This window comes from Rheinheimera tilapiae (assembly GCF_042432165.1).
GTDB classification, from domain to species: Bacteria; Pseudomonadota; Gammaproteobacteria; order Enterobacterales; family Alteromonadaceae; genus Pararheinheimera; species Pararheinheimera tilapiae.
In genome coordinates, this window is sequence record NZ_JBHLXP010000001.1 from 1457048 (window position 1) to 1514718 (window position 57671).

Sequence of the window (57671 nt, forward strand, 5' to 3'; positions counted from 1 at the left end):
GCCGGCTGGAAACGACTAGTACCAATGGCAGAACTTTAACCTATGGCTATGACAGCGCCGGTCGGCGCAACCAGTTAACGTATCCGGATGGGTTTTATTTAACTTACGGCTATGAAAGTGACGGCAGCTTAAGCAACATCGTCAGTAACGGTAGTAAAACACTGGTGAGTTATAGCTATGATGGATCCAGCCGGCTCAGCGGTATCTTTCGTGGTAATAGCGTCAACTCAGTGCTGGCGCACACACCGCTAAATCAACTGCAAAACTTTGACCACCTGAATATCAACCGGAGCAGTTTTCAATACAATCCGACAGGCCAACTGATCAACCGGCTCACCTCAAGCGTGGATTTTCAAATCAAAATCCCGCAACCGGGCCGGCAGGATTATCTGCCAAATAATCTGAATCAATACGTTACCCATGCGGGGCAGAGCTTCAGTTATGACCCAAATGGCAATTTAAGAAGCTTTGATGGCTGGACCTACAACTACAACGCCCATAACCGGCTAGTCTCTGCCAGCAAGTCCGGTCAAAGCTTAATTCTAGAGTACGACGCCACCGGTCGGTTAAACAGCAATACCTTAAATGGCACCAAAACGACTTTTCTATACGACGGCAACGAGTTAGTAGCGGAATACAACACCAGTGGCACATTGCTTAAACGCTACGTGCACGGTGTGGGTAGTGATGACCCGCTGGTTAGTTATGATGGCAGTGCGACGACCAATCCAACATTCCTGTTGGCAGACGAACGCGGCAGCATCATCGCCGAGACCAATAGCGCCGGCACTGTCACCGCCAAACACCAATATGGCCCCTACGGCGAGCCGATGAATGCCAGCACGTCACGCTTCAGATACACCGGCCAAATCTTATTACCCGGCACTGAGCTTTATCACTACAAAGCACGGGTGTACCATCCAAAGTTAGGACGTTTCCTGCAAACCGATCCGCTCGGCTACAAAGACGGCATGAACTGGTACGCCTATGTTGGCAATGATCCGATGAATAAGGTGGATCCGGATGGGACTTGTGGGCTTTTCAAAGGTAAGTTAATGGGGCGTGGTTGCACATATGCTGTCGCAGAGGGAGCGTTTTCAAAGCCGCGTTTATTGGCTTCCTCAAATAAACCTGTTGGTAATGTAGCTGCAAACTCTGGACTTGGAGCACGAAAAGTTGAAGGAGGATCAGATAATCATGAAGGAACAGATTACCCTGTAGGTGTTGGCACTAGTGTGTTTGCAACTGCTAGTGGTAAAGTCGTATATCAGGGGAATCATAAACAATATGGTAAGCATATACTTATTGAACATAAGTCTTTAAGTGGTACTACTATTTATACAAGATATGCGCATGCGAATAGAATTGATGTAAAGAAAAATGATGAAGTGCCAATTGGAACTCAAATCATGCTTTCAGGGAATTCAGGGCGAAGTACAGGCCCGCACCTTCACTATGAAGTAATTAAGACCTCAGGAACTCCAACATCCAACGGGTTTTTTACAGCTTCACGAACATATCACTCGCCTAATGAATTAGAAGGGTTGTTAAATGACATGTAATATATTGTATGTATCATTGTTTGCTTTTATGTTTTTTGCTCGCAATGTAATTGCGGGGGGTTCAATTAATGTTCCATGTGCCAACTCTGAAATTGATAGTGATTATCGTGTTGTGTTTGATGATTCAGTTCTTAATCATATAAATCTTAGCGATGTCGCTTTATTTCTTGAAGAAAATTACAAGCATTCCGTCGTCTATATTGATAATAGATATATCAAGGGTAAAGATTCTCTGTTTATATTCAAAGGAACTGGCGTGTCTGCATCTACTTACAGGAGAGCAGGTGATGGAGAAGTTGTATCTCTTTGCATAAAAACAGATTATAATATAAAAGATTTTGAAGTGCGATTATTACCCTCTAAGTACTTACAAGCTAGTGGAGACGAAAAAATTTTAATTATTGATGAATCGTCTACTGTGAAAGCGTATATAAAATTTAAATCGGGAAGTATTGTAAGCATTAAATTATTTCACGTAACCACCTAAGTTCAATAAGTTAATCCGTAATTAATCCGAGACACTCATAGCTTCATCCGAACTATGGGTGTTCCTTTTAGGGACTCACGAAGGATTTCAGCAATGTCCGCAACAGCAGCTTTGAAGAGCATGGCTACACCACTTTGCTGTGCTGCGGATGCGGTATAAACGAATCCAGAACTTACTGCCTTTAGTCCGCTAAGAGTTAATAGCGGAATATAACGCTGCCGGCACGATGCTTAAACGCTACGTGCATGGCATCGGCAGTGACGACCCTTTAGTCAGTTATGACGGTAGCGGCACCACCAATCCAACCTACCTGCTCGCGGACGAGCGCGGCAGTATCATCGCGGAAACCAACAGCGCCGGTACTGTCAGCACCAAACACCAATACGGCCCTTACGGCGAACCAATTAACCAAAGCGCCTCACGCTTTCGTTATACCGGCCAGATTTTATTACCCGGCACCGAGCTTTATCACTACAAAGCCCGGGTGTACCATCCAAAGTTAGGCCGCTTCCTGCAAACCGACCCGATTGGCTACAAAGACGGCATGAACTGGTATGCCTATGTCGGTAATGACCCGATGAATAAGGTGGATCCTGATGGGAAGAATAAAGTGGCGCGTCTGATTAAATTGACAAAGAGCGGTTCGCGAATCATTCGTTCGTTAACGGCAAGTCAAGCAATTAAAGCCAGACAAAATGGGAAAAACATTGAAATTATTAACGGGAATAAAAGCTCTTCTATGGCGATTGAAAGAGCAGCCAGAAATGGTTCGAAAGCCAATTTTTTAAAAGGTGAGGAGCATGCTAAAGGCCACATAATCAATCGGGAAGAGGTTGCCAAATGCGCAGTACCAGTTAGAGGTAAACCACATGTCCAGACTGAAGATGTCCAAGGGCACACTTTTTATACTGCCTCAAATTCCGCAATAAATGGAGGTCTTAATCTTGTCGCCGATGGTTTAGATGGTATTGCAGGTGGCTTAGAGTGGGCTCAAAAAAACATGCCAAACACGATGTCTCTAGTTGAGCGAGCATCTTCAATCATAGACCCGACCAGAGGTGTTGATTCACCGTTAGTATCAAATGACTGTGTAGATTGTATCCAAGTGAGGGAGAATGAGTAAGAAATATTCAGTAATCGTTCGAGGTGAGAATTTTATACTTCATTATGATGGTGAAGAAAAATTGTGTGGTTTTGTCACCACAAGAAACGTAAAGGCATCTTCTGTCGAAGATGCAAAAAAAATCGCAATTAATCTAATAGAATGTGATGATGATCTAAGAATTTTGATGAGTCAGAGACAAAGTGATATAAACCCACCGACACTATTTGTTGAGGAGATGTACGAGTTATCGTGGTGGAAAAGACTCGGAGGCAAAGGGTATACTTTTTTTGCACAGTAAATAAATGATTATTCTATATTTTCTATGAGCTAATCATAAACCAGTAGCATCAATCAGTTGTCTGTGAAGTATATTGATGCTGTGAGAGCGGGGCTGAAAACTGGCAAAGTCTTCAAAGTTGTAGTCAGCGTCAAAACGCTGCACCTATACTGATTTTCTGTTTGGAATCAAACAAATCCAGTGAGGCTCGTGGCATTTTTGGTAGTAATAGCGTCAGTTCGGTGCGGTCGTAATTCCAGAACCAGCTGATTTGGATCTTGTCGGTCAGTGTATAACGCTGACCGGTTTCTTTATTCAATTTCATGCTTTACAAATCGTTGGTCCCGACCAACACCTAGGCCTGGAATATGATGTCACCGAGCATCTGAATTCGAGCACGCCCATCGGTCGATAAGAAAATGTAAATGCTCTTAAATGAGGTAATAAAATATTAACTATGCGTGTAGAATCTAATGATGGTAATAGTTATATTGAAATTGTGACCTCTGCTAGTGGAGGCTACTGCCTTGAACTATATGAAGCTAGGTATGATGATGAGGAGTTATGTACATATTTTGTAAGAATACTTCCGAATCCTACTGGAAAATATGGTGATTTAACGACAGCAATAAAAGAATCGGAGCGAGTGTTAATTGCTAATAGCGCACGTTCATCCAACTATTAAGTGTGGAATATGATTATTTTTGAAGCATGGGAAGATGAAAATGGGATTACTTTCACAACTCGAGAAAATGTTGTTGATTTTAAATATAAAAATTTAATTTCTAATGATGCTCGGTTACTTCATCAAATAGAAGCTTCGACATATGAAGAAGCTATGGTGCAGCATCATATAAAAATGAAGTGGGAACCATACATTCCTTTAGATGAAATCGCCACTTAAATACAGAACTATGATTCGATGTGGATTTTGATTCTGAAAACATATCAAAACGCCGCACCTATGCTGATTTTCTGTTTGGAATCAAACAAATCCAGTGAGGTGCGTGGCATTTTCGGTAGCAACAGCGTCAGTTCGGTTCTGTCGTAATGCCAGGACCAGCTGATGCGGATCTTGTCGGTCAGCGCATATCGCAGGCCGGTTTCTATCTTCAGTTCTCGCTCAAAATCAAAAATACTGAATGGCTGGCTGAGCAGCTCCAGCAAATTGCCCTCGCTATACACTTCCAGCAAAGTCCCCGGCCATTTGTGGCTGAAATCCCAGGCTAAAGACGCCGTGTTATAGCCAAGCGGCGAATGAAAGTCCGGCAACAGCCGAAAGGTCTCGTCTTCGCGGAAATAAGCCAGTTTGTGACCCACCAGCACAATCAAATCCAGCCGCGTTGGGCCTTGTTGCCACACGGCATAACCGGGGCCGGTACTGACATCGATATTTTTATAATCACTGGCCAGGTAGTTGTAGTTGTAGTCGGCATTGACGCGCCAGAACAACTGCGGGCTGTAGAAATAATCGAGCCCCGGATTTAACTGATATTTGTGGGTTTTGCGCGCAGCTTCTTTGGTTTCGTAGTCGTAATTGGCATCAAACTTACTGCGCCAGTCACCGCGGCGATATTCAAAGCGTTCGGTCAGACTGTAGTTTTGCGCCTGCTCTTTACCGGCACGGGTAGCCGCACTTAAATCCAGCTGCAAAGACCATGGTTTGGCCGGCGCTGTTGTCGTGGCTGTAACTGTGGTTGCTATTGATGATTGTTCTTTCCTTTGGCGTAGGGGACTGAAGGCCTGCACTTCACTGCGTTTAATCGTCACATCGCCGGCATAAGCGGTATGGATCACCAGCTCCTTCGCCGAACTGCTTTTCAGCTCACCACTGAGTAAATCACCATTTTTCAACCTTACCTGATAAAGGTCGCTGTTTGCTGCGGCGGCCAGAACGGGCAGAAAGCTAAGTAGTGATAGTGCAGTTTTTATACCGATACACGTCATTCGGCGCTTTACCATTTCGTCTGTGACATGCAGGCATCATCGCTTGAAATTACAGTGAAACTCAATGACAAACCAACGATATTATTCGTCAATCAACCACGGTTTTTTCATGCGACCGTCCGTTTGTTTCCTTGGACGTTCAGCCTTCACTCGTGGACAAGCGTCTGGTCTTCGCAGCCACAGAGCAACAGTTGTGCGCATCTGAAAATAGAGATTCAAGCACAAAAGGCATTGATAAACTTTCACTAATATAATGGAACTGATTGGAAAAAAGCTGCTTTTTACGTCCTATACTATCGAAGCTTCGTCTGAAAGCCGCAGGAACTTGTCAGTGATGAAGACTTGCATTTGGGAAATTACTTACCAAATATGGGAACGACATCACGTTGGTTTTATCTGTTTAGCCTGAGCTACAGCTGTGGAGTCCCTATCCGAGGCTCAGGCTCGTTGTAGGGCATCGCTACTCCGACAATCTGGAGACAACATGAGTAAAATTCTGGACCGCTTTAGCCTGCTGCAAAAATTGGCGCTGCTGCTGGCCGCATTTGCGGTGTGTGTTGCAGCAATCACCTTTAGTGCGTTCACCACCATTAACGAAGTCCGCATCGGTGGCGAAACTGCACGAGGGCTGGAAAACGATAACGTCTTACTGGCTGACATCATGCCGCCGCCGATGTTTATCATCGAAGCGCGTGAAACCGTGGCATTGATGCGTCAGGCAAAAGATCATACCTCACTGCACCGTGAGAGCGAGCGCTTGCTCGCACTGCAAGCGAGTTTTCGCGAACGCATTCAGTACTGGAACGACAATCCCCATGAACCGCCACAAATGGCGCTGATAAATGGGGAAATTACCAAGCATGGCGAGGCCTATTTCAAGCGTGCTCTGGGCAGTTACCTAAATGCGCTGCGTAGCGCAGATCCACAGCTCATCGAAAATGAATTCGCAGCACTTCAGCAAGAAGCCGCGGCACAGCAAGCTGCCGTGGTCGAACTGGTTAAAGTAGTCAGCGATGTTTACCAAAGCTCAATGGCTGATGCCAAACAGATGGTCAGTGACGATATCCGCAATACCCTGATGATCATCGCTGTGTCGGCTCTGGTGTTTGTTCTGATTTTCTTCCTGGTGTTGCATTCGATTCGCCAGCAAGTCGGTGGCGAGCCGGCGTATGCCCGGGAAGCGCTGTATCGTGCACTGGCCGGTGACACCGGTATTAGGCTGAAACTGGCAGAAGGCGATAACAGCAGCCTGATGGCTGCCATAGCGCAGGTGATCAACCTGACCATTGAAAGCTCACGGGTGCGCATTGCGCTCGATAACTGCAGTACCAACGTGATGATTGCCGACAACGATCGGACCATCATCTATATGAACCAAACCGTCAAGGCCATGCTGCAAAACGCCGAAGCGGATCTGCGCAAAGAATTGCCAGGCTTCAATGCGAGTAAACTGCTGGGCACGCCGATTGACGGCTTCCACAAGCACCCTGAGCATCAGGCCCAGCTGCTGGGCACTTTCACCAGCACCTATAAAGCCAATATCAAAGTCGGCGGCAGAACCTTCTCACTGACGGCCAACCCGGTCATCGACCAGGGCGGACAACGCCTTGGCTCAGTCGTTGAATGGAGAGACACCACCGAGGAGTTGATCGCGCAGGAGAAAGCAGAACGTCTGGCCGCCGACAACGCCCGTATCCGCAACGCGCTGGATAACTGCAGCACCAACGTAATGATTGCCGACAACGATCGGAACATCATCTACATGAACAACAGCATCACAGCCATGCTGCAGAATGCCGAGGCGGACCTGCGCAAAGCGCTGCCAGGTTTTAATGCCAACCAGCTGATTGGTGCTTCCATCGATACCTTCCATAAGAACCCTGAACATCAAAAGCAACTCTTAGCTACTTTTACCAGCACCCATAAGGCCAATATCAAAGTCGGCGGCCGTACCTTCTCACTGACCGCCAACCCGGTCATCGACCAGAGCGGACAACGCATTGGTTCTGTTGTCGAGTGGCGTGACACCACCGAGGAGTTGATCGCGCAGGAGAAAGCCGAACGTCTGGCCGCCGATAACGCCCGCATTCGTAATGCGCTGGATAACTGCAGCACTAACGTGATGATTGCCGACAACGATCGGACCATCATCTACATGAACAAGAGCGTCTGCGCAATGTTGCAAAATGCCGAGGCTGACCTGCGTAAAGCGCTGCCCAACTTTAATGCCAGCAGGCTGATGGGGGCTTCAATCGATGGTTTCCACAAAAACCCAGAGCACCAGAAACGCTTGCTCGCAACCTTTACCAGCGCTTACCAGACGCAAATTGAAGTCGGTGGACGCACCTTCTCGCTGGTCGCCAACCCGGTCATGGGCGGAAACGGTGAACGTCTGGGCTCAGTAGTGGAGTGGAACGACCGCACCGCTGAAGTGGAAGTTGAGCGAGAAGTTGCGACACTGGTTGATGCCGCGAGTGCTGGCAATTTCAGTCTGCGTATCAATGAAGCCGGAAAATCCGGGTTCTTACTGAAGCTGGCATCAGGCCTCAATCAGCTGGTCACCACAGCCGACAAGGGGCTCAATGATGTAGTGCGGGTTTTAGGCGCGCTGGCCAAGGGTGACCTGACGCAGCAGATCGAAGATGACTATGAAGGCACCTTCGGTCAGCTAAAGGATTTCTCCAACGAAACCACGTCCAGCCTATCACGGATGCTTGCTCAGATCCGTCAAGCGGCCGACGCCATTTACACCGCTGCCGGCGAAATCTCTGCTGGTAACTCAGACCTATCTTCGCGCACTGAACAACAAGCTTCCAGCCTGGAAGAAACCGCCTCTAGCATGGAGGAGATGACCTCCACCGTGAAACTAAATGCGGAAAACGTGCGTCAAGCCAATGCTGTGTCGGCTAATGCTTCAGCTGTGGCGACCGATGGTGGAGTCCTGGTTGAGCAGGTGGTTAGCACCATGTCCTCAATCAGCCAATCCTCGCGCAAGATTTCCGACATCATTAGTTTGATTGATGGCATCGCCTTCCAGACCAATATCCTCGCACTGAATGCGGCGGTGGAAGCAGCCCGGGCTGGTGAGCAAGGACGTGGTTTTGCTGTAGTCGCAGCTGAGGTACGCAGCCTGGCCCAACGCTCGACGGCAGCTGCGAAGGAAATTAAATCGCTGATTTCCGATTCGGTGGAAAAAGTCGATAAAGGCAATGTGCTGGTCGCTCAAGCGGGCAAGACCATGCGTGAAATCGTCACATCGATCAAGCGTGTGACCGATATCATGACCGATATTGCCGCAGCATCTGCAGAACAGAGCACCGGCATCGCCGAAATCAACACAGCGGTCAGTCAGATGGAACAGATGACCCAGCAAAACGCAGCCTTGGTAGAAGAAGCGGCTGCCTCGGCGGAATCGCTGCTGGATCAGGCTTCGGTGATGAGTCAGGCCGTCGCGGTGTTCAAGTTCGAACAGAGCCAGTCGCAGCCAAACCCTGTGTCACGACCGGCGTTGCCGCGTCCGGCTTCGAAGGCAAAGAGCGGTGCGCGGGTTGCAGCAAAAGGGCGTCTAGCGAAAAGTGATGATGATGAGTGGGAAGCGTTTTGACGGTCTGAATCAGCATTAAATCCTATTGTTCCCCGTAGGTCTGACTAGCGGGGAATGAGTCTCAGGACTTGCTGACTATGACTGAAAATAAAAGCTTCGCAGAGTTCGGCCATTAACGGCTGCGGGAGCGGGCAGCAAACTCAGTACCGCTAACGCAGTTTTTATTCCGATAAACCTCATCAGTCGCTTCACCAAATTCGTTTGCGATATACCGCATCATGGTTTGAAATGGCGTTGAAACTCAATGGGTTTTGCTGCTGGAACCACATTGGTGCTGAGGTAGGGTGCCAATGAGCAAAGCTAATTGTACTAATGTGAACTGGTGCATCAAGAACGATTCAACCGGCATGGGCAACAACAGACCGGGCGTCACACGCTCGCCGTAAATACTCCCGGGTCTCGCACACATGTGGGCTCCGCTGCGGCGTTCCGGGGTTTTACAGAGCAAAACCCGTTCAGTCGGCAACAAACCAGATGACAGACTTGCTGAGATCCCGCCTTCACCGTGCCGCAGAGGGTCTGCTGACGTTGTCGCCCGACCGTTTCGAGATTCATTTGAATCGTCACTTTGTGCCAAAAGCTGACATTTTTTAAACGTCATGTACGGTGGCGCTTCGCTGACCGTACCTACGCACAGAATAAAAACGTAGGTATCGGCAAGCAACGCGCCGCCGTACAACAAACACCCTTTCTTATGTCTGCAATTCGCTCAAAGCAGCCATCCCAATCCCCAACAAAGCCGACAACGGCAGCCACGGAGTGAGCGGTTAACAGTGAGCGCGGGAGGCGCGAACGGGCGAACGCAGTGGTGGCGATGTTGGTTTTGCCACTCTGAGCAGGACAGTCGCCTTTAGCAGTTCTGGCAATCATTCATCCCGCAACAACCTGACTTCAAACCCCAACAAAAAAGCGCCTAACGGCGCTTTTTTTTCCAAATCAAAAATCCCAACAGCACAACTCACTTCACCGTGTTGTAGTCTTTGCCAAAAATCTTGCCGAAGAAAGATTCTTTGTTCCAGGTTGGGCGCGCTGGAGCGTTGGCGATTTCGGTGCCGATGGCGTAGTTGATGTCGGCGAATAAGGCGCCGTAATCGTAACGGATGGCGCCGAAGTCTTTGGTGAGGCCGGCTACGTCATCTGTTGGTTTGTGGTAGTGCTTGGCAAAGAATTTGCCCCACACTTCACCGCCTTTTTGTTTCGGGTCGCGTGAGGTGAAACCTGTCATCAGGAATACTGAAGGCACACCTTGTTTCACCAGCGTGTAGTGGTCTGAGCGGGTGAAAATTGCCTGGTCTGGCATTGGGTCGGCGGCCAGTTTCACGTCATACAAACCAGCAGCTTTTGCCACTACCGGGCCAAGGCTTGAGTGGTTGGCACCAAAGGCCACGATGTCGGCAAATGGGTATAACAGCACTGGCATGTCGAGGTTGACGTTGGCGACCAGCTTGTCGCCCGGGCGGGTTGGGTTGTGCGCGAAGTAGTCGGCACCCAGCAGGCCTTTTTCTTCACCGGTTACCGCGACAAATAAAATTGAGCGTTTTGGTTTTACCGGCGAGTTAACAAACAGGCGTGCGGTTTCCAGCATAATGGCAACACCGGCGGCGTTATCCATCAGACCATTGTTGATGCGGTCTTTGCTGCGCATATCCACGCCCACACCGATATGGTCGGAGTGCGCGGTCACTACCACGTATTCGTTTTTCAGCACAGGATCAGAGCCTTCCAGCACAGCTGCGACGTTCGGGCTGCTGATTTGCTGATGTTCAGACTGACGGCTGAAGTTCACTTCACCTGGCAGCACAAAGCCTTTTGGCGCTTGTTTTTTCTCCAGCTGAGCGTAGATGTCTTTTAATGACACTGGTGCTTTGGCAAACAGCGCTTCAGCAGGTTTCATATCCAATGAGGCAGAGATTTTCAGCTGCGGATAATCGCCCTCGGCTACACCGTCGGCATGCAACCAGCGAATGCGTGGCATGTGCAGGAATAACGCCCCTTGCGCGAACGGACGCATCTTCTCATCTTTTGGCGTATTGATGGTGATCATGCCGACTGCGCCTTTCTCAGCTGCGGTGCGGGCTTTTAATGAAGCGATATGGGCGGCTTCTTCACTTGGCAGTGATTCCGGGCGGCCTGGCAGGATCACGACCACTTTGCCTTTAACATCCAAACCAGCGTAATCGTCGATGCCAAATTCTTTCGACACCAGACCATAACCAACAAACACGAGGCCGGCGCTGACGTCGACTTTGCCTTCATGGCTGCTTGGGCCTGTCATAAATTGTTTCGGGAACGCAAAATCTGTCGCTTTGCCGTCAACGGTCAGGCTCAGTTTTGGGCTCGATTGCACCAGCTTGCTCTGTTTCATTGGCACCGGTTGCAGGTAGCCTTCGGTGCCTGCTGGCTGCAAGCCAAGCTGCTTGAAATTGCTGGCGATATAGTGGCTGGCGATCAGATGGCCGTTGCTGCCGGTATCACGGCCAGCGAGGGCGTCGTCAGCTAAAAACAGCATGTGGGCTTCAACACGTTCAGCCACAGCACGTTGGCTGTTTTCTTTGTTGGCTACTTCAGGGGCGGCAGCAGCCGTTGGTGGCTGGCTGGTTTGCTGACATGCGCTAAGCGCCAGTGCTGACCCGAGAGTCAGCCAGTGAATTGTTTTCATTTACGTTCCTGTGAAATGATGACTGACGGTCCGCGTTGCCATCTTGTTATTGAATCAGCTGTTTTTTAACAGATCTTGCCGAGGCTAGCACAAAAGCAAACAACCGCCCAAGCGGGCGGTTGTTGCGAAATGTTGCGGCTGCGACGAACAGCGCAGAATCAAAGCTGGTTGGCGGCAACTGGCGCTGAATTTAATCCGCCAGCGCGCCCGGCATCTCTTCTTCGACCGGCGGTTCCATCCGTTGGGCCAACACTTTGTCGATGCGTTTACCGTCCATATCGACAATTTCCAGCAACCAGTCGTCCAGTTCTACTTTGTCCGCCGTTTGCGGAATTTTACCGAGCAACATCATGATCAGGCCATTTAAGGTCTGGTAGCGTTTGCTGTCTTCTTCCGGCAACTTGCTGATGCCTAAGCAATCTTTGAGGTCGATCACCGGCAGCAGGCCGTCCAGTAAATAAGAGCCGTCTTCGCGCTGAACGATCATCAAATCCTGTTCGGCAGAATCCGCCTGATTAAACTCACCGGTCAGTGCATCCATCAGATCCTGCAACGTCACCAGGCCTTTGAGGTCACCATATTCGTCGACCACAAACACCATCTGGCTACCGGAACTGCGGAAGTGCTCTAACAGCTCCATACCGGTTAAGCTGTCCGGCACAAAATTACAAGGCTGCGCCAGCTGTTGCAGGTCATTCAGTGTGCCGGCAACCGACTGTGCCAGTAATTGTTTGGCGGAAATAATGCCAATCAGCTCGTCGGCGTGGCCTTTGCAAATCGGGAAACGCGAATGCGGCGATTGCATCACGCGCTGCATGTTTTCACTGAGTGTCAGTTCAACATCCAAAAACACGATGTCAGAGCGTGGAACCATCAACGAAGAAATGCTGCGCTCGTCCAGGCGAAACACGTTTTTCACCATCGTATGTTCGGTATGTTCAATCACGCCGCTGCTGGAACCTTCTTGCAGCATCGCTTGAATGTCTTCGTGCGTGACATTGGATTCCTGGCTATGGGCAAAACCAAACAACCGCATCATCGCGTGGGTGGAACCAGTTAATAACCAGACAAACGGCTTGGTCAGCATCGCCAGCAGCAGCATCGGCTTGGCCATGATACAGGCGATGGTCTCGGCGCTGATTTGGCCAATGCGTTTTGGCACCAGTTCGCCGACGACAATCGACACATAAGTGACGACTACAACCACCAGCACTGTGGCGAAAATCGAGCTGAAGCTTTCAGACAGACCGTAGCTTTGTAACCACATCGAGAATGGGCCAGCGAGCACAGCTTCACCGAAGATACCGTTTAAGATACCAATCGAGGTAATGCCAATCTGCACTGTTGATAAAAATTGCGTAGGATCTTCGGCCAGTTTCAGCGCGATGGCTGCAGAAGAACGGCCGTTGTGGGCAAGTGCTGTCAGACGTGATTTGCGTGCTGTGACTATGGCTATTTCGGACATGGCGAATAAGCCGTTTAACAAAATCAGACTAACAAGTATGAGGATTTCCATATAAACCATAAGGTGACTGAGGAAAGCCGAGTATATCAAAAACTTTTGTCAGGTATAGGGGGCTATTCAGCGGGATGTCAGTTTTCGCCGTTAAACAGAGGCATCAATAGGCTGAAAATCAGCGAAAAGACCACAGTTTGTAGGGTGTCAGCACTCGCGGCAGCGGCACATCCCAGGGTTCGGCTGGCACCATGTCGACCTGCTGGCACTGATGGGCGAGGCCAACTAGCAGCGGCTTATTGCAACCCTGTGGTAACGATGCCAGCGTGCGATCATAAAAACCGCCGCCCATGCCAAGACGTCGGCCTTGGTCATCAAAAGCCACCAGCGGCATAAAAATAATGTCGAGCTGCGCGGGCAATATAATGGCGCTGACGTCTGGTTTGGGTTCGGCGATACCGAATTTATTCACCGTCATGACGGTGTTTGCGTCATAACGCTGAAATAGCAGGTAACCGGCGCAAAATGGATGTAACACCGGCAGATACAGGGTTTTACCTAGTTTTTGCAAGTGAACTAAGAAAGGTGCGGTATCCAGTTCGCCGTCATTGCTGAGGTAGAGAGCAATGTGCTGTGCGGTGGTCAGTTCGGTGATGAGATTACTTTGTTCAACTAACGCGGCGGCGTTTTGTTGTTGCTGCAGGGGGGAAAGGGCTTGCCGGGCCTGCCGCACTTGCCGGCGGATCGTGCCACGCAATGCTTGGCGCAGTGCTTGTTTGTCCTTATCCGTATCAATGAAATCAGCATTAACAGCGGGCAAAGTGTTCTCCGAATTGCCGTGACCGGCGTAAGCCCTTGAACCAGAGGTTCAAGGCGGGAAGCTAATCAACGCCGCAGGCTTCCCGGTACGGGCCGGGCTTGCACAATAGCGCTGGAGAAGAAACCCTGATGTAAAGAATTATCGGCTCAGGGACATCAGCCAGTCACAAACAACTCAGAGAACGGCTGAAGTATACCACCGGAATTTGGCGAAATATGCCTTATTCGTCGCTCTTTTTCGCTTCCAGCAACTCATTGCACAAATTTAACGCAATCATCAGCAACACGTCTTCGGCGCCATGCACACCCGGTTGATACTTGGTATTGCTGACCCGGCTTTCTAATTCACTGAGTGCCGCCTGCAGTTTTTCTTCCTGGCCAGCCGGGCAGGAGATTTTCATATGCCGGCCTAATACTGCGATGGTCAGTTGTTTTGGTTTGTTCGGATTGGCTGCTGGTTTTTGCGCTTTTGGATACATAAATTGTCTGCTTTTGTTGTAACTACAGTGGCAATTGCCGCTGTCTGGTTAATAGGTTCGGGGTGGTGCGCCCTTGGCGCTCAGGAAGCCCGGTGTTAGCATAGCGGCATTCAGCTTAAGCTATAGGTGCTCTACCGATGCCTGCACATCCTTTAATGAATTACGACCTTTGGACCACAGCTTTAGATCAAAATGCACTGATGGCTTCAGCAGCTGAGCTGCACGGTCTGGTTGCCGGAATGTTAAGCGCCGGCGTCCCCGCAGATGCGAGTCAGATTCTACCAGTTTTACACGACTTCTTAAACGACGGGCAAGCGGTCAATGCAGCTTTAAAAAGCCAGATCAGCGAACTCATCACAGAAACGGCGCGGCAACTGGCCGACGAAGAACTGGGTTTCAGTCCTTTGCTGCCGGGCGACGATGATGCACTGCCCGAGCGTCTGGAAGCCTTGGTCGAATGGTCACAGGCGTTTTTGGTCGGTTTTGCCATTCAGCAAACTGATTTATCCATAGTGGCAGAAGAAGTGCGCGATGCGGTTGAACAGTTAACCGAAGTGACGCGTATTGATATCTACACGCCGGACGATACCAGCGAAGCCGACAACGAAGAGTCGTATTTCCTGGTGCTGGAGCACGTGCGCATTATGGTGCTGACCTGCTTCAGTGAAGTCGGCCAGAAGTTTGCCGCAGCTGAAGTGTCCAGCCAGACATTGCATTGACAGGCAACAAGCTCAGCCTGTGCTGAAACTGTGATCCAAGAGTGTTTAGAATCGAATCAGAGGCATTGATGACGCCCGAACAAGTTATTGCTGCGATCCCTGTTGCTGTATATGCCAAACGCCGCGCCGCGTTGCTGGCAACTTTAACACCGGGATCAGTGCTGGTGCACTGCGCCGCGCCGGAAGTTATCCGCAGCCGCGACACCGATTATCCGTACCGTCAGGACAGTGACCTATTGTACCTGACTGGTTTTCCTGAACCCGAAGCCTGGCTGATTTTAAGCAAAGACAGCGACGGCAGTTGCCGCGAAATGCTGTTATGCCGGCCCAAAGACGAGCTGGCCGAAGTCTGGCAAGGCCGGCGTTTTGGCCCGGCAGCGGCCGCTTTGCAGTTTGGTTTGCCAGCGTTATGCCATGACGTGCTGGAGCAGGAGCTGCTGCTGGCGCTCAATGGCAAACAGACGCTGGTATTTGCGCAGGGCGCTTATCCTCAGCTTGACGAAAAGTTATTTCAAACGCTGAGTACTTTGCGTACTTATCCCAAACGCGGTTACAGCGCGCCGGTGCATATCCAGGACTTGCGACCGCTGACGGCAGAGCTGCGACTATTTAAAGACGAACATGAAATAACGCTGATGCACCAAGCCGGCCGCATCAGCGCCGGAGCGCATAAACGTGCGATGCAAATTGCCGCGCCCGGTGTATTTGAATACCAGCTCGAAGCCGAAATTCGCCATTATTGCGCCATGCATGGTGCGCGGCAGCAAGCCTACAACACTATTGTTGGTGGCGGTGAAAACGGCTGTATCCTGCATTACACCGATAACAATGATGCGCTCAAAGACGGCGATTTAGTGCTGATTGACGCCGGCGGCGAACTCTTTGGTTATGCCGCCGATATCACCCGTACTTTTCCGGTTAATGGCAAATTTAGTCCAGATCAGGCCGCTTTGTATCAGGTGGTGTTAGACGCACAATATGCCGCCTGCGCGGCGGTAAAACCCGGCAATAGCAGTCGTGATACGTTAGCTGCGGCCATTGCTGAACTGACCCGTGGCTTACGTGATTTAGGTATTTTACGTGGCGAATTGCCAACGTTGATCGCCGAACAAGCCTGTAAAAAGTATTTTATTCATGGCCTTGGTCATTGGCTTGGCCTCGATGTGCATGATGTCGGCGCTTATAAAGTCGCTGATGTTGAGCGGCCGTTTGAACCCGGTATGGTGCTGACGATTGAGCCTGGTCTGTATATTCCGTCTGGTTCGGATTGCGACCCAAGCTGGTGGGGCATGGCGGTACGAATTGAAGATGATTTGTTGGTGATCAAAGACGGCCATCTGAATCTGACCGACACTGTGCCCAAAACCATTGCTGAAATTGAAGCTTTGATGGCGAGCCGTTGATTGTTTTACGACAGTTGTTGTTAGCGGCATTTGTAGCAGCCAAAGCACAGGAGCAGATGTGAGTTCAGCCCAAAGCACGGCAAATAACAGTAGCAACCCATTTGATCTGGTGATCGCCGGCGGCGGCATGACCGGCGCCATGCTGGCGCTGCAAATCACTCGCCAGTTGCCACACCTTCGCATTGCCATCGTCGAACAGCAGAGTGCTGAACAACAAGGCGCTGAGCCGGCAGCCCAGCACACCACCAGTTTCGACAGCCGCAGCATTGCGCTCTCTGCCGGCAGTGTGGCGCTATTAGCCCGCTGGGGCCTGTGGCCTGAGCTAAAACCGCATGCCTGCGCCATCGAGCATATTCAGGTGTCGGACCGTGGCCATTTTGGCAAAAGCCGCTTAACCGCGACCGAGTTTGGCCGCAGCGCTTTAGGTTATGTCATTGAAATTGAATGGATAGGCCGGCTGTTGTATCAACAGTTACAGCAAGTGCCGACGAGTCAGCTGCAATGGTTCAGACCGGACCAAATCAGCGCTATCCGTACCGAGCGCGACTTGCGCCATTTACAGCTAAAAAGTGGTACTGAACTTTCGTGCCGCTTATTAGTGCTGTGCGAAGGCGGTGATTCGCCAAGCCGCGCGCTCGCAGGCATCGATGGCGTGCAACACGATTATCAGCAAAGCGCGCTGATTGCGAATGTAGCAGTAGCTGCGCCGCATCAGGGCAAAGCTTTTGAGCGTTTTACCATTGATGGCCCGCTGGCGTTATTGCCATTAACGCAGCAGCGTTATTCGTTGGTCTGGACTTGCCAGCCAGAGCAGGCCGTTGCACTCAAAGCATTGCCTGATGCGGAGTTTATTGCCGCGTTGCAGCAGGCGTTTGGCTACAGCGCCGGGGTTTTTAGCAGCGTCGGCAACCGCGTGCTGTATCCGCTCAAGTTAAAAACAGCAGCCAAAGCGGCTGATCACCGGCTGGTGCTTTGTGGCAACAGCCTGCACAACTTACATCCCATTGCCGGCCAAGGGTTTAATCTGGCACTGCGGGATTTAGATGCGCTATTGCAGCTGCTGGCTATTCACACCGACGCTGGCGTTGATTTGCCCGACGCTGGCGCGTATGGGCTGACCCGGCAATATCAGCTACTTCGAAGCGCCGATATGGCGCAGGTGGTCGGATTTACCGACAGCCTGGTACGGTTATTCTCCAACGACAGCAAACTACTGGCGCTCGGCCGCAGCCTGGGTCTTACTGTATTGAACCAGTGCAGCGTGCTGAAACAGCCCTTTGCTGCGCTGACCATGGGGCTATCGCCGCTCGCCAGCCAAAAGCAACAAATCGCTTTGCATCAGCAAACAGCCTCTCAAGCGGCCACTCAAACAGCCACTCATGCGGCCTCTTATGAAGCAAAAGGCGCCACCACCGGACATTCATCATGTTAGATACCGATATTCTGATCACCGGCGCCGGCAGTGCAGGCCTGACGCTGGCATTGTTGCTGGCGAAAAATAGCCCGGATTTACAAATCACTGTGCTGGAACAAGGGCCGGCACCGCAAGCCGGTGCGGTCAGCTTAAGCCGCGTCAGTGCACTGAATCTGGCGTCGCAGCGCGTGCTGGACAGCCTCGGTGTTTGGCAATTATTAAACGCCAAGCCGGCTTATCAGCAGATGCAGGTGTGGGAAGCGGACAGCTTTGCCCGCATCGAATTTGCCACCAGCGATTTAGGCGCGCTCGATGTACAAAGCGGCAGCTCTTCACCGGCTTTAGGCTGGATTGTCGATAACGAAGAACTGCGTTGTTGTTTATATCAACGTGCCCAACAGTATCCGAATATCCAATGGAAGTTTGATGCCCGCATCCAGCAAATCAGTGCAAGCGAGCGGCAGAATCTGCTGACGCTGGCTGACGGCAGCGCCTATATCAGCAAGTTACTGGTCGGGGCGGACGGGGCGAATTCGCTGGTGCGCGAGCAGTTAAAAATGCCACTTGCGTTTTGGGATTACGATCATCATGGTTTAGTCGCCGTGGTGCGCACCTCAGCGCCGCATCAGGCGACCGCGCGCCAGGTGTTTTTGCCGACCGGACCTTTGGCCTTGTTACCCTTGGCTGATCCCCACTTAGTTTCGATCGTCTGGAGTGTAGCGCCGGAGCGCGCGGCGGAGCTGATTGCTCTGCCTGCCGAACAATTTAATCAGGCGCTGACGGCTGCCAGTCAGTCGGTGCTGGGCGTGCTCAGCGTCCAGACTGAGCGGCGCAGTTATCCGCTGAAAATGCGTTATGCCAGCCAATGGGTGAAGCATAACGCCGTGCTGGTGGCAGATGCGGCGCACACCATTCATCCGCTGGCCGGGCAGGGCATGAACCTTGGTCTGATGGATGTTTGTGCATTAGCAGAACTAATAGTACAAAATATCTCCACTGGTCGCACCTGTAATGAGCAACGCATGCTGCGGCAGTACGAACGCTGGCGAAAAGCCGAGGCGCAACAGATGATTGCGTTGATGGAAGCCTTTAAACGCGGCTTTATGCTGCAGCATCCGCTGGCCAAGCTGGTACGAGCTGTTGGTATGGCGGCAACTAATCAACTGGCGCCGGTCAAGCGGCAGCTGCTGGCGGCAGCGCTTGGCAATCAGGGCGATTTGCCAGCCGTGGCGCGGCCTGGCGTCATCTCATTGTAACGTTGTTCGGCTAAGGCGGTCATAGAGTCTGTTTTCGGATTATTAAATCTAATCGAAAAGGGGCTATTTGACGCTGAGTCCATCAGTTATAATCCGGGCCATCTTTTGGTGGCCAGTCGGTTATAACGGCATCCGCCCGACCTACTGTGTCACTTTCTGCCCTTACAGGTTTAATACCTAGACAGCCGGCTATGTACCGGCACCAGAGGAAAGTACTGATGGCTCAACAAACTGTGTTATACGCAAAACATCTGGAAGCTGGCGCAAAAGTGGTTGATTTCCACGGCTGGGACATGCCACTGCACTACGGTTCACAGATTGAAGAGCACCACGCTGTGCGCCAAGACGCCGGCATGTTCGACGTGTCACACATGACCATCGTTGACCTCAAAGGCTCTCGTACCCGCGAATTCCTGCGTTTCTTATTGGCCAATGACGTGGCCAAACTCACCGTCTCCGGTAAAGCCTTATACAGCGGCATGCTGAATGAAGCCGGTGGCGTCATCGACGACTTAATCGTCTACTTCCTGACTGAAGATTTCTTCCGCTTAGTGGTGAACTCCGCCACCCGCGAAAAAGACTTAGCCTGGATCAACGCACAAGCCAAAGCTTTTGACGTCAGCGTTACTGAGCGTCCTGAATTCGCGATGATCGCGGTGCAAGGCCCGAACGCCAAAGCCAAAGTCGCTACTATCCTCTCCGCTGAACAACAAGCTGCTGTAGCTGGCATGAAACCATTCTTCGGCGTGCAAGCCGGTGATTTGTTCATCGCCACCACTGGCTACACCGGTGAAGACGGTTATGAGATTTCTGTACCAGAAGCCCAAGCGGCTGATTTCTGGCAACAACTGTTAGATGCAGGCGTAAAACCTGCCGGTTTAGGCGCACGCGACACGCTGCGTTTAGAAGCAGGCATGAACCTGTATGGCCAGGATATGGACGAAACTGTATCGCCACTGGCTGCCAACATGGGCTGGACGATCGCCTGGGAACCAAGCGACCGTAACTTCATCGGCCGTGCTGTACTGGAACAACAAAAAGCAGCGGGTACCGACAAACTGGTTGGTCTGGTGATGGAACAAAAAGGCGTGTTACGTCATGGTCAGCGCGTGGTAGTAGAAGGTGGCGAAGGTGAAATTACTTCAGGGACTTTCTCGCCAACCTTAGGTTATTCTATTGCGATGGCCCGTGTACCGGCTTCGACCGGCGACAGCGCTGAAGTGGACATCCGTGGTAAATTAGTACCGGTTAAAGTCGTCAAGCCGTCTTTTGTCCGCATGGGCAAAAAAGTCGTCTAAACTGGCTTTTGCAGAATTTTTTATACAAACACTCAATAAAAAACGTCGAGTTAGGTCCGAGGAATAAATAAATGAGCAATATCCCTACCGAATTAAAGTATGCATCTTCTCACGAGTGGCTGCGCAGTGAAGGCAACGGTGTGTACACCGTAGGTATTACTGAGCACGCTCAGGACCTGCTGGGTGACATGGTATTTGTTGAGCTGCCAGAAGTGGGTGACTCTGTCGCTCAGGGCGACGACGTTGCAGTGGCTGAATCTGTCAAAGCCGCCTCTGACATCTACGCACCAATCGCCGGTGAAATTCTCGAAGTGAACGAAGCACTGACCGATTCACCAGAGCTGGTCAACAGCGCGCCATACACCGACGGCTGGATGTTCAAAATCAAAGCGTCTGACGAGAGCGAAGTTGCCGGCCTGTTAGACGCCGCTGGTTACAAAAACGCCATCGACGAAGAATAAGCCAAGGCCCAGAGCCAGCGCCGCAAAGCCCCGTTTTACGGGGCTTTGATTTAGCGGCGGGCACAGCCTTGTAGCCAGCGTGCTGGCCAATACTGAATTTCGGCAACCGGTGGCCCAATCGCCGCCGGCAGCGTACAAACAGCTTTTAAGTTCACTATCAGGAATCTCAGGCATGACCACTTCAGTCAAAACCCTGTCGCAACTTGCGAATCATCAAGAATTTATCGCCCGCCACATTGGTCCGGACGCTGAACAGACCCAGGCCATGCTGGCCGAATTAGGTCTGAGCAGTGTTGAAGAGCTGATCGCTCAGACAGTGCCGGCCGGCATCCGTCTGACCACGCCACTGGCGACAGGCGAAGCAGTTAACGAAGTGGAAGCGCTGTCCTACTTAAAAGCAGTCGCCAGCAAAAACAAAATCTTCAAATCATACATCGGTATGGGTTACCACCCGACGCACACGCCAAACGTGATCCTGCGTAACGTGCTGGAAAACCCGGGCTGGTACACTGCGTACACGCCATACCAGCCAGAAATTGCTCAGGGCCGTTTAGAATCACTGCTGAATTTCCAGCAGGTTTCATTAGATTTAACCGGCATGGAACTGGCTTCAGCGTCACTGCTGGACGAAGCAACAGCCGCAGCTGAAGCGATGGCACTGGCTAAACGCGTCACCAAAAACAAATCCAATACCTATTTCATCGCTGACGACGTGCACCCGCAAACGATCGACGTAGTGCGCACCCGTGCCGAGATGTTCGGTTTTGATACTGTGGTAGGCCCTGCTGCTGATGCAGTGAACCACGACGTATTCGGCGCGTTAATCCAATACCCGTCAACGACCGGCGAAGTTCGTAACGACGCGCAGTTAATTGCTGATTTAAAAGCGAAAAAGGCTGTTGTTGCAGTAGCTACTGACCCAATGGCGCTGCTGCTGTTAAAAGCACCGGGCGAATTAGGCGCAGACGTCGTTTTAGGCTCTGCCCAGCGTTTTGGTGTGCCAATGGCTTTTGGTGGCCCACACTCAGCATTCTTCGCTACCCGCGATGATTACAAACGTTCTATGCCAGGCCGTATCATCGGTGTGTCGAAAGACCGCCGTGGTAACCAGGCGCTGCGCATGGCAATGCAAACGCGGGAACAACATATCCGCCGTGAAAAAGCCAACTCGAACATCTGTACTGCCCAGGTATTACTGGCCAACATGGCATCGTTCTACTGCGTGTACCACGGCCCGGTTGGCCTGAAAAACATCGCTGAGCGCATCCACCGCTCTGCGGACGTGTTCGCTGCTGGCTTAACGGCTAAAGGCGTTGCGCTGAAACACAACAGCTGGTTCGACACAGTCACGTTCAGCGTGGCAAACCGTGCTGAAGTCATCGCCCGTGCCGAAGCGGCCGGCGTGAACTTCCGGACTGATTTAGCCGACACTTTAGGCACCAGCTTCAGCGAAGCCACCACTGCTGCTGATATCGCTGAACTGTTTGATATCGTGTTTGGCAGCGGCCACGGCCTCGACGTAGCAGCGCTGGACGCCGCTATTGTTGCCAAAGGTTCAAGCTCTATTCCGGCTGATTTAGTGCGCACTTCTAAGTACTTAACGCACCCGGTATTTAACCAGTATCACAGCGAAACTGAGATGCTGCGTTATATCAAAAAGCTGGAAAACAAAGACTTAGCACTGAACCACTCAATGATTTCATTAGGTTCGTGCACGATGAAGTTAAACGCGACCGCTGAGATGATCCCGGTGACCTGGCCAGAATTTGGTGCACTGCACCCGTTCGTGCCAAAAAATCAGGCGGAAGGTTATTACCAGATGATCGGTGAACTGGCTGACTGGCTGGTCAACATCACTGGTTATGATCAAATGTCGATGCAGCCGAACTCCGGCGCACAGGGCGAATACGCCGGTATGATTGCAATCCGCAAATACCACGAAAGCCGTGGTGAAGGCCACCGCAACATCTGTTTGATCCCAGTGTCTGCACACGGTACCAACCCGGCAACTGCAGCGATGGCGAGCTTCGAAGTGGTGCTGGTGGACTGTGACAAGTCAGGCAACATCGATATGGCCGATTTAAAAGCCAAAGCCGAAGCCGTATCAGACCGCTTAGCCGCGATCATGGTGACGTACCCGTCGACGCACGGTGTGTTTGAAGAATCAATACGTGAGCTGTGTGACATCATCCACGCCCATGGTGGCCAGGTTTACATGGACGGCGCCAACATGAACGCGCAGGTCGGTGTGACATCACCAGGCTTTATCGGTGCTGACGTATCGCACTTAAACCTGCACAAAACCTTCTGTATTCCACACGGCGGTGGCGGCCCAGGCATGGGTCCAATCGGTGTGAAGAAACAGCTGGCGGCATTCCTGCCAAACCACGCTGTGGTGAAAATCGAAGACACCGGCGCCAACAACGGCGCAGTGTCTGCTGCACCATTCGGTAGCGCTGGCATCCTGCCAATCAGCTGGATGTACATCAAAATGATGGGCGGCGATGGCTTACGTCAGGCAACCGAAATGGCGATCCTGAACGCGAACTACATGGCAGCCAAGCTCGACCCGATGTTCCCGGTGCTGTACAAAGGCACCAACGGCCGCGTCGCGCACGAATGTATTATCGATATGCGTCCACTGAAAGAAGCCACTGGCGTGACCGAGATGGATATCGCCAAGCGTTTGATGGACTACGGTTTCCACGCACCAACTATGTCATTCCCGGTAGCTGGTACGCTGATGATTGAACCAACCGAATCAGAATCAAAAGCTGAGCTGGACAAGTTCATCGAAGCCATGACTTCTATCCGCGCTGAAATTGCCAAAGTAGAAGCCGGCGAGTGGACCGCGGACAACAGCCCGCTGCACTTCGCGCCACACACCATGGCCGACATTTTCGACGCCGGCTGGGACCGCGCATACGACCGTCAATACGCAGCGTTCCCAACGCAGTACGTTGCCGACAACAAGTTCTGGCCAACAGTGACGCGCATCGACGACGTCTACGGCGACCGGAATCTGATGTGTGCATGTCCTAGCCCGGAAGATTACCGCGCGTAAAAATTTTCAGATAAGACTCTGAAATAGTTAAAAAACCCGCCATTTGGCGGGTTTTTATTATGGGGTGATATTTAACCGTAAGGGCGAGTCTTGCACCCGCCCACATTTGCAGGTCACGACAAATTTAGAAGGAAACTGGTGTTAAACACTAATGAAAAGAGGCGAACTTAAGCTCGCCTTTTTTATTGTTTAAAGCTGCAGGAGTTCTGGTAAGGGAGATGGAAACATGCGCCGCGTATGAAAATTGTTGATTCGTGCCAGAGGTTGATTGCGGATTTGGTCGCGGATTCATCGCTGCTTTTCACTGAAAGCGGACGTTGCTGAGACCGAATGAACCACGGCTCTCGAAAATTTCGAGACATTCCCGGATTGCCAAAACGTAACAAAAACGTGCATTTTCCATTTCTCGATTCTGCTGGCAATCAATGTTCAGACTATAACGCAGTGGCCAAAATTAGTTGGCCATTACACTGTCTACAACATAACCGAATGCACAGGATCTGCCGTGAATAAATATAGAATCACCTGCATTTATATTCTGGGAATTTATGGCTGGCTTTCTCCATTTTAACGTTCCAGAATAATCATCTTCTTCAAAATAAAGATATAACCGAACGAATACACCTGGTGTTCTACCAGTGTTATTGATATCAGAGACAATTGCATATTTTGAGAATTTGTCGGTTGCGAGCATGTAACATGGGTATGCCGGTGGAATGGTGAGCAGATATCCCATAAAAGCGGAGAAGGCAGGCCAAAAAACAGCAGCAAATACGACAAGACCAATTTTTTTAATTCTTGTTTTTTTATTTTGAAGATTGATACTCCAATCACTGCGGCCTTTAGAATCTTTTCTAATAAACACCCAATACACTGCTGTAAAAAAAATGCTGAATGATGCAAAAGCCCAAAAAAAATAAAATAAATTTTTTTTATAAATGAAAGCAATATTTGATGAGAAATACAGCAGCGTACCCAGAATTATAGGGAGCATTAACCCGATATTAATCCAGAAATTGTTCTTTTTTTTCAAATTCAGCTTTCCTTCGCCACAGCTTATTTTGGCTTTTCTACAGTACCACCGACGCAGTAATATTTCTGCGTCAGGTTCATATTATGACATTCTAGCTTTGTCAAAAAAACGAATGCCTGAAATTAAGGCAAATGAGACTGTCTATACCCGCAATTTAGACAGTCCGAGCAATTGCGCATTGCCAGATCGTTATAATAACATGCATTATTCAGCTTAAGTTTCTGCTATTTCCCAGCGTTCAAACGCTAGCAGTTTGGCCAGAGTTTATCGGCCACCACATTTTGTATAACTCACCTGTTCGGTCGGTGTTATAAGGCTTAGTTGATGAAGGTAGTTTTAATTCCAGGCATGGACGGAACAGGATTTCTATTCGCTCCTTTTATCGAGGTGGCGCCTGCAGGAATTGAGGTAATTTCACTGCCTCTTCTTCAAAGAGCTGATGCTGATTACGATGATCAGGCAAAACACATTATTGCTAGCATTGGTGAAGAACCAATTGTGCTGGTTGCTGAATCCTATTCAGGGATGGTCGCCTATAGCATGTTAAAAATGGGTTTGCCGAACATTAGACACATTGTATTCGCTGCAAGTTTTTTAGGACGTCCATCGGCATTAGCACTGTGGGCGAGACATATTCCAGCAGCACTGCTAAAAAGTAATATTGTACCGAAATTTATATTAAGCAAATTGTTATTCGGACACTTCACAAAAGAAAAACTAGTTTCTCTGTTCGACAAAGCTCTGCATGCTGTCAGTAGTGAGACTTTAAGTTTTAGGCTCAATCAAATAGCAATGCTGCCAAATCCAAATATTCCAATTGACATACCATGTACATACATCAGGCCGACCGGTGATAATTTGGTGTCTAAGCGGGCGATCAAAGTTTTTCAAAGGCTGTGTCGTAATTTGGAAATAAAAGAAGTTGATGGAACGCATTTCGTATTGCAAACAAACCCGGAGATGTGTTGGCTCGTAATTCAAGATGTAATTGAATCGCTAAAGACAACATCGCATCTTTGAAGCGGGAATCATCACCCCTTGTACTCTCTCGCGGCATGAGACTCACGAAAAAACGAATGTCAGCAAATAAGGCAAATCAGACAATTATCTTTTGAGATTTTACCGCTCTGAACCGCCCAAACTCACTGAAAGCGGACTTTTCTGGAAATATACAAATAATTGCTTTCGAAAATTTCGAGATATTCTCGCATTGCCAGAACGTTAAAAAATCATGCATTATTCATTTCATGTTTCTGCTGATTACCAGTGTCCAGACTATAACGATGTGGCCAAGATGAGTTGGCCGCTACAATCCTGGGCTAAGAGGCCAGAAAATGCTTAAGAAGGCGCTGCTGTCGGACAAATTTTCCGCTTCACTCCAAATTTGCCGCAGAGCGCGGCGTTAAGCCTCAAGGGATGTCATGCAGCAAGAACCAGAAATGCGAGATTTGTCTGAATTTCTAAATGAGTTCAACAGAGAAAGTGACAGAGGTGCAGCCCTTAATGCCGCAGCTGTTTTAGATGATTGGCTGGAAAATATTCTTGAGTCTTTCCTTGCTGATAATAAGTCAGGAAAAGAGCTGATCAGCGGGTTTAATGCTCCCCTTGGTACATTTTCAGCGAAAGCATCTGCCGCTCATGCGCTCGGACTTTTGCAAGATAATGAATTTCAGGAAATTACTTTAATTCGAAAAATAAGAAACGAATTTGGTCATAGCTGGAAAGGCGTAAGCTTTGAGTCAGAAAAAGTAGCAGGTCTGGTCAATCAGCTTCCTTGGTGTGGCCCAGTTGAGCTTGAGAAAGGTTCAACTCCGAGGGCGCGCTTTAATTTTTCCCTTGCAATTTTATTGACAGATTTGATGTGGCGCGCCCGATTGGTTGCTAAAGAAAAGAGAGCTACTAAAACGTGGCCAAACAAATCAAGAGATTAAGGCTTAAAAAGGCCAGGCTCGACGACGGCTTTTCCGTTGCGGCTTCGCCTCCACTACAAAGCCGCGCGTGCTGGCAACGTAATACATTTCACAGAGGCACATATGAAGATCCAATTTAAATGGTCAAATGCAGACTATCTTGAAGAAGGTAAACAAGCTGAGTTTGAAAAGACAGTTAGTGCCGATATAAGTCTAGAATCGGATGATAGAGCAAAGCCATGCCACAACGGTGACTTGCTTGTTGAGCTTAGTGTTGCCGGTCCATTGTTGAATCAAGTTGTCGGCAACGTTAAATGTAATTGCGGAACCAGCTATTTAATTATTGACGGTACGGTAAATCAAAATATTAGTTACAACAGAGTTTGACGCCGCATGTATAACAAGCGCCATCAAAAACGTGCCCTTTGGGCGCTTGACTCGCAACAAGTTGCTCGCGTTTGTGGCGGGCATTAGGCGTTTAAATGGATCCTCGTAATTTAATTGTTCAGCTTGAGAGGCCTCTGCGTGAATACAGAGGGGTAACTCCAGTACGTGAGATAATTTTGGCTGGCTTACGGTGGCCTACAGATTATTGGCCAAGTTTGGCGGTTGCCTGGATTGAACAAGGAGCGGAAGTTGACAATGACATTATCAAACTCCTTAACGAAGTAGCTTCAAAAGATGGTTTCCCACAAAAACTTCGGCATCAGGCTTTCGCCATTGCTCACAGAAAAGGTAACGGTGGTAGCCATGCCCAAAATACGCCCTGTTAGGCCTTGAAGGAATACCGGTGTTCAAACGAACGGAATATCACGCAGCTCATCAACACTCTTCTAATCACCGGAAGCAGATTGTCGACAGTGATTTGTGTGGTTGCTTTTACTGTCTTGAAGTCTACCCACCTTCCCAGTGTAGTGGCACACTGAATTTGGCCACCTAATAACAGGTAACACTCTGGATTCATGAAAAATCGAATGTCCGCAAATAAGGCAAAGCAGAGATTCGTTTTTTTCGAGAGCGTCTGATCTGAACAGCTGAAATTCGCACTTAGTCAACTTTCAGACTGTCCGCCGACTCATCTACGTTTCCGCTAGCCACGCCAGCAAACCACAGTAACCACCCGATATCTTCATCCTAAAACTCTGCCCATATCAAACCGGTTTTGGCCAGGCGCTAACCGTGTTTCCATATTTTCTCTAATACTCACCGGCATTGCCTGCGCTTGACGCAACTGCCGTCAGCCAAGCTCAACAGCAACTGTCATGTTTCGGCGACTTTTTGGTCACATTGCCTCTGTTAGCCTCCCGGTGTTGGCAAATTCATTTGGTTGATTTTGGGAGGTTCGCGAGATGCGTAAGGACTTAAAGCAAGTACCGTGGTTAACTTTGATAGGGATAATGTTATGAGCAGGACATTCAGACAAATAGGCTGGTTGACGCTGTGTGCGTTGCTGATGGGCTGTCCGCTGGTCACGTTCGGCGCAGAGGCGCCCGGCGCGCTGACTATTGTCGTCAAAGATCAGCAAACAGACCGGCCACTATCCAGTGTGCAAATCACTATCAAAAAAAGGGAAGCCTCAACCGGCCAAACTGTAGCTACTGACGAACAGGGCCGTATCGTCGTTGCGGCGCTCGAGCCTGGCCTTTATGCCGTGAACGCGGGTAAAAACGGCTTTGCGTCTTCGTTTGAGCCCAGTGTGCGGGTGGTGACACGCAAAAATATCCAGATTGAATTTAAGCTGCTGAAAGAAGAGGAGATTGAGATAGTAGAAGTGCGGGCTCGACAGGCAGATGTCTCGGCATCAGCATCAAGCAGTTATCTCGACCGGGAAGCCTTGTTAAGCGCGGTTGGTGGTGGTGCAGATCCGCTGTTATCGCTGGACGGCTTACCCGGCCTCGCTGCCACCGGTGAATTCGCTAACTTCAGCGTGCGTGGCCGCGGCCCCAGAGATAATCTGTTGTTCGTCGATGACTTTCCCTTTGATAAAGCGGTGCACTTTGATGCCACGCTGGGTGAGGACGAAGATGTCGGTGGCGGCGGGCGTTTTTCGATTTTCGCGCCGAATGTGATCAGTGGTGCAGAGTTCTCTCCCGGCGGCTGGGGGCCAGCCTATGGCGGCCGGTCGGCATCACTGCTGAAGCTGGAAGTCGCCGATGGCAATCCAAGCCCTTCCGCCAGTTTCCGCTACGATCTGGCAGGTTATGAAGTCGGTTATGACGGTCCAACCGGGATCAGCGATGACTCGACGATGCTGGTTTCTGCGCGGCGACTGGACTTCGGCGCATTGTTTGAGACTATCGAAGAGCTCGATATCGGTGAGCCGGTGTTAAGAGATGTCATTGTGAAGTCGGTCGTGCCGATCCATCCGGACCATACCGTTGAAATTCTGCTGATGGATACCTATGAAGACTATGTTCGCGGTGTCACGCATGTTTTTGCCTCGCCGAATTTCGAAGATGCTGCGCTGTTGGATTTTAAGCAAGATAGTGATTTGTATGGTCTGACATTGCGATCTTTGCTCGGCGCAGACGCGGTTTTGACCAATAAACTGTATTACCGCAACAGCGATAAAATCAGCTCAGAAGGGGAAGCCTTTCCTGATCTGGTGCCGCCGGGATCACCTGCTTCGAGTTTTCCGGTGCGGGAGGACATTATCACCATCGGTGAAGCTGAAACTGAAACGGGCTGGCGCAGTGATTTTAAGACAGCAAATCAATGGGGTATGTTGAGTGCAGGCATCCATCTGACGCAAATTGAACTGGACTACAATACGCGGCTAGCTGGTGACTGGAACCGGTTTGTCTACGACAAAGATGATTTCAGGCCAAACCCGCAGCAACGTTTTATCGTGCTGACGCCGAACAACATCAATTCGGCAGTCCGGCAGAAAGAAACAAACTATGCTGGCTACGTCGACCAGGTGTTTGAACATGGAGATTGGGATTTTGGTACTGGCCTGCGGTTCGAGCGCGACGGTTTTGCTGACGAAAGCTTTGCGTCGCCCAGGTTTAGCGTCAACTGGCAGCCCGGCAAAACAGTACGATATTTTGCCACCGCGGGCCGCTTCCATCAGTCACCACGGTTTTTAGAGCTGGCCGCGAACGCGTCAAATAAGCTGAAAACCGAAAAAATGACCCATAGTAGTGTCGGTTTTAAATATTTCCTCAGCGACAATTGGTCGGTGCTCACTGAAGCCTATTATCAAAACCTTGATGACCTGATCGTCGACCTTGACCGGGCAAAAGGGACCTTTGCCAACAGCGGGGACGGCACATCAAACGGCGTTGATATCGTGCTGACCGGGACGATCCGCGAAGGTCTTTACACCAGCGCCACTTATTCTTATAACGATATTGTCATCGACCAGAAAGACGGTCGTGGTGAGGTTGCGGCCGACTTCAGTCGCAAGCACGTTGCAACTTTGGGGCTGACCTGGGAAATCAACGACCGCTGGAAGGTTGCCGGGCGCTATAAATATCTGTCCGGCAAGCCAGACCAAACTTATATTATCCACGCCGATGTGCTGGGACCAGGACAGCCGCTACGCTTCTCGAAGGAAATTACCGCGCGTAATGTCGGCCGCCAAAGCGGTTACGGCTTGTTGAATCTACGGGTGGATTATCGGCGCGCGTTGGGCCCGATCGATGTGACCGCCTTTTTGGATGTGATCAACGTCACGGCAGCGTCGTCAGGCGATGGCAGCGAGTTTGACTACCGCCGAGGCGTGGCCGTGATAGACGATAGCGAAGCCGAGCCGCTGATCGGCCTTCGCATGGATTACGCCTGGTAAAAGAGCGTCGCAACAGGAGAGGAGTACATGGTTCGCACATTAAGTGAAGCGCCGGTAAGAGTGTTGATTGTCGAAGACAATCGCGACATTTGTGCGAACATCGCCGCATATTTGGAAAATCATCGGTATATTCTGGATTTTGCCTATGACGGTATCAGCGCGATGCACCTGGCGTTGACGCACCCGTTTGACGTGATTGTGCTGGACCTGATGCTGCCGGGGATGGATGGCCTGAGTTTCTGCAAAAAACTGCGCGCGGAGGCCAACATCGATAAGCCGGTGCTGATGCTGACAGCGCGCGACACGCTGGACGATAAGCTGAAGGGGTTTGCCGCTGGCGCCGATGACTATTTGGTCAAGCCGTTTGCATTGCAGGAACTACATGCACGACTGCAGGCGCTGTACAAACGCAGTCATGGTAAAACCGATAACCTGCTGACGGTCGGTGAGCTGAGTTTTAATAAATCGACGCTGCAAGTGTATCGGGCGGGACGACGAGTCGACTTGCATCCTGCCGGCATGAAATTACTGCAACGCCTGATGGAAGAGGCGCCGGCAGTGGTGGATCGCGATGCGCTGGAAACCTTGTTATGGGCGGACGAAGTGCCCGATGGCGATGCGCTGCGATCGCATATGTACAAGCTGCGACAGGCCATCGACCGGCCGTTCGACAGCCCGCTGATCCATACGGTGCATCGCATTGGCTATCGCATTGCTGAGGAAAATTAAGCGTGTATAAGTACAGTTTGCGCAAGCGTGTCGCTTTTGCCTTTGCGATCTGTGTGGCAGTGCTCAGTGTGGTGTGGGGTTTGGCTTTTTTTGGCGCGATCCGGCTGAGCGAAGACCGGGTGCTGACGCAACAACTGCAGGTTGCTGCCAAAAACTATCCGCTGCTGACAACGAACCTGCGTGGCTACAACGATGTGGCCAGCTTGCCGCCGTCATTGCGGGAATGGGCACAGACCAACCCGGCGGAGGGATTATACGAATTCGAAGCTGAAGAGTTGCATGTTGCGGTGATCCCGGCTGGTGAAAGGACAGGCAGTAATGCAATGCCGAATGCTTATGTGGTGTTCGATGTCGCTGGAATTGAGGCGGAATCAGCAGAGGATTGGTGGTTGCTGCTGCTGATCAGCACTGTAGTCGGAACGCTTGGTGTGCTGGGGTTTGGCCTTGGCGTGTTGGTGATGCGAAGAGCAGTGGCACCTGTGGCAGAACTGGCCAAAGCAGTTGCAGAGCTGGATCTGGAGCACCTGTCGACTGACGATCATAAACGCATCGATTCTGGCCGGTTTGGTGATGATGAAGTTGGTGTGCTTGCCGGCGCGATTGAGAAAACGCTTGAGCGGATCAATGCATTTGTTACGAGGGAGCGCGACTTTACCAGTGCCGCCAGTCATGAGTTACGCACACCGATCACGGTTATCACCGGTGCGCTGGAGTTGTTGGAACAAAGTGATTTGGCAGAGCGTGATGTGCAGACCCTTGATCGCGTGCGGCGTGCGACGCTTGATATGACCACGACTATTGAAATGTTCTTATGCCTTGCCCGCGAAACCGACGATGGATTATATGCAGAGCAGTTTCTGGTGACGCCGCTGGTGAGGAGGGCAATAGATCTGCAGCGCCACTTACTGAGCCGCAAATCTGTTGATGTTGAAATTGAACATCTGGACAACCCTTGCATCTGCGGCCATCAACAGGCGTTTTTTATCGCGGTGAATAATCTGGTGCGCAATGCGTTCGAGCACACGTATGCAGGACAAGGGCCGATCTCAATCCTGATCAAAGCACAGGAGCTCTTGATCACCAATCAGCTGATGACCAATCAAGTGAGCACCAATCAACAACACCATGACGTTGATGGCCAGTTTGCGCCAACCGGGGCGCCGTCTCAGGGTTATGGTTTGGGGCTAGGCATAGTGCAAAGGTTGTGTGAGCGCAACGGTTGGCGGTTTTCGCTGCTCGTTGCTGAGCAGCGCGTCGTTGCCTGTTTGTCGTGGTGAATCCACTAACTTCAACCGCACTGGTTTTTCAGGTAACGGCGCGGCTGGTCCACGCCGTTACTGCATCCTAGTTAGAACAGGTAAATAAACCCGACGCCGATTTCGGCTTCATAGCTACTGCGGGCGATTGGGCTATCGCGGACTTCACTGCCAAAATACTCGTACAGTGCTTCGCCATAGATCTGCCAATGTTCATCAACATAACTGCGGAAATTGTAATTGACCCCAACGGAGCGTAAGCCGCCGCTGAGGTCGGTTTGTTTGAGGCCGGATGCCATCGCCTGGGCTGCGGTGATGCCAAAACCTTTGTTGGCGTATTCGCTGTCGTGAACAACCACGACCACATTCACTTCAGAACCGCTGCCGTCGTTCTGACTGCCGAATCTGCGACCGACGCCAAATAGACCAAGGTTGCCGTCGCTACCGGTGACGACACGGCCGACCAGCCAATAACGCCAATCGGCATCGAAAGCGCGACGCGCTTGCAGCACGAGTTCAGCGCCTTCTTTCTGCTCACCGAGCCCGCGCAAGTGACCATCGTCGGAGTCACTTTCTTTGCGCCCTTCGTCGAAGCCGATCAGTGCCTCAAATAACCAGGTATTGGCACGAACACCCCGCCAGCCGAGCGCTTCACCGGCAAAAAAATACACATCGTCACCCTGGCGCCATTGCAGCCCGCCAGCAGGCTCGATCTCGAGGCCAAATTCGTCGGAGCCTTCGTAGGCTGTTTCATATTCAACACCAAAGCCAAGTCCCAGGCTCCAGCCGTCCTTGCCTCTGGAAAAGTCGTCTACGGACGGCAGAGGCACCAATGCGGCGTTGCTGTCCTGTGCCGATGCGGTTTGGCTGCAAATCGTCTGTATCAGCAACGCCAACAGCAAAGTTGTAAGTTTTTTCATCTGGGTTTTTTCCTTGGTGCGATGGCACGTTTCAGCGGTTCAATCCAAGGTTAGTACTTGATCATTCGGTGTACAGATCATTTGCCGCCACTTTTATCGGCTAACGAGCGGGGCGGTTGTCGGCGGGGAGTGTTGAGTGAGTGTTGAAACGGGGTCGAAACCCTGACTATAGCAGCCGTGCTGCTGCTCACTCTGTTGTTCAGCCAGCAGGCGGCGGCTGCTGCGACGTTTAAAACCAATATGATCCAGTTTGATCCCTGGACATGCTTAGTGGCAGGAGGCGATGGCTCGCAAACCGAAGGCATCATCGTTGACCTGCTCAATGAGTTTGAACGGCGCAGCGGTTATAAAACTGAACGCACTATGGTGCCGTACGCCTGGGTTGAACAAAACCTGCAGCAGGGCAGCACCGATTTTTCTTTGATGGCCTGGGGCGAAGCCTGCGCGCGCTATGCCGAGCGGAGCAGTTGCCTGGTGCCGTTGTCGTTTGGCGTGCGGGCCCGGAAGAATTTTCACATTCCCGATTATGACGCGTTGTACAAGATCCGTATCGGCACGCCGCGCGGGCTGAAAATTGCCCCGCGTTATGATGCCGATACTGTGATGAATAAACAGCTGGTGCTGGATTACACCACCGGCGTATAGCGACGCTCTACGGTCGCTGGCGACAGCAAATTGCCGGCCCAGATCCAGCATTCATTCCAGCATCTACCACCGGCAAGCACATCAATTTGATTTGCCGGATAAATCAAATTGATGTACCTTCAAAGAATGCAAACCGGAGGTGAGCCATGGCCGCGTCATACCAAACCACAACCATTCAAGCCACAACCAATCAAGCCACGCCTGGTCAGGCAAAGACCAATCAAACAGTGTCCGACGCCTGCGCCGTATCCGCGGCAGTTTTTGAGAACAAACGCAGTTATCTGCAGCTGGTGCGCGACGGCGTTTCCGGCGACAAAGTCAAAACTCTGCTGCAATGGCTACCTGAATTAAAACCCGTACTGGTGATTGCGTTGTCGATCAGCGCCGCCAATATCAGCCGCCTGTATAAAGGCACTTTACCCAGCCATCAGGCCGAGCCGGTGCTGGATATCCTGCAATTGATTTGCCGTTCTGAACAGCTGTTTGGCACAGAGATGGCGCGGCAGTGGCTCAATAGCCCGATGCCGGCGTTATCCGGCGACAAACCTATCGCGTTATTTGACAGTTTCGTTGGCCGCAAAATGGTCGCCGATGTGCTGCAAGCTATTGAATTTGGTGACTTCAGCTGATGCAGCTGTACCGCATTTGCCCGGAAGCCTTTCTGGAGAATTACAGCGGCGAGGGCGCCAGTTTCAGAAGTGGCGGCCGCTGGAATCAACCCGGTCAGCGCGTACTGTATTTCGCCAGTTCTGCCGCAGTGGCAATGTTGGAAGTGGCCAATTATCTGCCGTCACCGCGCTTTGTGCCGAAAAGCTACCGGCTTGGGCAATATCAGTTACCCGATGCGCTGGTCAGCCGCTTTCAGGGCGCTATGCCCGCTGACTGGGACAGCTTTCCGTATCCGGTCAGCACGCAACAACTCGGCAGCGACTGGCTGCACAGCCAACAAAACGTGCTGCTGGAACTGCCGAGCGTAACAGTACCGCCAGGCCTTGGCAGCATTCTGCTATTTAACCCCAGTCACCCAGACGCCGCACAGCTGCGCCTGCAGCAAGTATTCCACGATATCTATAACCCGCGGCTTTTTGCCGGCATGGGGATATAACCGGGTTGGAAACCCGCCAGTTTCAATAGGGCGCTGGCATCACGCCGACTAAGGTTGCCGACCGCCACTTGTGATTCAAAAACGCAGCCAAAGCAGTGCCCTCAGCGCAGCAATTCTGATCTATGAAATGTAAATTAAATGTTCATCGCCAGATCAACGGCGCCACGCCCGCTTTCGTTTTTTACAAAGCGTGCAACAGCGACGAAGAGATTGAGATCAGTAGATTTTTTCGGTAGTGTTAACTGATGTTAAAAAATATCAAAGGCACAGCGCAGGCTTAAAAGCGTGCGTTTTGCATTTGATTAATATGTTAGCCGTTAATCGGGTTTTATAGTTTTTGGCAGGTTGTGCAGCCAACACCAGGGAGGTGGCTTTGTTCGGGCAGTGCGTTGCTTGGGTAAAGTGCAAACGGAAATTGCGTTCTTCGTTTCCCTTCTGGTAGTTTGGTGTTCACCAATTATTTACAGGCTCCGTTCAGCACTTTTTGGCAGCAAGCTGCAAATGTCAGCTGTTTGCGGGGTAAGTTTTAAATTTGCACGTGCGGTGTTGTCTAGGTTTTAGCGTTGCCCTTATCTGGGCTCTCGGCTAACAAATCGCGGCACTTGCGGCCTGCGGCCGCAGCGACGTCAACTGCGATGCAGTTTTCCGCGCGTGCGCTCAGCGTTAATGGTGCAGCTATGTGGAAGAACTACGAAGTAGATGAAAGCAAAGATCATAAGGTGGCTATCTGCCAGTCTTCCGAAGGACGCCGCTATTTCGAATTGGTTGAGGCTAGCGTTACTTACGATAACCCAGACCTTATCTCAATGACCGATATAGTCCCTTATGATTTACTCTTTCGGAGAGCATTTGAAGAAATTTTAGAGTCGTCAAATTTTAGCAATGGTATGGTCTTTGGCGTTGATCCTCATGGAATATGGTTAACACTAGACGAAATTAATTCTTTCCAAAAAGGTGTTCCAGATGATCAAATTCAATGGCTTAACGGAATGCCTCCAAATTTTCTACCACGCTAGCGAAAGCCATTAACAAGCGCAGGCACGGCGACGGCTTTTTCGTTGCGGCTCCGCCTTCACTACAAAGCCGCGCGTGCTGCGGGCGTTTGGCATCAATCAAATACATCCGCAATGGAGCTGTGAATGAGGAAAGTTGTAATTTTCAGTAAAACGAAGAGTTTCTGGTCAAATGATCCTGACTTAGATTTACTTAATGCTCAGATTCAAGAGATGGAAAGTGATGGTTGGGAACTAGTATCTGCAACAGCAAATACAAGCTTATTTGGAGCTATTCATTCCTTTACATTGGTAATCGAGTTAAACGAAAAACAACACGTAACAAAAACATAATATTGAAAATTCTGCCCGCTTTATGGTGTGTGCACCTAACAAGCGTCTTAAACAACGCGGTCTGTGGCTGATGGACTCGCAACAAGTTGATCGCCGTTAAGGCGATAGTTAGGCTTGAAGAGGAATAGTCCTATGAAATACTTGGTGTCAATATCGTTATTCTTGGTTGGCATAATCCATTTGATTCCTCTTAGCGGTGTGCTAAGCGCTGAAAAGTTATTTTCGCTCTATGGAATTCTCTTTGATGAACCGAACCTTGAAATCCTCATGCGTCATCGAGCTGTTCTATTTGGGATACTGGGAGGTTTCCTGGTTCTTGCGGCGTTTAAACAAACTTTCCAATTGGCCGGGTTATTAGCTGGTTTTATCAGCGTAATATCGTTCTTATACCTCTCGTTGGCCGTTGGAGGTTACAACGAACATATTGCCCGTGTATTTTGGGCAGATATCGTAGCTTTGGTCTTGCTTGTCTTCGGGTATATCGGCTATGTCGTTAATCAACGACGAGTCTAACAAGGCCCAGCAGTTCGCAGCCTTTTGCTGCCTTACTCGCTTCGCTCGCCGCTGTGGGCATCGTTAGTCATAAAGGCGAAATCCAATGAGCAACTCAGTGCATTTAGGTTTTGTGTCAATTCTTCTCTCGCTAGTCATGTACTTTGCATTTCTCAGTTTTCAGAAAGATGACGTTGGATTAGAAGTTGATAACAGTTCAAAATGCCCGGGTACGTGCTGTCTAAGTCGTTGTGAAACGCATAAAGTTGAAGTGCTAGATGCCCAAAGTTTGCGTTTTAACGGCGGCCTGTTCTCCCCAGAAGAGTTCGGCAACCACCTAATACAGGCTCATAAAGAATGTAAAATTGGTGTAGTTCATGTACTTGCTACCCCAGAGCTTCGTCACGAAATAGTATTAAACGTCACTAACAGAGTCTTAGGCGTCGCTCCAAATTCTGAAATCATCTGGGGCCGTGTCAATGACTAACAAGGCGAGGCACTTTGCGGCCTGCGGCCGCAGCGACGCTCACCAAGGTTTGCACGCTTGCGCTTATAGTTGTGTTGTTCCATAGCCTCATAAAAAGGAGTTTATTTTGGGTGGTGTAAGTATTTGGCAGATTCTTTTGCTATTCGTAATGTTTTTAATCTGGGTGTTACCTTGGGTGCTTGCTTTAATATCAAAAAAGGCAAAAGGAATGCACAAGATAATCTGGTTTCTAATGTCGTTTTTTATATCGTGGATTGGTTATTTAGTTTATTACTTCGTTGTGATCAAAGAGCTGCCAGAGAACAATACATAACAAGCAAGTCTTATTCGCCCATGCAGCGCATGGGCTGCGACGGCAAAACGCATGCGTGTTTTTCCGCGCTAAATTTGGTAGTTCTCGCTCGCATACCAGCCGTTCTGGGTTTTCAGGCCTTCGTCAGATAAGCGCCGTCGCTCTGGTGCAGTAGGGCGCTACGACTTCTACAGCCACAAATTATGGCTTCCTAGCTGCGTGTCCAGCATAGCCCCATCCAGACTAACCCCATAAAAAATAGTCCCATCAAAAATAGTCCCGCTGTTTGGATGCTCCGGCATGCCGAACCAACATTGCTTATGTCGAATGTGCTGCGGCCTTCATCGCAGCATCAGCCCGCAGAACATCCTGACCCGGTTGAGCCGCATGGCGTAGGTGCTGATCCGCAGCGCCGTTCGCCCCGCCTAGCCGTCGTTTGCACCCTCTGGGTCGTTGCCTGTCACATAGACATTGCTCCTTTGTTTCATCCACGCCAGTCTGTAAACCAAATCGGCACCATAGCCAGGCACTATCGCCAGGCATTTATCCAAAGGAAATATCATGATCCAGAACCCTGCGGCCAATGAGGCCATCTCTGTTACTCCTGCCATGCCGGCTACATCGGCCCTTACCCAAGGCCGCCTGGTGGGGTTTGGCATGTTGGTCAGCTTCGCCCTCGGCATGTATTCCAACTTCCAATTACAAAGCGATTTGTTCTCCAACGGTGGCTTTATGGTTCAGGCCGGGCAGCAGCCTTCGTTGGTTGGTATCATCGTTGTGCTGGGGCTGATCACCGGCCTGATCTCTCTGGCGATAGCCGCGACTTTCCGCCAACGTATGGCCGCGCAGATGCCGGTGTTAAGTCTCTGTTACCTGCTGCTGGTGACGGCTGGATTCGCCATGAGCCAGGTGGAGCACACAGTGCTGCTGGCCATGCGCCCGGCCAGCGAGGCCTTCCAGACAGCCGGACCGGAAGCGGCTGCGAGCTTTGAAGTGGTGCGGGAGCTGCTGGGCGGCCTTCGCAACGGTATCCACTTCCCTGACAAGCTGGTCGGCGGCTTGAGCGTTTTCGTGCTCTTCTTCTTGCTCAAGCGCGCCCGGCTGATCCCGGCAGCTCTGGCCTTAGCGGGTATGATCGCTGCCGCCTGCCAAATGTCTACGATCCTGCGTGAGTTGTTCGGCTATGACATCATTTACGCCCTGCTGGCGCCGCTTGCTCTGGTCTACCCGGCGACCGGTATCTGGCTGCTTATCAAAGGCTTCGCTGCGAAAGAAAGCACGTCATCGATGCGCTGAACACCCGCAATTGCAAACGCGTCCGGCCCGCGACGGTATCGTCTGCGGGCTGTGGCGTAGCTGGTGGCCATGCCGTCCGTGCTGACCTTTCACGCTGTTCATCCCAACACCGAGATCAGATCTCCCTGCTTTTAACCGGTTGCTTGCCAGGTTTCCACCACGCCCCATCGCATCGTCAGGCTGGAGCTGAGGATTGAAGGGCCGTCACTTTGGTGGCCCTTTCGTTGCAGCAGTAAACTGCATATAGCAATTGCGTCCTTCGTTCCCGTTCTGGTAGTGTATTTTTCACTATTTGTTTACAGAATCTTCTTTGCGCTGGTGGACAGCTAACTGTATTTGTCTGCGCTGCGCAAATTGGCTTATTTGCGCACAGCGAAATGCCTGGACTGAAGATGACCACAATGACCTTGCTGTTTACAGACAGTTGCGGCGCCAGGCGGTTTTCGATTTTGATAACTTCACTAAACAAACAACAAGCAAAAGCAGGGAAAGGATGACAAATACAATATTGAAATTGATGCTGGCAGTGATGTGTTTTGTGCATATGCAGGTGTTCGCTGCGCTGCCGTTAATGCAAACCGAACAACTCAGTATAAAAAGCCAACTATTGGCCCAGTCACGCGAGTTGATTGTCTATTTGCCTGCAGACTATGCGCAGTCAAAACAACAATATCCTGTGTTGTATATCACTGACGGCGATATTCAGGGCGCGCATACCGCTGGCACTGTTGATTATCTATCAAAGTTTGATCTGATCCCCGCGATGATAGTGGTCGGGATTGTCACGCCGCGTCAGCAACGTGTAGAAGAACTGACCTTAGCGCAAACCACTACAAAGCCTCAGAAGCTGGCCGGCGCTGATCTTGTGCTCGCCCATCTTGAACAAGAAATCATGCCATTCATTAAAAGCCGGTATCGTACTTCAGATTATCAGGCACTGGCAGGCACGTCGCACGGCGGTCAGTTTGCCGTCAATGCCGCAATAAAGCGGCCAGGGTTGTTCAATGGGGTTATTGCAATAAGCCCTTCATTGTATTGGAATAATAATCAAGTTATTGATTTGGCAGCTGCAGCTTTGAAAACCCAGAGCATCACAGGGCGGTTGTTTCTGTCGATTGCAAACGAAGAGCCTTTGATGACCAATGCTTTTCAACAGCTGGTCGACTTCACCAATCAATATCCGACGGCAAAACTGCAAGTACTGGCAAAGACTTTTAGCGACGAAAGTCATGACTCGACAACTTTGGTAGGGCAATACCATGGCTTGAAACACCTGTTTGCCAATTGGGCGATCCCCAACACCCCACAGAATCTAACTGATCTGCAGGCGGTTTTTAATGCCAGATCGCAGGTGCTTGGCCAAAAACTGCAGATCCCGGAGGACAAGGCCAATGGTTATAGTCAATGGCTACAGTATTTAAACCGTCAGGATGAGACATTAGAACTTTTGGTATGGAACAGAAAAAACTATCCGCAGTCCTTTAACGCGCACATCAGCCTCATCAAGGCCTATTTGCATTTTAAGTTAACAGATAAAGCAAAAGCCGCTTATAACGAAACCCTGCAGTCGCTAAAAGGTATCACTGCGGCACAACAAGCTGAGCTGGACGCATTGTTCAATGTTAAAGCAAGTTAATCAAAGTTAAAGGCGGCCTGCAGAGTCAGCGATGGCTGGTTCTGCCAGCCTTTTGCCATCGGGTGTTGTGCTGGTAATTTTTGTTCTGCTGGACTGGATTGAACTGGAACAGCGTTTGATGTGGGAACTTGCCGACTTTTTTATCCTGCCGAAGTATCGGGGTGGCTGGATCGCATTAGAGGCGGTCCGGCAGGTCATTGCACAAGTGGGCCAACCGATGGCGGCATCAACATTTAAAGACAATAAACTGGCCCTGCGCTTTTTTACCGCAGTGTCAAAACGGATCCGGCTGGATTCTGTGCGTGCGGTGGAAGAGGAAGAAACGTCGCCATTTTATACCTTTATGATCAATGAGATTGAGCGTCAGGAGGCAAAGCCTGGTGGTTAATCGCATTGAATTTACCACCTCACTGCAACCGTTTTCACCACGCGTTGCAAATGAATCGCATCACCGCTTTCACGAAATAACCATTTTGTCGGATAGTGGCTTTGTGCCAATTGCGGACATTCTGACGCTGGTAACTGTGATGTCCGCTAAGAGTTAATAGCGGAATATAACGCCGCCGGCACTATGCTAAAACGCTACGTACATGGCATCGGCAGCGACGACCCTTTAGTCAGTTACGACGGCAGCGGCACCACCAGCCCCACATACCTGCTCGCCGACGAACGTGGCAGTATTATGGCGGAAACCAACAGCGCCGGCACTGTCACCACCAAACACCAATATGGCCCATATGGCGAGCCGATTAACCAAAGTGCATCACGCTTTCGGTACACCGGCCAAATCCTGCTGCCCGGCACCGAGCTTTATCACTACAAAGCCCGGGTGTACCATCCAAAGTTAGGTCGCTTCCTGCAAACCGACCCAATTGGCTACAAAGACGGCATGAACTGGTACGCCTATGTCGGCAATGACCCAATGAATGCGACTGATCCTGATGGTCAGATCGCCAATTTTATTGGTAAATTCATCGTAGATGTTGCCTTAGAAGTGGCGCTGCAAGCGGCAACCGGTCAGGATATTAACCTCAGTTCGGCACTCAGGGAATCTGCTGAAGGTATTTTAGACCCGACAAAAACGCTTAAAAAAGCAGATAGACTTGCAAAGACTTATCAAACCTATACCAAACGTAATAGCATCACTGGTGAGATCTATTCAGGGCGGACTAGTGGCAAAGGCACAGCTTTTGAGAATGTACAGAAACGAGATGCCAAGCATCATTTAAAAGAGGAAGACGGATGGGAGGCTGCTGAGTTGGATGCCTCGCACCATGATAAAGGTGCCATCCGCGGTCGTGAACAGCTATTAATTGAGCAAAATGGTGGTGCCAAATCAGAAGGCGGTACTTCAGGAAATAAAATTAATGGTATTTCCCCTAACAACAAAGAAAACCGGGGTAAATATATCAGAGCCTGTGTGAGAGCTAAGTTATGTTAGAAAAACGAAAAGTGTTGCGATTAAAAAAAGGCGATGTATTTAGATGGCAAATAGCTGATGGATTGTATGGTTACGCCCAATATATAGAACCGACCTTAACGGTATTCTTTTCAAAGTATTCGACAGGACCTTTAGAAGCTAAAGATCTCATAGATTTACCAGCAGCTTTCAAGCTTTGTGTCTACAAATCTGCGTTTAAAGATGAAAATAGTGAAAAAATCGGCAATATTGCCGTTCTTGCCGAAAATGGAGTGAAGCCCACGACATTTAAGCAAGACATTATATCTGGCGGGTTGTTTATTTATGATGAAAGTGGGCACCCAAATAATATATGGCGTCCTGCAAGTTATGAAGAATGCAAAAATATAGAAACGACTTCTATATGGGAGTTTGGTCATGTGCGAAGACGTTTACTGGAGCTTTACGATAAGAAACCCAATCGTTGGACTGGCGAGCATGTCATCGATAAAGAAAAACTAGCTAAGTATCTTGAGCAACAAAAGCAGTAAGATAGTTTGAAAAGTGGTGATAGCCGCATATGAGTATCTGTGCGGCTATTTTTATGACCAAAAAAAGGAATATTCTGTGAGTTGGGATTTTTATCAGTGTTTAGTTAATGACAAGCCCGCATCGATTTATCTGAATTTGGGATTGGCCAGCAGAGTGCCGTTGGCTGGTTACCCGGAGTTGTTTTATCTGCGTATTCCGATGTGCCAGCCGCGTGAAGACGGCTTATCCAGTCAGGCCGAGTTTGAAACGCTCAATCAGATTGAGAATAAAGTTGTCGAGGCTCTGACTGCAGATAACAAGATGATTTATGTGGGCCGTCTCACTTCCGATGGTTGCCGCGACCTGTTTTTTTACAGTAGCAGTGATGATATAGACGAAGAAGCCTTGGAACTTAGTCTGAACGATTTCTCTGAATATGCCTGGGAAGGCGGTATCAATCCTGACCCTGAGTGGGAGATGTATTTCCAATTGTTAATGCCATCAGAGACACAGCTCGAAAGCATTAAAAACCGCCGGGTTTGTGATGCCATGGCAGATAAAGGAGAGGCGTTCACAACACTGCGTGAGATTATGCATTGGGCATATTTTGCAACCGAAACAGCAGCTTCAGAATATGCCGCTAAGGCGCAGGCTACGGGCTATCAGGTCTTGGGTACGCAATTGCAAGATAATGACGACGAGCGCTATTGCGTGCAGGTTAGCAATATAGGTATTCCATCACACCAACAAATTGACGAGTATACATTGCCTTTATTTATGGCTGCAGCAGAGCTGGGTGGGCGCTATGACGGCTGGGAGTCAGCGGTCAAAACCATGTGATTTCTAGCGGGCTAAAGCGCAATAGTAATTTCTTAAGTAACCCGAAACACCCATAGTGTCCACCGAACTATGGGTTTCCTATTTTTGGTTCTCAGGCTAATCCCACAATGTCCGCAACAGCAGCAAAGCGGACATTTATTTTTTCGAAAATCAGTCATTTTTAGATCTGCTTTTCGCTCTTAGCTGATGATCAATTAGCTGGGGGATTGCTGAAACTGGTGGTTAGGTGAAAGTGCCACTGGTGCTAAACAGCCAACTACACTGTTTGTGGTTGCCGGTGCTTTCACCGGTTTTTGTTTGACTGATCCTGCCACTGGAGGCCTATGCGCTATCTGATTGCTCTGATTTTTATCACTTTTGTCGCTATGGTTCAGGCTGAGACGGCTGCGCCTCTGCAACCGACACAACTGCTCGGAACCTGGCAAGTTGACCTCAGACCCACACCTGATGCCAAACCTTACTTGCAGCAATTTGTGGTGACAAAGGTTAATCCGGATCACAGCTTCGAAGGCACTTTTTACGGCGCGCCTATCTCGCAGGCCCGCATCAATAAAGACTGGGGAGCGATCCGCATTGCTTTTGTCACGGCTGATCAGTCTGGTCCTTACAACCATTCGGCCGTGTTGCAGGGGACAAAGTTGGAAGGCCTGACTAACTCGACCGGACGGGACTTTTTATCCTACTGGAGCGCCGCGAAACAGTAACGGTCGCCGCTCTTTTACCAATTAATTCCTCTGCACAGAGTCTGATATTTGCAGCAAGCTCTGCCTTGAGTTCCGTTCCATCACACCCAATAGCTATGTAACCGATGCCACATCAGGCAATCATATGGACTTGTTGCAAAATTTCGTGTCCCCAGCGGTCTTATTTATTTATGTCGCCGTGGGCGCTGGGATTGTATTGTTGTGCTGCGCAATGGCAAAGTTAATCCGCTGGGCGAAGCGCAGGCCGGCCGGTGCTTATTTTTTTCTGGCACTGATGCCGCTTATATCGTTATTTCCGATCCCGCCGGCGGAAATCAAAAAGCTACAGCAGGTCAAACAGGAACAGGTCAAACGCAAGCAGGAAGCAGGTGAACCGCCGTCGGATGAACCGACCGTTTGAGCGTCGCGATTCGAATGTGATAGCTTGATTCGACAAACCGATCCCATTGCCGGCCCACCAAGGAGCATGTAGTCATGCAGGACTATCTGTTATTGATGTACAACGATGCGACCGATCAAGCCGCGGCCGCCGATGATAGCGCCTGGCAGAGGTATTTTGCCTTCCTGCACCAAAGTGGCTGCTTTGATGGCGGCAGTTCCATTGGCGCAGGCCAGTCATTTCGTAAAAGCGGCACCGCAGCAGGCAGCGCGGATCAACTGTCCGGTTTTATCCGCGTTCGCGCTGAAGACTTGCTGGCGGCGCAGCAGTTTCTGACCGGCAATCCGATCTATGAGGCGGGCGGGACTGTCGAAATCCGTGCGTTACCAAGGGACTGAGATGCTGAAAACACTCACCGCCAGACTTCGTAAAAGCCCAACCGGGATGGATGCCAATGACTAAAAGCCGCTTCAACATCAATAGGTTCGTCATCGCCGTATTATCGGTTTGGCTCAGTGCACCGTTACTGGCGCAAACGCAGCAGGTGGACCACACCCAAGTGTTCACGGCAGCAGTTCCTTCTGAAGCGCAAGTGCTGCAGGCGGCTCAAGCCAGTTTTGCCGAGTATTTTCAATTGCTGGCGCTGCCGAATGACGCAGTAGTCGCGGCTGATATCCAGCAAAATACTGATTTCCTGCAGCAGTCGTTTAACCGGCGTGGCTTTACCACGCAGCAGCTGGCCAATAACGGCAAACCGCTGCTGTATGCCGAATATCGCAGTCCGGTGCCGGATGCAAAAACGCTGTTGTTTTATATGCACCTCGATGGTCAACCGGTGTTGCCCGAGCAGTGGTCACAGCCAAGCCCTTGGTCGGCTGTAGTGAAGAAGCGTAATCAGCAAGGCCAGTGGCAGGCGGTTGACTCAGCGTTGCTGCAGCACAAACCGCTGGATCCTGAGCTTCGGGTGTTTGCCCGCGCGTCGGCAGACGATAAAGGCCCGATCATGATGTTGCTGGCGGCCTTTGATACGCTCAAAGCGGCCGGGCAGGCGCCGGCGTTCAACGTCAAAGTGTTACTCGACAGCGAGGAAGAAAAAGGCTCACCAACGATTAAAACCATCGCCAAAGCCAACGCAAAACTGCTGCAGGCCGAAGGATTGTTGATTTTGGACGGCCCGCAGCACGCCAGCAACAAACCCACGCTGGTGTTTGGCAACCGAGGCGCCACCAGCCTGACGCTGACGGTCTATGGGCCCAAAGCTCCGCTGCACAGCGGCCATTATGGTAACTATGTACCAAACCCGGCGCAGCGTCTGGCCAGGCTGCTGGCCAGTATGAAAGACGATGATGGCCGCGTGACGGTGCCTGGCTATTACGACACAGTGCATCTGTCGGCGACAGAACGTGAGGCGTTAGCCACTGTGCCGGATGATGCTGCGGCGCTGTTAAAGCGTACCGGCATCGCCCGGCCTGATGCGGTGGGCGCAAATTATCAGGAAGCGCTGCAATACCCGTCGTTGAATATCCGCGGTATGCAAGCGGCGGCGGTGGGAGACAAAGCCGCCAATATAATCCCGCATCTGGCGGTGGCTGAGCTGGACCTTCGCACCACACCAGAGGCTGATTCTGCTTATCTGACGGCTTTACTGCAGCGTCATATTAAAGCGCAGGGCTGGTATTTAACCAAAGGCGAGCCAACTGACGCCGAGCGCGCCAAATACGATAAAATCGCATCATTGACCCCAGGTGCCGGTGGCGATGCGGCACGCACGCCGCTGGATTCTCAGCTTGGTAACTGGGTTTATGCTGTGCTGCTCCAAGACAGTAACTCAGTGGTGCGAGTGCGGATGATGGGCGGCAGCTTGCCAACTGAACAGCTGGTTAGTGCGCTGCAGATGCCTTTTGTCATCCTGCCACTGGTCAATGCCGACAACAATCAGCACAGTTTTGATGAAAATCTGCGTATTGGGCATTATGTTGACGGCATACAAACCTTGCTACGGTTGCTGCGTACGCCTTATTAAAACAACACTTGTTCAGGGAGAACAACATGGATACTGCAAGTCAGGTCAAAGCCAGTCTTGAATATGAAGAAATGCTGCATCAGCAAAAGTTATTGGATGAATATCAGTGGCTTGGTTCACCGTATCCGCAGGCCAGTAACATGGTGCTGTTCGCTCTGGTGGTGCTGACTTTGCTGTTGTGCCATCAGTTCGCTCTGGTCGATGCGAAAACGCTGTTAATCTTGCAGTGGGCTTCGGGTGCCTATTCTGTCATGTGCGGTATTGCCATGGCGGAGCGAAGAAGAACCAACCGGCGGATGGACTTGCTGTTTCGGATCATGCAGCATCAGCTGGCAACCAGACAGCAAAATGGCGTTGAACGTCATACTCCTTCAACTCAGGCTCAACCATCACAGGCGGCAATGACGGTTGGTGACTAGCACGTCAGCGCGCCGTTAGATTATCGCCAGATGTCATTACTACATCAAAGTGCAACATCAATGCACCTACATTAAAGGACCGGCAATGGAACTGGAACAAAATAACTACCTGATTGCAGCTGCGGTTTGTTGTGTATTGGCGGCGCTCGCGCATGCTGGTTGTATCCTGTTTGGCGCTGACTGGTACCGGTTTTTTGGTGCCGGTGAGGCGATGGCGCAAATGGCGGAAAAAAAACTGTGGTATCCGACAGTGGTCACCGCCGGGATCACCGCGGTGCTGCTGATCTGGGCGGCCTATGCGCTGGCCGGCGCTGGCGTATTATCCGGATTGCCGCTGACCAGAACTGCGTTGATATTGATTAGCGCCGTGTTTTTATTGCGTGGATTAGCATTTGTTTGGCTGATGCCAAAGTTTCCGGAAAATTCTCTGACTTTCTGGTGGGTCAGTTCTTCGATTTGTTTGGTTATCGGTAGTTTGTTTGCCATTGGCACTGTGCAGCGTTGGCAGGTACTGAGTAGTAGCGCGTGAACTGCGGGTGGGTTGCCGCAGCCACGACATGAGCAGTAAGAACCGGTCTGCGGACCGGTCATTGTTTTGCATTTATCAGGCGAGAGATTTTATGTATCAGGGTAGCTGTTTGTGTGGTGCTGTGACGCTGGAAGTGCATGGGCCCATTGATTCGATCATTCATTGTCACTGTTCTAAATGCCGCAAAAGCAGTGGCACTGCCTATGCGACCAACGGCTTCATAGCCACCTCTGCGCTGCGGATCATCACAGGACAGGCACAGCTGGCGGCCTTTGAATCTGCGCCAGCTAAACACCGGCATTTCTGTCAGATATGCGCCAGTCCGGTGTACAGCAGCAACGCTGCAGTGCCGGATAAATTGCGCTTACGGCTGGGGATCCTTGATTCTGAAATTGTTGAACGGCCGATCTCGCACAACTTTGTCTCGTCAAAAGCCTGTTGGGACGATTTGGATGCAGCGCTGCCACGCTATGATAGCTATGAGCCGGGCCGGGTCTGAGTAAATTTACTTCAGGTTGTTACAACCATTCGGCTGCCTGCTATCGACTCTCTGTAAAACCAACAGGGAGTCTGAGAAGAACAATAGCTTTTTCACCGTCCGCCCAATCTTTATGACTATTTGCAGTCTCTGCTTAGCAGGACACGTCAGCGCCGCAACATCTGTGGCACTCGACCGCCTTGATCACGACATGACCGGACCCCGCACACAAGTATTAGTGTTGGGCACCGTGCATTTAAGTGAATTGCCGGCCGGTTTTAGCCCAGCCAAACCCGATCCACTCATCGCTAATATCGCGGAAACATTTCGTGAACAACCCGGCGCGCGGGTGTTATCGGTGGTTGGGGTGTCACACAAACCCTGGTTTGATCATTGGTTAGGGCAGCTGCAGGGCGTTGAGATTGTTGCGGCCGATGACTTGCTGAAATAGCGCTGTCATCGGGTCTGTGCAAGCGGGCTGACCAGACCCTGTTGCCACATCCGGGGGACTTTGTTGCTTTTCAGCTGTTGGTTGTCATAAGAGGAAAGCACCATTGCACTGGCTCCTAACGTGACCAGGGCGATCATCCACTTATGTCGCTGAGTTAAGGGGCTGCTGCTGGATGAGTGATAAAACGCGATTAAACAGACCAGCATCAGTTGGGTGAGCGGCATCACGATAACTCCCGATAACTGCGCATAAAACAATGCTGACATAATCGACAGTAATAATGCAGTGTCAGTGGTTTGATGCGCCACACTGCGTAGTTTTTTCAGGGCGGTGACAAGCAAACTGCAAACCCAGAGCAACAGGGTCAGAAACGCCAAAAAGCCGTATTCATACAGAATTTGCAAAGATGCATTGTGCGGATGAGCGTTTGACAGCGGTTTTCCGTCGGCCCAGGCAAAACTCATCGGGCCATAACCGAGCCAGAACTTCTCAGGGATATGATTTAGCACGTAAAGCCAAAGTTCTGTCCGCCCTGAACTGCCGGTTCTGAATCTTAAATTTGTTTCGCCAATCACCCAATAAGGCAAGGCGATAATAAACAAAGCCCACAAAATAAGCCCCAGTAGCATCGACTGGAAAAAAGCACGTAGCAAAACAGCTCGGACCGCCGGCAGGCTGAAGCAACTGACCAGCCCGACAGCAATCATCAAAGATAACCAGGCGCCCCGGGCTTCCGTCTGCATCATCACCATCCAATGCCCTGCCATTAAAAGCAGTGACATCCGCTGAAATGGCCGCAGGGACAGCAGTAAAAATGGCAACAACAGTAGCGGCAGCAGCATCACCTGTAGCTGATTTAAGATGCGTGGATTATCGAAACCGGAGATCAGGCTAAAGATGCCGGGTTTAGTCGCAGTCATTAAATGCTGGAGTAGCTTTAAGGAAAACTGTAATAAAAACAACAAGGAAAAGAGTACGGTAAACCAATAGAGCGCACGACAAACCGCCGGTTTCGACAGCGTGTTGCAGCAAATGCTACAGATAAAAAATGCCACCACGAGTAAACCAATGTTGGCGAGCTCTACGAAGCCCCAATACGGATGGGCACAGCTTACTGCGGACGCACAACCAACGATAAAAAATACTAGGAGTGCAGCAACCGAGCTGGGCGCTAATTGCGGGCCGCGCAAATGGCGGGCAGAGCTGAGAATAAATGCCGAGCATGCGATCACGGTAATTACGAGGAAACGTTTAAAGTCAAACAGACTACCGATATTGACGAGCCGGGCAATGCTGGATGCAAACAGAGTTCCGGCTAAAAACACGGCTGCGTAGAGCGCTAAAGACAAACTTGCAGATGACTTCGAAAACACGCACGGGCTCCGGAGAAGTAAACGTGAAGTACAATTTGATGCCAATACACAGATATTGCAGGCGGGCCTCTGCAGGTTTTGAACTCTGGCATTTTAAGGCGGGTGGATTCTACGTATCTTTTGCTGTCATGTAAAAAAAATGTTTGATTAAAGTGTGTGCAGGCAATGACTTATGCGTTTTTTAGTTAGCGGATGGCTGGGCATCGGCAGCGACGCCATGGTTGAACTTGCCAAAAACCAATAATCGTTCCCAAAATCAGATCAAATGTGCCACTACTCTTGCAGCAGCTGTGCTGGCATTTGCGCCGAAATCGCTAAAAGTTATCTGCAACTGGTTTCTAATCAAAAAATGTGATGAATGTGACCAATTTAAGTCAGTTTCCTAAATCGTAATTCGCGACTACCTTTAATCCAACTCAGATGGCGCAGCTCGCTGCTGCGGGAATTAACTTTTGACTTGAACCCAACAGAAGGAAACCTCAGATGGATAGCAACAAATCAACAGGCGGCAAATGTCCGGTGATGCACGGTGCCAACACCACAGCTGCCAATGCGACGATGAACTGGTGGCCAAACGCACTGAATCTCGACATCCTGCACCAGCACGACAGCAAAACCAATCCGATGGACCCGGGCTTTAACTATGCCGAAGCCTTTAAAACGCTGGATCTGGAAGCCGTCAAAACCGATTTAAAAGCGCTGATGACCGACTCACAGGACTGGTGGCCGGCTGACTGGGGCCATTATGGTGGCCTGATGATCCGACTGGCCTGGCACTCGGCCGGCACATATCGCATCGCCGACGGCCGCGGCGGTGGTGGCACTGGCAGTCAGCGGTTTGCGCCATTAAACAGCTGGCCGGATAACGGTAACCTTGATAAAGCCCGCCGTTTGTTGTGGCCGATTAAACGTAAATATGGCAACAAATTATCCTGGGCCGATTTGATGATTTTGGCCGGCAATATGGCTTACGAATCGATGGGCCTGAAAACCTTCGGTTTTGCCGGTGGCCGCGAAGATATCTGGCATCCGGAAAAAGACATTTATTGGGGTTCGGAAAAGCAATGGCTGCAGGCTTCCGGTGGTGAAGGCAGTCGCTACAGCGGCGAGCGCGATTTAGAAAACCCGCTGGCGGCGGTGATGATGGGGCTGATTTATGTTAATCCGGAAGGGGTGGACGGTAATCCGGACCCGCTGAAAACGGCGCAGGATATGCGCGTGACTTTTGCCCGCATGGCGATGGACGATGAAGAAACCGCCGCTTTAACAGCCGGTGGCCACACCGTTGGTAAAGCGCACGGTAACGGCAAAGCCGAACATTTAGGTGCGGCGCCGGAAGGCGAGGACATCGAAGCGCAAGGCTTTGGCTGGCTGAATAAATCCGGCCGTGGTATTGGCCGCGATACGGTCACCAGCGGCATTGAAGGGGCCTGGACTACTAATCCAACGCAGTGGGATAACGGCTATTTTTATCTGCTGTTTACCTATGACTGGGCACTGACCAAAAGCCCGGCTGGCGCCTGGCAGTGGGAGCCGGTCAATATCAAAGAAGAAGATAAACCGGTGGATGTGGAAGACCCGACTATTCGGCGCAATCCGATCATGACCGACGCCGACATGGCACTGAAAATGGACCCGGTTTACCGCAAAATTGCTGAGAAGTTTTATGCCAACCCGGACTATTTTTCCGACGTGTTTGCCCGAGCCTGGTTTAAGTTAACCCACCGCGATCTGGGGCCAAAAAGCCGCTATTTAGGGCCGGATGTGCCAGCGGAAGATTTGATCTGGCAAGACCCGATCCCTAAGGTCGACTATTGCCTGACCGATGCGGAAATCGCCGAGTTAAAAGCCAAGACCTTGGCGCTTGGCATCAGCGCCAGTGATTTGATTGCCACCGCCTGGGACAGTGCCCGCACTTTCCGTGGCTCAGATTATCGTGGTGGTGCCAACGGTGCGCGTATTCGGCTGGCGCCGCAAAAAGACTGGGAAGGCAATGAGCCGGCCCGTTTAGCCAAAGTACTGGCCGCGCTGGAAACTTTGCAGCAAAGCCTGAGTAAAAAAGTCAGTCTGGCGGATTTGATTGTACTGGCCGGCAGTGCTGCAGTAGAGCAAGCGGCCAAAGCAGCTGGCGTGGATATCACAGTGCCTTTTGCGCCGGGGCGTGGTGATGCATCCGCTGAGCAAACCGATGCCGAATCCTTTGCCGTGCTGGAGCCGGTGCATGATGCGTTCCGGAATTTCCTGAAAAAGGATTACGGTCCGGCACCGGAAGAAATGATGTTGGACCGCGCGCAACTGATGGGCTTAACCGCCCATGAAATGACCGCGTTAGTCGGTGGCATGCGCGTGCTCGGCACTAACTTTGGCGGTAGCCCGCACGGCGTGTTCACCGACAGAGTAGGGGTACTCAGCAACGATTTCTTTGTCAATCTGACCGACATGGCGTACAGCTGGAAACCGGTTGGTAAAAACAAGTATGAAATCGTCGCGAGAAAAGATGGTCAGGTGAAATGGACCGCGACCCGGGTTGACCTGGTATTCGGCTCCAACTCAGTACTGCGCGCTTACGCTGAAGTGTACGCCCAGGATGATGGCCAGCAGAAGTTCGTACACGACTTCGTCAACGCCTGGGTCAAAGTGATGAATGCAGATCGGTATGATTTGAAGTAATTCGCTGTTTAAACGATAAAAAACGCCGGCAAATGCCGGCGTTTTGTTGTTTATTATCGGGGATATGAGATGTATACGGCGTTGTTGAAGGCGACTTTTGGGGCAGAAGCGGGCTTTGGTGACACCCGTTGTGCGACAACCGGTGGGTTTCGCTGCGCTCTACCCACCCTACGATCGGGCCGCTGGATCGTAGGGTGCAATGAGCAAAGCGAATTGCACCTTTGATTCCTGTCGCAACATCAAACAGCCTGAACGGAATGTCTGCAACTCGCTCACAGCTGCAGTTCCCAAAAAACCGGTAAAGCCAGCACCAGCAGCCGCGGAGTTAGCAGTAAGGAGTGAGCGAGGGAGCCGTGAATGCAGTAGTGGCGTCGCCGGCTTTGCCGCTAAACAAGCGCTTGTTTTGTGCAACCCACCTTTGTCACAACACACATTGTTTTGCTGTATCGCAAACAGACTTCAGTCACGCTGGCGCATAGCCCAAACCAAACTCAATAAAATCAGCACTGAACCAGCAGCCAAAGTCCACCAATTGACTGCATGTTGCCAGAAGGCAAAATTCACCAGCAGCCCGGCCGGGATCAGTACGTTATTCATCACCGCAAGCTGATTGGCGCTGACTTGTCTTGCACCGGCGTTCCACAGCCAGTACCCAAGGCCGGAAGCGACCAGACCGAGCCACAGCAAAATGCCATATTCCAGCTTTGTCTCCGGCACGCGCTGCCAGTTGGCGAAGAGTGCGGTGGCAGTGAGACTGACGACAGTCGCGCCGACAAAAAACCAGCCGAACTGGTGTTTTTGTGTCCCGACTGAACCTAACGCCAACCGCCGGTAGGCGACCTGGCCAAAGGCAAAACACAAATTGGCGCCCTGAATCAGTAATAACCCGAACCAAAAATCAGTGCTCAACTGCTGATACCGCATCACCAGCGCGCCAGCAACGGCGAGTAGCGCCGGGCCCAACCAGCGCCAATGCAGTTTTTTATAGCGCCAGTAATAATCCAGCACTGAGATATATACCGGCGTCAGAATGGTGAATAACAACACTTCGGCGACACTCAGATACAAAAAACTGTGATAAAGCAGCAGATACATCAGGCCAAGCTGTACGGCGCCAATGCCCGCGAGCTGCAGTGCCTGAGTGCTGGCGGTGCGGTATTTGAATAGAAACGGACTAAATAGCAACAGCGCCAGTAACATCCGGCTGCTGACGGCTAAATATGGGTCGACCGTCGCGGCAAGAAATTCACCGATTAAGGAAAAACTAAAGGCCCAGATCGCTGTGACCAGCCAGAGTAACTGCATCCCGCATCTCCGCAGATTGACAAACCGGCGCAGCATAACGGTTGTGCCGCAGTGGCGCAAATAGAGGGGAAAGTACGGCGTGTGACGGCTTTGTCGGCACGGCAAGCAAAGCATCGCCGTGCGCACGAGATTGCTGCGTTAACTCAGTCGGATGGTTTTCCATGCCAGCAGCGAGCCGTCACTGTTTTGCTGCGTGCTGAAGATAAAATCGGTTGCACTGCTGCCAAACACGGTATCACGACCACTGGCGAGGGTGGTGTCCTGAATGCCGCGGCCACTGTAATTGGCGTGGGTGGTACAAATTTCCTGCGTCAGAGTGTCGGTAAAGCAAAATTGCGACACGACCTGATCATTGTTGTTGTTGCGCACCCGAAAGTGAATGTGAATGGTACGGCTGGAATACCAGCCCGGAAAACACGTTTTGAAGTTGACCCGGCCGTTGCTGTCGGTGACCTGAGTGCCGCGATACCATTTCGCTTTCAGGGCATTGGCATTATTGCCGGTACAAAAGGACGAACTAAAACCCGTACTGTCACTGCTACCGCTGGTATCGCCGGAATAGATCCCGGCAATATCGCAATGCCAGACTTCGACTTCAAGGCCAGATAGCGGCTTACAGTTGCTGTCGACCACACGCAGACACAACTGCATCGGTAAGCCGACCTGACTCTCGGAAATATCATCGCGATTGTCCACGGTGAAATAGCAAGGCCCTTCAGTCAATGCTTTGGTCAGTGCCAGACTGCAGCTGGTGCCCAGATCAAACAGGCTGTCGGCTGGGAAATTCGCCGTCAGCGCGGCGGTGCCGCCGGTCGCCCAGGTGCCTGAACTTCCGGTACTGCCGCCAGTACTACCACCAGTGCTGCCTCCAGTGGTCTCTGTGGTGCTGGTGGAGCTTTCAGAGCTCCCACCGCCACAAGCGACAATGCTCACCAGTGGGGCGGCTGCGAGGGCGAAACCCATCTGTTTGATAAAACTACGACGGCTTTGCGCTGCTGTGGAATAGGTCGTGATTCTTTTTACGGACATGCTGTGACTCCTGCGTGTTATCTGACGATTCCGAACACATTTGTCAGCAGAGGTTTCAATCTGAACAATACTTTACCCGCTCTCAAAGAAGGGACTGAGGCTGCAGTATTTAAAGTGTTAAATATCAATTGTTTATGCGAGTGTGCTGCGAATTTTTATGCTTCTAAAACGATACAGAGAAAATCCGTATTAGCAGATCTTAACGCAATTCCTGACACTTCCAGACAGCAGGGGCAATCCATGCGTTGTTATTGCCCCTAACTCGATGAAGATTAAGGCTGCTTTGGCGGGGCCGTTTTTGCACTGCTGACCATTTTACGTACATCGCTGAGCAGCTGCTGCGCGTCGTACACCACACCGTCTTTAATGGTGTAACGCACGCCTTTGGTGCGCTCAGGTTGGTTCTGATCATTGAGTTGATAATGACCGTTACCGTACAACACTTTGAAGTTGGCTAACGGGTTTTCCGCAACGATCACCATGTCGGCTTTTTTACCCGGCACCAGACTACCGAGGTCTTTTTCTAAACCCAGCGCCATCGCGCCGTTCAGCGTCGCCGCCTGAATCACTTCCAGCGGATTAAAACCGGCTTCGCGCAGCAATTCCAGTTCCTGAATGTAAGCAAAACCGTAGATTTTGTAGATGTAACCGGCGTCAGAACCGGCAGTGACACGACCGCCATGGTTTTTGTAGTCGTTTAAAAACTGCATCCAGATGCGGTAGTTTTCACGCCAGGCGATCTCCTGATCTGTGGTCCAGTTAAACCAGAAAGAGCCATGCGCGTAGCGGTTTGGCTTAAAAAACTCGCTCAGCACCGGCATGGTGTAATCGGCGTGCCAGGGCGCATTGCGCTGTGCTTCGGCATTGCGGGTGGCTTCATAAATGGTCAGCGTCGGGTTGATGGTGAAATTGAGGCTAATCAGTTCGTCCCGAACCGCGTTCCACTTGTCTGAGCCCGGCGCTGCGGCTTGTTGCCAGAGTTTACCGGCTTCGCCAAAGCGGTCCTGTTCGTTCTGATAGTTGTAATCAGCTTTGTAGTTCTGCACCACTTGGTTAGTGAACAGCGCTTCGGGTAAACCGTACCAATGTTCCATCGACGTCAGGCCAAGGCGGGCGCTGTCGAGCGCATTCATCCGCATCACGTTCAGCTGGGCATGATGCATCATGGTGCCAAGTTGCTGCTTTTTCGCTTCATCCAGCGCAGCGGCCATAATCGCTGGCGTGGCACCAAAAAATTTAATGCCGGCCGCCCCGGCTTTTTTAATGTTTTGCACCCATTCCCGCGCCTGTTGCGGGCTGAACACCGGCTTGCTTAAACCCTGACCAAAACCGACATAAGGCACAATGCGTGGGGCAACAATTTTATGTTCATTCGATGCTTTGGCATGTTTCAGCGTCCAGTCAAGGCCATTAAAGCTGCCCGGTTCGCGCACTGTGGTGATGCCGTGCGCCAGCCATAACTTAAACACGTATTCGGCCGGCGTGCCTTTGGCGGAGCCACCGATATGACCGTGCATATCGATAAAACCGGGCAGAATATACATGCCGCTGACGTCCATTTCTTTATCACCGGCTTTGGCTTTTGGCCGGCCCTCCGGCAGCACCGGTACACCCGGATTGCCGACGGCGGTGATTTCGCTGATGCGGTCATTTTCTATAACGATATCGACAGGGCCTACCGGCGGTGCGCCTTCACCACTGATATAAGTGCCGCCGCGTAAAATCAGTCGGGTATAGGGGCCTTCCCCTTGATCGGCGGCAGGGGCGGATGGTGTACGTTCAGTGCTGGCGGCACTGACGGCAACAGCGACGATACTGAGTGAGAAAATAACTGCGGTGCGCAACAAACGTTGCAGCGGTGATTGGATCTGCATGGCGGTTCCCGGGATTGTGTGGATCAGCTTTTGCTAATCCTTGTTGTTTTTCTTTGTTTTTATCGCATAGCCACAAATTGCTCCATGCATTTGCGGCATACCGTACATCCTGTACATAAAATCTGCGTTCAGGCCAGTGTGGCAACTGGGATCTGTCCATGCAAGCAGATCCGATCAATAGGCTGTTTGCTGCGATAACAGGGGGCAGTCAGCCGCTTAGGCTTGTGTCTATAATCGCAGGAACACAGCACCACAGGTTAATGAGATGCATCCAGATAAAGTCGACCGTAACCAACTGAAAAAGCTGACTGATCTGCCGAATATCGGCCCGGCTGGAGCGAAGGATTATCAGTTGCTTGGCTATCAAGATCCGCAGCAGTTGGTTGGTGTTTCTGCTTTACATTTGTATCAGCAGTTATGCGCCACCACTGGCGTGCAACATGACCCCTGTGTGCTGGACGTGCTGTTATCGGTCGAGCATTTTTTGGCCGGCGATGCACCGAAAGTCTGGTGGGCTTATTCAGCGCAGCGGCGCGCTTTACTTGAAGCGGACTGACAGCCTGTCGTTTCTCTTATCTTATTGAACCATCATCTATTTTTGCAGAATCCCCACTGTTTCATCTCTCAGCGCTGTATAAAAAACTGCACTAGTTTGGTGCTTTCGCTTCGATACAAATAATTACAAATGTGAAATTTATGCTTGCGAGCTGAAACCGTTTC

At 50.8% G+C, this 57671-nt stretch carries 56 protein-coding genes and 1 other RNA gene (1 of these 57 cut by a window edge); 44 read left to right on the forward strand and 13 right to left on the reverse strand.

Annotated elements, in window-relative coordinates:
- The 4 genes from ACFFJP_RS06185 to ACFFJP_RS06200 all read left to right on the forward strand — a co-directional run.
- Positions 1 to 1562, forward strand: partial view of a peptidoglycan DD-metalloendopeptidase family protein gene (locus ACFFJP_RS06185; protein WP_377241510.1) — the final stretch only. 2518 nt of this gene lie to the left of the window's left edge; only the last 1562 of its 4080 coding nucleotides appear in the window; the start codon falls outside the window, past its left edge; the stop codon is at positions 1560 to 1562.
- Entirely contained in the window at positions 1552 to 2049 is a 498-nt protein-coding gene (locus tag ACFFJP_RS06190; RefSeq protein ID WP_377241512.1) for a hypothetical protein, read from the forward strand. The genes ACFFJP_RS06185 and ACFFJP_RS06190 overlap by 11 nt, the downstream gene beginning before the upstream one ends.
- A 226-nt stretch (positions 2050 to 2275) precedes the next feature.
- Positions 2276 to 3172, forward strand: a complete 897-nt coding sequence (locus ACFFJP_RS06195; RefSeq protein ID WP_377241514.1) for an RHS repeat domain-containing protein — start codon at positions 2276 to 2278, stop codon at positions 3170 to 3172.
- A complete protein-coding gene (locus ACFFJP_RS06200; protein WP_377241516.1) occupies positions 3165 to 3452 on the forward strand; it encodes a hypothetical protein in 288 nt (95 codons plus the stop codon). Before ACFFJP_RS06195 ends, ACFFJP_RS06200 begins: the two co-directional genes overlap by 8 nt.
- Before the next feature lie 130 nt (positions 3453 to 3582).
- Here ACFFJP_RS06200 and ACFFJP_RS06205 read toward each other — a convergent pair whose 3' ends face one another.
- Positions 3583 to 3756, reverse strand: coding sequence for a hypothetical protein (locus ACFFJP_RS06205; protein WP_377241518.1), 174 nt, complete (start codon positions 3754 to 3756; stop codon positions 3583 to 3585).
- A gap of 369 nt (positions 3757 to 4125) precedes the next feature.
- Here ACFFJP_RS06205 and ACFFJP_RS06210 point away from each other — a divergent pair, with 369 nt between their 5' ends.
- Positions 4126 to 4335 carry a hypothetical protein gene (locus ACFFJP_RS06210; RefSeq protein WP_377241520.1) on the forward strand — a complete coding sequence of 70 codons (210 nt, stop codon included), beginning with the start codon at positions 4126 to 4128 and terminating at the stop codon, positions 4333 to 4335.
- A gap of 44 nt (positions 4336 to 4379) precedes the next feature.
- Here the strand turns inward: ACFFJP_RS06210 and ACFFJP_RS06215 are convergent, their stop codons facing one another.
- The gene (locus ACFFJP_RS06215) at positions 4380 to 5378 is read right to left on the reverse strand and encodes a DUF481 domain-containing protein (protein WP_377241522.1); all 999 of its coding nucleotides are present in this window, start codon (positions 5376 to 5378) and stop codon (positions 4380 to 4382) included.
- Between the two features lie 484 nt (positions 5379 to 5862).
- Between ACFFJP_RS06215 and ACFFJP_RS06220 the strand changes: the two genes are divergently transcribed.
- A complete protein-coding gene (locus ACFFJP_RS06220; protein ID WP_377241524.1) occupies positions 5863 to 8982 on the forward strand; it encodes a methyl-accepting chemotaxis protein in 3120 nt (1039 codons plus the stop codon).
- A 958-nt stretch (positions 8983 to 9940) separates the two neighbouring features.
- Here ACFFJP_RS06220 and ACFFJP_RS06225 read toward each other — a convergent pair.
- The 5 genes from ACFFJP_RS06225 to ACFFJP_RS06245 form a co-directional block, all read right to left on the reverse strand.
- On the reverse strand, positions 9941 to 11641 hold the full coding sequence (locus tag ACFFJP_RS06225; RefSeq protein ID WP_377241526.1) for a M28 family metallopeptidase: 1701 nt from the start codon (positions 11639 to 11641) through the stop codon (positions 9941 to 9943).
- A gap of 190 nt (positions 11642 to 11831) precedes the next feature.
- Entirely contained in the window at positions 11832 to 13157 is a 1326-nt protein-coding gene (locus ACFFJP_RS06230) for a hemolysin family protein (RefSeq protein ID WP_377241528.1), read from the reverse strand.
- A gap of 118 nt (positions 13158 to 13275) precedes the next feature.
- On the reverse strand, positions 13276 to 13917 hold the full coding sequence (locus ACFFJP_RS06235; RefSeq protein WP_377241530.1) for a 5-formyltetrahydrofolate cyclo-ligase: 642 nt from the start codon (positions 13915 to 13917) through the stop codon (positions 13276 to 13278).
- 1 nt (position 13918) lies between these two features.
- A non-coding RNA gene (ssrS, locus tag ACFFJP_RS06240) (6S RNA) lies at positions 13919 to 14101 on the reverse strand.
- Between the two features lie 36 nt (positions 14102 to 14137).
- Entirely contained in the window at positions 14138 to 14395 is a 258-nt protein-coding gene (locus ACFFJP_RS06245) for a cell division protein ZapA (RefSeq protein ID WP_208930743.1), read from the reverse strand.
- 137 nt (positions 14396 to 14532) lie between these two features.
- Between ACFFJP_RS06245 and ACFFJP_RS06250 the strand changes: the two genes are divergently transcribed.
- The 7 genes from ACFFJP_RS06250 (at position 14533) to gcvP (ending at position 24010) form a co-directional block, all read left to right on the forward strand.
- Positions 14533 to 15114, forward strand: a complete 582-nt coding sequence (locus ACFFJP_RS06250; protein ID WP_377241532.1) for a UPF0149 family protein — start codon at positions 14533 to 14535, stop codon at positions 15112 to 15114.
- Between the two features lie 68 nt (positions 15115 to 15182).
- Positions 15183 to 16517 carry a Xaa-Pro aminopeptidase gene (gene pepP, locus ACFFJP_RS06255; RefSeq protein WP_377241534.1) on the forward strand — a complete coding sequence of 445 codons (1335 nt, stop codon included), beginning with the start codon at positions 15183 to 15185 and terminating at the stop codon, positions 16515 to 16517.
- Positions 16518 to 16575: 58 nt separating this feature from the next.
- Positions 16576 to 17949 carry a 2-octaprenyl-6-methoxyphenyl hydroxylase gene (ubiH, locus tag ACFFJP_RS06260; protein ID WP_377241536.1) on the forward strand — a complete coding sequence of 458 codons (1374 nt, stop codon included), beginning with the start codon at positions 16576 to 16578 and terminating at the stop codon, positions 17947 to 17949.
- Positions 17943 to 19187, forward strand: a complete 1245-nt coding sequence (locus tag ACFFJP_RS06265; RefSeq protein WP_377241538.1) for an FAD-dependent monooxygenase — start codon at positions 17943 to 17945, stop codon at positions 19185 to 19187. The genes ubiH and ACFFJP_RS06265 overlap by 7 nt, the downstream gene beginning before the upstream one ends.
- A 218-nt stretch (positions 19188 to 19405) precedes the next feature.
- Positions 19406 to 20485 (forward strand): glycine cleavage system aminomethyltransferase GcvT, encoded by a 1080-nt coding sequence (gcvT, locus tag ACFFJP_RS06270; RefSeq protein WP_377241540.1) that lies wholly within the window; start codon positions 19406 to 19408, stop codon positions 20483 to 20485.
- Between the two features lie 71 nt (positions 20486 to 20556).
- The gene (gcvH, locus tag ACFFJP_RS06275) at positions 20557 to 20946 is read left to right on the forward strand and encodes a glycine cleavage system protein GcvH (protein WP_208930747.1); all 390 of its coding nucleotides are present in this window, start codon (positions 20557 to 20559) and stop codon (positions 20944 to 20946) included.
- A 172-nt stretch (positions 20947 to 21118) separates the two neighbouring features.
- Positions 21119 to 24010 (forward strand): aminomethyl-transferring glycine dehydrogenase, encoded by a 2892-nt coding sequence (gcvP, locus tag ACFFJP_RS06280; RefSeq protein ID WP_377241542.1) that lies wholly within the window; start codon positions 21119 to 21121, stop codon positions 24008 to 24010.
- Between the two features lie 454 nt (positions 24011 to 24464).
- Here the strand turns inward: gcvP and ACFFJP_RS06285 are convergent, their stop codons facing one another.
- Positions 24465 to 25043 carry a hypothetical protein gene (locus ACFFJP_RS06285; RefSeq protein WP_377241544.1) on the reverse strand — a complete coding sequence of 193 codons (579 nt, stop codon included), beginning with the start codon at positions 25041 to 25043 and terminating at the stop codon, positions 24465 to 24467.
- 324 nt (positions 25044 to 25367) lie between these two features.
- Here ACFFJP_RS06285 and ACFFJP_RS06290 point away from each other — a divergent pair, with 324 nt between their 5' ends.
- The 7 genes from ACFFJP_RS06290 (at position 25368) to ACFFJP_RS06320 (ending at position 32749) form a co-directional block, all read left to right on the forward strand.
- Positions 25368 to 26063 carry an alpha/beta fold hydrolase gene (locus ACFFJP_RS06290; RefSeq protein WP_377241546.1) on the forward strand — a complete coding sequence of 232 codons (696 nt, stop codon included), beginning with the start codon at positions 25368 to 25370 and terminating at the stop codon, positions 26061 to 26063.
- 401 nt (positions 26064 to 26464) lie between these two features.
- Positions 26465 to 26974 (forward strand): hypothetical protein, encoded by a 510-nt coding sequence (locus tag ACFFJP_RS06295; protein ID WP_377241548.1) that lies wholly within the window; start codon positions 26465 to 26467, stop codon positions 26972 to 26974.
- 102 nt (positions 26975 to 27076) lie between these two features.
- Positions 27077 to 27340, forward strand: a complete 264-nt coding sequence (locus tag ACFFJP_RS06300) for a hypothetical protein (RefSeq protein ID WP_377241550.1) — start codon at positions 27077 to 27079, stop codon at positions 27338 to 27340.
- 95 nt (positions 27341 to 27435) lie between these two features.
- Positions 27436 to 27726 carry a hypothetical protein gene (locus tag ACFFJP_RS06305; protein WP_377241552.1) on the forward strand — a complete coding sequence of 97 codons (291 nt, stop codon included), beginning with the start codon at positions 27436 to 27438 and terminating at the stop codon, positions 27724 to 27726.
- A 629-nt stretch (positions 27727 to 28355) separates the two neighbouring features.
- Complete coding sequence (locus ACFFJP_RS06310) at positions 28356 to 30743, forward strand: TonB-dependent receptor (RefSeq protein WP_377241554.1); 2388 nt, start codon at positions 28356 to 28358, stop codon at positions 30741 to 30743.
- A 27-nt stretch (positions 30744 to 30770) separates the two neighbouring features.
- Positions 30771 to 31472, forward strand: coding sequence for a response regulator transcription factor (locus ACFFJP_RS06315; RefSeq protein WP_377241556.1), 702 nt, complete (start codon positions 30771 to 30773; stop codon positions 31470 to 31472).
- A gap of 2 nt (positions 31473 to 31474) precedes the next feature.
- Positions 31475 to 32749 (forward strand): sensor histidine kinase, encoded by a 1275-nt coding sequence (locus tag ACFFJP_RS06320; protein WP_377241558.1) that lies wholly within the window; start codon positions 31475 to 31477, stop codon positions 32747 to 32749.
- A gap of 71 nt (positions 32750 to 32820) precedes the next feature.
- On the opposite strand, the gene ACFFJP_RS06325 is transcribed toward ACFFJP_RS06320, so the two are convergent.
- Positions 32821 to 33648 carry a MipA/OmpV family protein gene (locus ACFFJP_RS06325; RefSeq protein ID WP_377241560.1) on the reverse strand — a complete coding sequence of 276 codons (828 nt, stop codon included), beginning with the start codon at positions 33646 to 33648 and terminating at the stop codon, positions 32821 to 32823.
- A gap of 177 nt (positions 33649 to 33825) precedes the next feature.
- Here ACFFJP_RS06325 and ACFFJP_RS06330 point away from each other — a divergent pair, with 177 nt between their 5' ends.
- The 22 genes from ACFFJP_RS06330 (at position 33826) to ACFFJP_RS06435 (ending at position 48700) form a co-directional block, all read left to right on the forward strand.
- Entirely contained in the window at positions 33826 to 34293 is a 468-nt protein-coding gene (locus ACFFJP_RS06330) for a type 2 periplasmic-binding domain-containing protein (RefSeq protein WP_377241562.1), read from the forward strand.
- A 146-nt stretch (positions 34294 to 34439) separates the two neighbouring features.
- Complete coding sequence (locus ACFFJP_RS06335) at positions 34440 to 34922, forward strand: antitoxin Xre/MbcA/ParS toxin-binding domain-containing protein (protein ID WP_377241564.1); 483 nt, start codon at positions 34440 to 34442, stop codon at positions 34920 to 34922.
- Positions 34922 to 35398, forward strand: coding sequence for an RES family NAD+ phosphorylase (locus tag ACFFJP_RS06340; protein WP_377241566.1), 477 nt, complete (start codon positions 34922 to 34924; stop codon positions 35396 to 35398). Before ACFFJP_RS06335 ends, ACFFJP_RS06340 begins: the two co-directional genes overlap by 1 nt.
- Before the next feature lie 677 nt (positions 35399 to 36075).
- Positions 36076 to 36414 carry a hypothetical protein gene (locus ACFFJP_RS06345; protein WP_377241568.1) on the forward strand — a complete coding sequence of 113 codons (339 nt, stop codon included), beginning with the start codon at positions 36076 to 36078 and terminating at the stop codon, positions 36412 to 36414.
- Positions 36415 to 36537: 123 nt separating this feature from the next.
- Entirely contained in the window at positions 36538 to 36744 is a 207-nt protein-coding gene (locus tag ACFFJP_RS06350) for a DUF4177 domain-containing protein (RefSeq protein ID WP_377241570.1), read from the forward strand.
- 132 nt (positions 36745 to 36876) lie between these two features.
- The gene (locus tag ACFFJP_RS06355) at positions 36877 to 37257 is read left to right on the forward strand and encodes a hypothetical protein (RefSeq protein ID WP_377241572.1); all 381 of its coding nucleotides are present in this window, start codon (positions 36877 to 36879) and stop codon (positions 37255 to 37257) included.
- Between the two features lie 85 nt (positions 37258 to 37342).
- Positions 37343 to 37723 (forward strand): hypothetical protein, encoded by a 381-nt coding sequence (locus tag ACFFJP_RS06360; RefSeq protein ID WP_377241574.1) that lies wholly within the window; start codon positions 37343 to 37345, stop codon positions 37721 to 37723.
- A gap of 123 nt (positions 37724 to 37846) precedes the next feature.
- The gene (locus ACFFJP_RS06365; protein ID WP_377241576.1) at positions 37847 to 38167 is read left to right on the forward strand and encodes a hypothetical protein; all 321 of its coding nucleotides are present in this window, start codon (positions 37847 to 37849) and stop codon (positions 38165 to 38167) included.
- Between the two features lie 409 nt (positions 38168 to 38576).
- Positions 38577 to 39311: a DUF4386 family protein gene (locus ACFFJP_RS06370; protein ID WP_377241578.1), complete on the forward strand. Its 735-nt coding sequence runs from the start codon at positions 38577 to 38579 to the stop codon at positions 39309 to 39311.
- A gap of 493 nt (positions 39312 to 39804) precedes the next feature.
- A complete protein-coding gene (locus ACFFJP_RS06375) occupies positions 39805 to 40947 on the forward strand; it encodes an alpha/beta hydrolase (protein ID WP_377241580.1) in 1143 nt (380 codons plus the stop codon).
- Positions 40948 to 40978: 31 nt separating this feature from the next.
- Positions 40979 to 41335 (forward strand): hypothetical protein, encoded by a 357-nt coding sequence (locus tag ACFFJP_RS06380; protein WP_377241583.1) that lies wholly within the window; start codon positions 40979 to 40981, stop codon positions 41333 to 41335.
- Between the two features lie 183 nt (positions 41336 to 41518).
- Entirely contained in the window at positions 41519 to 42388 is an 870-nt protein-coding gene (locus tag ACFFJP_RS06385) for an RHS repeat-associated core domain-containing protein (protein WP_377241585.1), read from the forward strand.
- Positions 42382 to 42897, forward strand: a complete 516-nt coding sequence (locus ACFFJP_RS06390) for an Imm26 family immunity protein (protein ID WP_377241588.1) — start codon at positions 42382 to 42384, stop codon at positions 42895 to 42897. The genes ACFFJP_RS06385 and ACFFJP_RS06390 overlap by 7 nt, the downstream gene beginning before the upstream one ends.
- Positions 42898 to 42973: 76 nt before the next feature.
- Positions 42974 to 43717 (forward strand): DUF695 domain-containing protein, encoded by a 744-nt coding sequence (locus ACFFJP_RS06395; RefSeq protein WP_377241591.1) that lies wholly within the window; start codon positions 42974 to 42976, stop codon positions 43715 to 43717.
- A 323-nt stretch (positions 43718 to 44040) separates the two neighbouring features.
- Positions 44041 to 44421 (forward strand): hypothetical protein, encoded by a 381-nt coding sequence (locus ACFFJP_RS06400; protein WP_377241593.1) that lies wholly within the window; start codon positions 44041 to 44043, stop codon positions 44419 to 44421.
- Between the two features lie 211 nt (positions 44422 to 44632).
- On the forward strand, positions 44633 to 44821 hold the full coding sequence (locus tag ACFFJP_RS06405) for a hypothetical protein (RefSeq protein ID WP_377241595.1): 189 nt from the start codon (positions 44633 to 44635) through the stop codon (positions 44819 to 44821).
- Between the two features lie 74 nt (positions 44822 to 44895).
- A complete protein-coding gene (locus tag ACFFJP_RS06410) occupies positions 44896 to 45198 on the forward strand; it encodes a YciI family protein (protein WP_377241597.1) in 303 nt (100 codons plus the stop codon).
- Between the two features lie 56 nt (positions 45199 to 45254).
- The gene (locus ACFFJP_RS06415) at positions 45255 to 46823 is read left to right on the forward strand and encodes a M20/M25/M40 family metallo-hydrolase (protein ID WP_377241599.1); all 1569 of its coding nucleotides are present in this window, start codon (positions 45255 to 45257) and stop codon (positions 46821 to 46823) included.
- Between the two features lie 26 nt (positions 46824 to 46849).
- Positions 46850 to 47242: a hypothetical protein gene (locus ACFFJP_RS06420; protein WP_377241601.1), complete on the forward strand. Its 393-nt coding sequence runs from the start codon at positions 46850 to 46852 to the stop codon at positions 47240 to 47242.
- A gap of 85 nt (positions 47243 to 47327) precedes the next feature.
- Positions 47328 to 47771: a hypothetical protein gene (locus ACFFJP_RS06425; RefSeq protein WP_377241603.1), complete on the forward strand. Its 444-nt coding sequence runs from the start codon at positions 47328 to 47330 to the stop codon at positions 47769 to 47771.
- Positions 47772 to 47799: 28 nt separating this feature from the next.
- Positions 47800 to 48270, forward strand: coding sequence for a GFA family protein (locus ACFFJP_RS06430; RefSeq protein ID WP_377241605.1), 471 nt, complete (start codon positions 47800 to 47802; stop codon positions 48268 to 48270).
- A gap of 190 nt (positions 48271 to 48460) precedes the next feature.
- Positions 48461 to 48700 (forward strand): hypothetical protein, encoded by a 240-nt coding sequence (locus ACFFJP_RS06435; protein ID WP_377241607.1) that lies wholly within the window; start codon positions 48461 to 48463, stop codon positions 48698 to 48700.
- Positions 48701 to 48705: 5 nt separating this feature from the next.
- Here ACFFJP_RS06435 and ACFFJP_RS06440 read toward each other — a convergent pair whose 3' ends face one another.
- Positions 48706 to 50073: an O-antigen ligase family protein gene (locus ACFFJP_RS06440; protein WP_377241609.1), complete on the reverse strand. Its 1368-nt coding sequence runs from the start codon at positions 50071 to 50073 to the stop codon at positions 48706 to 48708.
- Between the two features lie 483 nt (positions 50074 to 50556).
- Between ACFFJP_RS06440 and katG the strand changes: the two genes are divergently transcribed.
- The gene (katG, locus tag ACFFJP_RS06445; protein WP_377241611.1) at positions 50557 to 52743 is read left to right on the forward strand and encodes a catalase/peroxidase HPI; all 2187 of its coding nucleotides are present in this window, start codon (positions 50557 to 50559) and stop codon (positions 52741 to 52743) included.
- A 459-nt stretch (positions 52744 to 53202) separates the two neighbouring features.
- Here katG and ACFFJP_RS06450 read toward each other — a convergent pair whose 3' ends face one another.
- From ACFFJP_RS06450 to ACFFJP_RS06460, 3 genes are all read right to left on the reverse strand, one after another.
- Positions 53203 to 54048 carry an EamA family transporter gene (locus ACFFJP_RS06450; RefSeq protein ID WP_377241613.1) on the reverse strand — a complete coding sequence of 282 codons (846 nt, stop codon included), beginning with the start codon at positions 54046 to 54048 and terminating at the stop codon, positions 53203 to 53205.
- Between the two features lie 138 nt (positions 54049 to 54186).
- Positions 54187 to 55077, reverse strand: a complete 891-nt coding sequence (locus ACFFJP_RS06455) for a dioxygenase family protein (protein ID WP_377241615.1) — start codon at positions 55075 to 55077, stop codon at positions 54187 to 54189.
- 272 nt (positions 55078 to 55349) lie between these two features.
- Positions 55350 to 56951 carry an amidohydrolase family protein gene (locus ACFFJP_RS06460; RefSeq protein ID WP_377241617.1) on the reverse strand — a complete coding sequence of 534 codons (1602 nt, stop codon included), beginning with the start codon at positions 56949 to 56951 and terminating at the stop codon, positions 55350 to 55352.
- A gap of 265 nt (positions 56952 to 57216) precedes the next feature.
- Between ACFFJP_RS06460 and ACFFJP_RS06465 the strand changes: the two genes are divergently transcribed.
- Complete coding sequence (locus ACFFJP_RS06465) at positions 57217 to 57507, forward strand: helix-hairpin-helix domain-containing protein (RefSeq protein WP_377241619.1); 291 nt, start codon at positions 57217 to 57219, stop codon at positions 57505 to 57507.
- Positions 57508 to 57671: the final 164 nt, after the last annotated feature.

Bases quoted from the DNA above. Each gene is read 5' to 3' on its own strand.
- ACFFJP_RS06295 (WP_377241548.1), top strand. From the start codon at position 26,465: ATGCAGCAAGAACCAGAAATGCGAGATTTGTCTGAATTTCTAAATGAG.
- ACFFJP_RS06390 (WP_377241588.1), top strand. From the start codon at position 42,382: ATGTTAGAAAAACGAAAAGTGTTGCGATTAAAAAAAGGCGATGTATTT.
- ACFFJP_RS06215 (WP_377241522.1), bottom strand. From the start codon at position 5,378: ATGACGTGTATCGGTATAAAAACTGCACTATCACTACTTAGCTTTCTG.
- gcvT (WP_377241540.1), top strand. From the start codon at position 19,406: ATGGCTCAACAAACTGTGTTATACGCAAAACATCTGGAAGCTGGCGCA.
- ACFFJP_RS06305 (WP_377241552.1), top strand. From the start codon at position 27,436: ATGGATCCTCGTAATTTAATTGTTCAGCTTGAGAGGCCTCTGCGTGAA.
- ACFFJP_RS06245 (WP_208930743.1), bottom strand. From the start codon at position 14,395: ATGTATCCAAAAGCGCAAAAACCAGCAGCCAATCCGAACAAACCAAAA.
- ACFFJP_RS06225 (WP_377241526.1), bottom strand. From the start codon at position 11,641: ATGAAAACAATTCACTGGCTGACTCTCGGGTCAGCACTGGCGCTTAGC.
- ACFFJP_RS06345 (WP_377241568.1), top strand. From the start codon at position 36,076: ATGTGGAAGAACTACGAAGTAGATGAAAGCAAAGATCATAAGGTGGCT.
- ACFFJP_RS06370 (WP_377241578.1), top strand. From the start codon at position 38,577: ATGATCCAGAACCCTGCGGCCAATGAGGCCATCTCTGTTACTCCTGCC.
- pepP (WP_377241534.1), top strand. From the start codon at position 15,183: ATGACGCCCGAACAAGTTATTGCTGCGATCCCTGTTGCTGTATATGCC.
- ACFFJP_RS06360 (WP_377241574.1), top strand. From the start codon at position 37,343: ATGAGCAACTCAGTGCATTTAGGTTTTGTGTCAATTCTTCTCTCGCTA.
- ACFFJP_RS06220 (WP_377241524.1), top strand. From the start codon at position 5,863: ATGAGTAAAATTCTGGACCGCTTTAGCCTGCTGCAAAAATTGGCGCTG.
- ACFFJP_RS06265 (WP_377241538.1), top strand. From the start codon at position 17,943: ATGTTAGATACCGATATTCTGATCACCGGCGCCGGCAGTGCAGGCCTG.
- ACFFJP_RS06250 (WP_377241532.1), top strand. From the start codon at position 14,533: ATGCCTGCACATCCTTTAATGAATTACGACCTTTGGACCACAGCTTTA.
- ACFFJP_RS06375 (WP_377241580.1), top strand. From the start codon at position 39,805: ATGACAAATACAATATTGAAATTGATGCTGGCAGTGATGTGTTTTGTG.
- ACFFJP_RS06350 (WP_377241570.1), top strand. From the start codon at position 36,538: ATGAGGAAAGTTGTAATTTTCAGTAAAACGAAGAGTTTCTGGTCAAAT.
- ACFFJP_RS06325 (WP_377241560.1), bottom strand. From the start codon at position 33,648: ATGAAAAAACTTACAACTTTGCTGTTGGCGTTGCTGATACAGACGATT.
- ACFFJP_RS06315 (WP_377241556.1), top strand. From the start codon at position 30,771: ATGGTTCGCACATTAAGTGAAGCGCCGGTAAGAGTGTTGATTGTCGAA.
- ACFFJP_RS06415 (WP_377241599.1), top strand. From the start codon at position 45,255: ATGACTAAAAGCCGCTTCAACATCAATAGGTTCGTCATCGCCGTATTA.
- ACFFJP_RS06355 (WP_377241572.1), top strand. From the start codon at position 36,877: ATGAAATACTTGGTGTCAATATCGTTATTCTTGGTTGGCATAATCCAT.
- ACFFJP_RS06410 (WP_377241597.1), top strand. From the start codon at position 44,896: ATGCAGGACTATCTGTTATTGATGTACAACGATGCGACCGATCAAGCC.
- ACFFJP_RS06405 (WP_377241595.1), top strand. From the start codon at position 44,633: ATGGCAAAGTTAATCCGCTGGGCGAAGCGCAGGCCGGCCGGTGCTTAT.
- ACFFJP_RS06455 (WP_377241615.1), bottom strand. From the start codon at position 55,077: ATGTCCGTAAAAAGAATCACGACCTATTCCACAGCAGCGCAAAGCCGT.
- ACFFJP_RS06465 (WP_377241619.1), top strand. From the start codon at position 57,217: ATGCATCCAGATAAAGTCGACCGTAACCAACTGAAAAAGCTGACTGAT.
- ACFFJP_RS06400 (WP_377241593.1), top strand. From the start codon at position 44,041: ATGCGCTATCTGATTGCTCTGATTTTTATCACTTTTGTCGCTATGGTT.
- ACFFJP_RS06205 (WP_377241518.1), bottom strand. From the start codon at position 3,756: ATGAAATTGAATAAAGAAACCGGTCAGCGTTATACACTGACCGACAAG.
- ACFFJP_RS06435 (WP_377241607.1), top strand. From the start codon at position 48,461: ATGACCGGACCCCGCACACAAGTATTAGTGTTGGGCACCGTGCATTTA.
- gcvP (WP_377241542.1), top strand. From the start codon at position 21,119: ATGACCACTTCAGTCAAAACCCTGTCGCAACTTGCGAATCATCAAGAA.
- ACFFJP_RS06425 (WP_377241603.1), top strand. From the start codon at position 47,328: ATGGAACTGGAACAAAATAACTACCTGATTGCAGCTGCGGTTTGTTGT.
- ACFFJP_RS06195 (WP_377241514.1), top strand. From the start codon at position 2,276: ATGCTTAAACGCTACGTGCATGGCATCGGCAGTGACGACCCTTTAGTC.
- ACFFJP_RS06385 (WP_377241585.1), top strand. From the start codon at position 41,519: ATGCTAAAACGCTACGTACATGGCATCGGCAGCGACGACCCTTTAGTC.
- ACFFJP_RS06450 (WP_377241613.1), bottom strand. From the start codon at position 54,048: ATGCAGTTACTCTGGCTGGTCACAGCGATCTGGGCCTTTAGTTTTTCC.
- ACFFJP_RS06190 (WP_377241512.1), top strand. From the start codon at position 1,552: ATGACATGTAATATATTGTATGTATCATTGTTTGCTTTTATGTTTTTT.
- ACFFJP_RS06310 (WP_377241554.1), top strand. From the start codon at position 28,356: ATGAGCAGGACATTCAGACAAATAGGCTGGTTGACGCTGTGTGCGTTG.
- ACFFJP_RS06200 (WP_377241516.1), top strand. From the start codon at position 3,165: ATGAGTAAGAAATATTCAGTAATCGTTCGAGGTGAGAATTTTATACTT.
- ACFFJP_RS06290 (WP_377241546.1), top strand. From the start codon at position 25,368: ATGAAGGTAGTTTTAATTCCAGGCATGGACGGAACAGGATTTCTATTC.
- ACFFJP_RS06300 (WP_377241550.1), top strand. From the start codon at position 27,077: ATGAAGATCCAATTTAAATGGTCAAATGCAGACTATCTTGAAGAAGGT.
- ACFFJP_RS06230 (WP_377241528.1), bottom strand. From the start codon at position 13,157: ATGGAAATCCTCATACTTGTTAGTCTGATTTTGTTAAACGGCTTATTC.
- katG (WP_377241611.1), top strand. From the start codon at position 50,557: ATGGATAGCAACAAATCAACAGGCGGCAAATGTCCGGTGATGCACGGT.
- ACFFJP_RS06430 (WP_377241605.1), top strand. From the start codon at position 47,800: ATGAGCAGTAAGAACCGGTCTGCGGACCGGTCATTGTTTTGCATTTAT.
- gcvH (WP_208930747.1), top strand. From the start codon at position 20,557: ATGAGCAATATCCCTACCGAATTAAAGTATGCATCTTCTCACGAGTGG.
- ACFFJP_RS06335 (WP_377241564.1), top strand. From the start codon at position 34,440: ATGGCCGCGTCATACCAAACCACAACCATTCAAGCCACAACCAATCAA.
- ACFFJP_RS06460 (WP_377241617.1), bottom strand. From the start codon at position 56,951: ATGCAGATCCAATCACCGCTGCAACGTTTGTTGCGCACCGCAGTTATT.
- ACFFJP_RS06210 (WP_377241520.1), top strand. From the start codon at position 4,126: ATGATTATTTTTGAAGCATGGGAAGATGAAAATGGGATTACTTTCACA.
- ACFFJP_RS06340 (WP_377241566.1), top strand. From the start codon at position 34,922: ATGCAGCTGTACCGCATTTGCCCGGAAGCCTTTCTGGAGAATTACAGC.
- ACFFJP_RS06420 (WP_377241601.1), top strand. From the start codon at position 46,850: ATGGATACTGCAAGTCAGGTCAAAGCCAGTCTTGAATATGAAGAAATG.
- ACFFJP_RS06380 (WP_377241583.1), top strand. From the start codon at position 40,979: ATGGCTGGTTCTGCCAGCCTTTTGCCATCGGGTGTTGTGCTGGTAATT.